The 57,671-nt window shown below is 48.4% G+C and carries 44 protein-coding genes, 2 tRNA genes and 2 pseudogenes (1 of these 48 running past the window's edge); 11 read left to right on the top strand and 37 right to left on the bottom strand.

All coding sequences use genetic code 11. The annotated features are described in order from the left end of the window. Positions 1-149 precede the first annotated feature (149 nt). The 3 genes from B5F77_RS15680 to B5F77_RS04030 all read right to left on the bottom strand — a co-directional run bounded on the left by B5F77_RS15680 (position 150) and on the right by B5F77_RS04030 (position 2,379). Positions 150-305: a hypothetical protein gene (locus tag B5F77_RS15680; RefSeq protein ID WP_162607948.1), complete on the bottom strand. Its 156-nt coding sequence runs from the start codon at positions 303-305 to the stop codon at positions 150-152. A gap of 77 nt (positions 306-382) precedes the next feature. Next, the gene (locus B5F77_RS04025) at positions 383-1,696 is read right to left on the bottom strand and encodes an MATE family efflux transporter (protein ID WP_087328018.1); all 1,314 of its coding nucleotides are present in this window, start codon (positions 1,694-1,696) and stop codon (positions 383-385) included. Continuing rightward, complete coding sequence (locus B5F77_RS04030) at positions 1,693-2,379, bottom strand: peptidylprolyl isomerase (protein ID WP_087328269.1); 687 nt, start codon at positions 2,377-2,379, stop codon at positions 1,693-1,695. The genes B5F77_RS04025 and B5F77_RS04030 overlap by 4 nt, the downstream gene beginning before the upstream one ends. A gap of 100 nt (positions 2,380-2,479) precedes the next feature. On the opposite strand from B5F77_RS04030, the gene B5F77_RS04035 reads away from it, so the two are divergent. Next, on the top strand, positions 2,480-3,082 hold the full coding sequence (locus B5F77_RS04035; RefSeq protein ID WP_087328021.1) for a riboflavin synthase: 603 nt from the start codon (positions 2,480-2,482) through the stop codon (positions 3,080-3,082). Positions 3,083-3,137: 55 nt separating this feature from the next. On the opposite strand, the gene B5F77_RS04040 is transcribed toward B5F77_RS04035, so the two are convergent. Beyond that, positions 3,138-4,058, bottom strand: coding sequence for a cation diffusion facilitator family transporter (locus B5F77_RS04040; RefSeq protein WP_087328023.1), 921 nt, complete (start codon positions 4,056-4,058; stop codon positions 3,138-3,140). Between the two features lie 649 nt (positions 4,059-4,707). On the opposite strand from B5F77_RS04040, the gene pheS reads away from it, so the two are divergent. The 3 genes from pheS to B5F77_RS04055 all read left to right on the top strand — a co-directional run bounded on the left by pheS (position 4,708) and on the right by B5F77_RS04055 (position 7,261). Next, on the top strand, positions 4,708-5,727 hold the full coding sequence (pheS, locus tag B5F77_RS04045) for a phenylalanine--tRNA ligase subunit alpha (protein WP_087328026.1): 1,020 nt from the start codon (positions 4,708-4,710) through the stop codon (positions 5,725-5,727). Between the two features lie 92 nt (positions 5,728-5,819). Next, on the top strand, positions 5,820-6,461 hold the full coding sequence (gene nth / locus B5F77_RS04050) for an endonuclease III (RefSeq protein ID WP_087328029.1): 642 nt from the start codon (positions 5,820-5,822) through the stop codon (positions 6,459-6,461). Beyond that, positions 6,458-7,261 carry a hypothetical protein gene (locus B5F77_RS04055; RefSeq protein ID WP_087328033.1) on the top strand — a complete coding sequence of 268 codons (804 nt, stop codon included), beginning with the start codon at positions 6,458-6,460 and terminating at the stop codon, positions 7,259-7,261. Before nth ends, B5F77_RS04055 begins: the two co-directional genes overlap by 4 nt. On the opposite strand, the gene B5F77_RS04060 is transcribed toward B5F77_RS04055, so the two are convergent. The 3 genes from B5F77_RS04060 to B5F77_RS04070 form a co-directional block, all read right to left on the bottom strand. Continuing rightward, the gene (locus tag B5F77_RS04060) at positions 7,262-8,020 is read right to left on the bottom strand and encodes an MBL fold metallo-hydrolase (RefSeq protein WP_087328272.1); all 759 of its coding nucleotides are present in this window, start codon (positions 8,018-8,020) and stop codon (positions 7,262-7,264) included. Continuing rightward, positions 8,020-9,018, bottom strand: a complete 999-nt coding sequence (murB, locus tag B5F77_RS04065) for a UDP-N-acetylmuramate dehydrogenase (protein ID WP_087328035.1) — start codon at positions 9,016-9,018, stop codon at positions 8,020-8,022. The genes B5F77_RS04060 and murB overlap by 1 nt, the downstream gene beginning before the upstream one ends. Positions 9,019-9,428: 410 nt before the next feature. After that, on the bottom strand, positions 9,429-9,755 hold the full coding sequence (locus B5F77_RS04070) for a multidrug efflux SMR transporter (protein ID WP_087328038.1): 327 nt from the start codon (positions 9,753-9,755) through the stop codon (positions 9,429-9,431). Positions 9,756-9,954: 199 nt separating this feature from the next. On the opposite strand from B5F77_RS04070, the gene B5F77_RS04075 reads away from it, so the two are divergent. Genes B5F77_RS04075 through B5F77_RS04090 form a run of 4 tightly spaced genes read left to right on the top strand, consistent with a single transcriptional unit; the run spans position 9,955 to position 11,685 of the window. After that, entirely contained in the window at positions 9,955-10,326 is a 372-nt protein-coding gene (locus tag B5F77_RS04075) for a hypothetical protein (protein WP_087328275.1), read from the top strand. A 7-nt stretch (positions 10,327-10,333) separates the two neighbouring features. After that, the gene (locus tag B5F77_RS04080; protein WP_087328041.1) at positions 10,334-10,873 is read left to right on the top strand and encodes an RNA polymerase sigma factor; all 540 of its coding nucleotides are present in this window, start codon (positions 10,334-10,336) and stop codon (positions 10,871-10,873) included. A gap of 4 nt (positions 10,874-10,877) precedes the next feature. Beyond that, positions 10,878-11,228, top strand: coding sequence for a hypothetical protein (locus B5F77_RS04085; protein WP_140392808.1), 351 nt, complete (start codon positions 10,878-10,880; stop codon positions 11,226-11,228). A 16-nt stretch (positions 11,229-11,244) separates the two neighbouring features. After that, positions 11,245-11,685 (top strand): hypothetical protein, encoded by a 441-nt coding sequence (locus B5F77_RS04090; RefSeq protein WP_087328047.1) that lies wholly within the window; start codon positions 11,245-11,247, stop codon positions 11,683-11,685. A gap of 59 nt (positions 11,686-11,744) precedes the next feature. Here the strand turns inward: B5F77_RS04090 and B5F77_RS04095 are convergent, their stop codons facing one another. From B5F77_RS04095 to B5F77_RS04130, 8 genes and pseudogenes are all read right to left on the bottom strand, one after another. Then, positions 11,745-12,860 carry an ABC transporter permease gene (locus B5F77_RS04095; protein ID WP_087328282.1) on the bottom strand — a complete coding sequence of 372 codons (1,116 nt, stop codon included), beginning with the start codon at positions 12,858-12,860 and terminating at the stop codon, positions 11,745-11,747. A gap of 30 nt (positions 12,861-12,890) precedes the next feature. Then, on the bottom strand, positions 12,891-13,994 hold the full coding sequence (locus tag B5F77_RS04100; protein ID WP_087328049.1) for an ABC transporter permease: 1,104 nt from the start codon (positions 13,992-13,994) through the stop codon (positions 12,891-12,893). A gap of 297 nt (positions 13,995-14,291) precedes the next feature. After that, positions 14,292-15,005, bottom strand: a pseudogene (locus B5F77_RS04105) (ABC transporter ATP-binding protein); the annotation flags it as partial. A 22-nt stretch (positions 15,006-15,027) separates the two neighbouring features. Beyond that, entirely contained in the window at positions 15,028-15,951 is a 924-nt protein-coding gene (locus B5F77_RS04110) for an ABC transporter ATP-binding protein (RefSeq protein WP_087328055.1), read from the bottom strand. An 11-nt stretch (positions 15,952-15,962) separates the two neighbouring features. Next, positions 15,963-16,865, bottom strand: coding sequence for an HlyD family efflux transporter periplasmic adaptor subunit (locus B5F77_RS04115; RefSeq protein ID WP_087328058.1), 903 nt, complete (start codon positions 16,863-16,865; stop codon positions 15,963-15,965). 17 nt (positions 16,866-16,882) lie between these two features. Beyond that, a complete protein-coding gene (locus B5F77_RS04120) occupies positions 16,883-18,154 on the bottom strand; it encodes a TolC family protein (protein WP_087328061.1) in 1,272 nt (423 codons plus the stop codon). Between the two features lie 72 nt (positions 18,155-18,226). Further along, positions 18,227-18,841, bottom strand: a complete 615-nt coding sequence (locus B5F77_RS04125) for a TetR/AcrR family transcriptional regulator (RefSeq protein ID WP_162607949.1) — start codon at positions 18,839-18,841, stop codon at positions 18,227-18,229. A 103-nt stretch (positions 18,842-18,944) separates the two neighbouring features. Further along, positions 18,945-19,019, bottom strand: a tRNA-Pro gene (locus B5F77_RS04130). A 270-nt stretch (positions 19,020-19,289) separates the two neighbouring features. On the opposite strand from B5F77_RS04130, the gene B5F77_RS04135 reads away from it, so the two are divergent. After that, complete coding sequence (locus B5F77_RS04135; RefSeq protein WP_087328069.1) at positions 19,290-21,281, top strand: glucosamine-6-phosphate deaminase; 1,992 nt, start codon at positions 19,290-19,292, stop codon at positions 21,279-21,281. Between the two features lie 78 nt (positions 21,282-21,359). Here the strand turns inward: B5F77_RS04135 and B5F77_RS04140 are convergent, their stop codons facing one another. After that, positions 21,360-22,628 carry a hypothetical protein gene (locus tag B5F77_RS04140; RefSeq protein WP_140392809.1) on the bottom strand — a complete coding sequence of 423 codons (1,269 nt, stop codon included), beginning with the start codon at positions 22,626-22,628 and terminating at the stop codon, positions 21,360-21,362. Positions 22,629-23,745: 1,117 nt separating this feature from the next. Here B5F77_RS04140 and B5F77_RS04145 point away from each other — a divergent pair. Further along, entirely contained in the window at positions 23,746-24,828 is a 1,083-nt protein-coding gene (locus B5F77_RS04145; RefSeq protein WP_087328073.1) for a DUF6261 family protein, read from the top strand. 164 nt (positions 24,829-24,992) lie between these two features. Here the strand turns inward: B5F77_RS04145 and dnaJ are convergent, their stop codons facing one another. From dnaJ to B5F77_RS04180, 8 genes and pseudogenes are all read right to left on the bottom strand, one after another. Continuing rightward, on the bottom strand, positions 24,993-26,147 hold the full coding sequence (gene dnaJ, locus B5F77_RS04150; RefSeq protein ID WP_087328077.1) for a molecular chaperone DnaJ: 1,155 nt from the start codon (positions 26,145-26,147) through the stop codon (positions 24,993-24,995). A 15-nt stretch (positions 26,148-26,162) separates the two neighbouring features. Then, positions 26,163-26,741 carry a nucleotide exchange factor GrpE gene (locus B5F77_RS04155; protein WP_087328079.1) on the bottom strand — a complete coding sequence of 193 codons (579 nt, stop codon included), beginning with the start codon at positions 26,739-26,741 and terminating at the stop codon, positions 26,163-26,165. 214 nt (positions 26,742-26,955) lie between these two features. Beyond that, the gene (locus tag B5F77_RS15950; RefSeq protein ID WP_343225049.1) at positions 26,956-28,383 is read right to left on the bottom strand and encodes an efflux transporter outer membrane subunit; all 1,428 of its coding nucleotides are present in this window, start codon (positions 28,381-28,383) and stop codon (positions 26,956-26,958) included. After that, a pseudogene (locus B5F77_RS04160) lies at positions 28,372-31,476 on the bottom strand (multidrug efflux RND transporter permease subunit); the annotation flags it as partial. The pseudogene B5F77_RS04160 and the gene B5F77_RS15950, both read right to left, overlap by 12 nt. Before the next feature lie 4 nt (positions 31,477-31,480). After that, positions 31,481-32,644 carry an efflux RND transporter periplasmic adaptor subunit gene (locus B5F77_RS04165; RefSeq protein WP_087328084.1) on the bottom strand — a complete coding sequence of 388 codons (1,164 nt, stop codon included), beginning with the start codon at positions 32,642-32,644 and terminating at the stop codon, positions 31,481-31,483. A gap of 619 nt (positions 32,645-33,263) precedes the next feature. Further along, positions 33,264-34,574 (bottom strand): glycoside hydrolase family 57 protein, encoded by a 1,311-nt coding sequence (locus B5F77_RS04170; RefSeq protein ID WP_087328087.1) that lies wholly within the window; start codon positions 34,572-34,574, stop codon positions 33,264-33,266. Positions 34,575-34,613: 39 nt separating this feature from the next. Further along, complete coding sequence (locus B5F77_RS04175; RefSeq protein ID WP_087328090.1) at positions 34,614-35,879, bottom strand: glycosyltransferase family 4 protein; 1,266 nt, start codon at positions 35,877-35,879, stop codon at positions 34,614-34,616. Between the two features lie 18 nt (positions 35,880-35,897). Then, positions 35,898-37,835 carry a glycogen debranching enzyme N-terminal domain-containing protein gene (locus tag B5F77_RS04180; RefSeq protein WP_087328092.1) on the bottom strand — a complete coding sequence of 646 codons (1,938 nt, stop codon included), beginning with the start codon at positions 37,833-37,835 and terminating at the stop codon, positions 35,898-35,900. A gap of 779 nt (positions 37,836-38,614) precedes the next feature. Here B5F77_RS04180 and B5F77_RS04185 point away from each other — a divergent pair. Then, positions 38,615-40,027, top strand: coding sequence for a Gfo/Idh/MocA family oxidoreductase (locus B5F77_RS04185; RefSeq protein ID WP_087328095.1), 1,413 nt, complete (start codon positions 38,615-38,617; stop codon positions 40,025-40,027). 92 nt (positions 40,028-40,119) lie between these two features. Here the strand turns inward: B5F77_RS04185 and B5F77_RS04190 are convergent, their stop codons facing one another. The 13 genes from B5F77_RS04190 to B5F77_RS04250 all read right to left on the bottom strand — a co-directional run. Next, the gene (locus B5F77_RS04190) at positions 40,120-40,698 is read right to left on the bottom strand and encodes a LuxR family transcriptional regulator (RefSeq protein WP_087328098.1); all 579 of its coding nucleotides are present in this window, start codon (positions 40,696-40,698) and stop codon (positions 40,120-40,122) included. Next, positions 40,695-41,393, bottom strand: coding sequence for a helix-turn-helix transcriptional regulator (locus B5F77_RS04195; RefSeq protein WP_087328101.1), 699 nt, complete (start codon positions 41,391-41,393; stop codon positions 40,695-40,697). Before B5F77_RS04195 ends, B5F77_RS04190 begins: the two co-directional genes overlap by 4 nt. Before the next feature lie 24 nt (positions 41,394-41,417). Further along, positions 41,418-42,365, bottom strand: coding sequence for a sugar phosphate isomerase/epimerase (locus B5F77_RS04200; RefSeq protein WP_087328104.1), 948 nt, complete (start codon positions 42,363-42,365; stop codon positions 41,418-41,420). 179 nt (positions 42,366-42,544) lie between these two features. Further along, complete coding sequence (locus tag B5F77_RS04205; protein WP_087328108.1) at positions 42,545-43,930, bottom strand: Gfo/Idh/MocA family oxidoreductase; 1,386 nt, start codon at positions 43,928-43,930, stop codon at positions 42,545-42,547. Between the two features lie 23 nt (positions 43,931-43,953). Further along, positions 43,954-45,507 carry an SUMF1/EgtB/PvdO family nonheme iron enzyme gene (locus tag B5F77_RS04210; RefSeq protein WP_087328111.1) on the bottom strand — a complete coding sequence of 518 codons (1,554 nt, stop codon included), beginning with the start codon at positions 45,505-45,507 and terminating at the stop codon, positions 43,954-43,956. Between the two features lie 332 nt (positions 45,508-45,839). Beyond that, positions 45,840-48,932 carry a glycoside hydrolase family 2 TIM barrel-domain containing protein gene (locus tag B5F77_RS04215; protein WP_087328115.1) on the bottom strand — a complete coding sequence of 1,031 codons (3,093 nt, stop codon included), beginning with the start codon at positions 48,930-48,932 and terminating at the stop codon, positions 45,840-45,842. Between the two features lie 159 nt (positions 48,933-49,091). Then, positions 49,092-49,577, bottom strand: a complete 486-nt coding sequence (locus B5F77_RS04220; protein WP_087328120.1) for a ferritin — start codon at positions 49,575-49,577, stop codon at positions 49,092-49,094. A 79-nt stretch (positions 49,578-49,656) separates the two neighbouring features. Continuing rightward, the gene (locus B5F77_RS04225) at positions 49,657-51,363 is read right to left on the bottom strand and encodes an acyl-CoA dehydrogenase family protein (protein ID WP_087328124.1); all 1,707 of its coding nucleotides are present in this window, start codon (positions 51,361-51,363) and stop codon (positions 49,657-49,659) included. A 1-nt stretch (position 51,364) separates the two neighbouring features. Beyond that, positions 51,365-52,384 carry an electron transfer flavoprotein subunit alpha/FixB family protein gene (locus B5F77_RS04230; protein ID WP_087328127.1) on the bottom strand — a complete coding sequence of 340 codons (1,020 nt, stop codon included), beginning with the start codon at positions 52,382-52,384 and terminating at the stop codon, positions 51,365-51,367. 14 nt (positions 52,385-52,398) lie between these two features. Continuing rightward, on the bottom strand, positions 52,399-53,274 hold the full coding sequence (locus tag B5F77_RS04235; RefSeq protein WP_087328130.1) for an electron transfer flavoprotein subunit beta/FixA family protein: 876 nt from the start codon (positions 53,272-53,274) through the stop codon (positions 52,399-52,401). 315 nt (positions 53,275-53,589) lie between these two features. Next, complete coding sequence (locus B5F77_RS04240) at positions 53,590-56,961, bottom strand: AAA domain-containing protein (protein ID WP_087328134.1); 3,372 nt, start codon at positions 56,959-56,961, stop codon at positions 53,590-53,592. Between the two features lie 104 nt (positions 56,962-57,065). After that, positions 57,066-57,139 (bottom strand) — tRNA-Arg (locus tag B5F77_RS04245). 49 nt (positions 57,140-57,188) lie between these two features. Beyond that, positions 57,189-57,671: the final stretch of a GDP-L-fucose synthase gene (locus B5F77_RS04250; protein ID WP_087328136.1), read on the bottom strand. The gene runs 609 nt beyond the window's last position; 483 of the gene's 1,092 nt are visible here — the last part of the coding sequence; its start codon lies beyond the right edge, outside the window; its stop codon occupies positions 57,189-57,191.

The raw sequence follows: 57,671 nt of genomic DNA on the forward strand, positions 1-57,671 counted from the left end.
CGTCGGTAGTCACGGCATTGTCTACCAACCAGGCCTTTAATGCTAATTCCATGATTTCATGTACTTAAGAGTTATACAATAAACGCAAAAAGCCCGTGCACAGAGCTTCCTGCTCCGCACACGGGCCTTTCACGTCGTGAATTATTTGCTTAATGTTTAATGCTTGCTTGCTTGCTTGCTTGCTTGCTTGCTTGCTTGCTTGCTTGCTTGCTTGCTTGCTTGCTTGCTAACATATTATCGCCTTTCACCAAGCGATTCATGGTAAAAGATGTTAACGGACAATATGTTTCGCAAGTACTTGTCATTTTATGCTTTGTTTAATCCATGCCAAAGGTACGACTTGTTTCTTATTTTACAAAACATTCGGAAGCTTTTTACGCCATTATTTTCGCGTCAACCGATAAAAACGGCGGGCAAGCAACAGACCCAATACCGTCAGACTGACAGGAAAGCCGAACCATACGCCTATCGCCCCCCAATCCAGCAGGAAGCCGCACGCATAGCCAATAGGGAGCGCCAAGCCGAAATGGCACACAAAAGCCATCTTCGCCATATAATGTACGTCGGCCAACCCGCGCAGGGCATTGGCGAAAAGGATTTGCAAGCCGTCGCCAAACTGGTAGAGCATGATGGGCCAGCAGAACAGCGCCACCAGGCGCACCACATCGGCCTCGGGCGTGAAGAGATAACCGATTTCAGTCCGGAATGCCAGCAGGAACGTCACAAACAGCAAGGCGCAGGTATTGATGATGACAAATCCGGCCCACGTCGCCCGACGAACTTCCTGCGCGTCACTATTCCCGCTGAAATGGCTCACCCGAATCGAGACAGCCGCGCCAATACCGTAATAGAGCATGAAACCGAGCGTCGTAATCACACCCCCGACCTGATAGGCCGCCAACGCCATGCTGCCAATCCAACCCATCATAATGACGCTCAAGCTGAACGAAGCTGTCTCGACACCCATCTGGAGACCGACGGGCAACCCCAGCCGCACTAGCTTCCGGAGGGAATCCCGCCCCACCTTCGCTGCCCGGAAGCCAGCCCGATAGGCTGCATACTTCCCACAGCGGAAAAATAACCCGGCGAAAACGACCAACGTCAGTACCCGGCTCAATAGCGTAGAAATCCCTGCGCCCGTCAGGCCCAATTCCGGAAATCCGCCATGCCCGTAGATGAGGAAATAATTCCCAATGATATTCAAGACATTCGCCCCCAACATGATACACATCGGCGTGAGTGTATCCGTCGTCCCGTCGCTAAATTGCTTGAACGAATTGAACAGCATCGCGAAGATGACCGAGAAAAGTTGGAGGATATAATACGGTATAATATACGGATAGAGTTCGCGCGGTTGCCCCAAAGCATCCAACTGAAAAAGAAGCCCCAACATGCAAAGGCTCAGCAATACGCCCACTGCGAAGTTGATGCAAAGGCTATTCTTCAGCATCGCGCCCGCTTCCTCCCGTTCGCCAGCGGCAAACAGACGGCCGATGAGGGGTGTCAAGCCGTAGGAGAAACCCATCCCGAAGATAAAGGCCAAATTGAAGAAGTTATTCACAAACGAGGCAGCCGCCAGCTCCGCCGTGCTGTGATGCCCCACCATGATATTGTCCGCAAATCCGACTACAATGATACCCAACTGTCCCAACATAATAGGGACACCCAAGCGGATAGTCTCTTTGTAGTGGTTCATTTCTCTACCACCTTCATCGATTTGATACGGATATTCTTCAGCGGACGATCTTCCGAATTGGTTTCTTCCATCTGAATCTTAAAGACCGCCTTCATGCCGTCTACCACTTCACCAAAGACTGTATACTTTTCGTCCAAATCGGGGCGGCCGCCTTCCAGCATATAAGCCTCGCGCTGTTCGGGCGTGAACTTTTTGCCTTGCTCCTTCTCCATCTTATCTAATTCCATGGAGGTATAGAATTTACCCGTGACAATATAGAATTGCGAAGCCGAGGAGGCGCGTTCCGGATTTACGTCATCGCTCGTCCGCGCCGCGCAAAGGGCTCCCGCTTTATGGAAATGCGTTGGATAGACAATTTCTGCCGGGACGGTATAATCCGGATCGCCGTCGCCCAAGTGTTGTTCTTCTGGGGCATCCTTCGAGTTAATATCTCCCGCCTGAATCATGAATTGCTTAATCACGCGATGGAAAAGCAGGCCATCGTAGAGATGCGATTCCACGTTTTTAAGGAAGTTATCCCGATGTTTTGGCGTATCGTTATACAGTTTCACCTTAATCTTTCCCTTATCCGTATCAATCAATACCAGGGTTTCTTTTTCTTCCTGCGCCTCTTGGGCTTTCACGCCTGCCACCGAAGCAAGCAAAGCCATTGCTATCAGCAAACTTGTCAATAGTCGTCTCATCATCATCTTTCTTTAAATTAAAATTCCGACAGCAAATGTAATGCCTTTTTCTGTTTTTTCCCCTATCTTTGCCCGCAAATCATCTAAATAGAATCGCAATATGTTTTCAGGAATTGTAGAAGAAGCTGCCCGTGTGGTAGCCATTGAACAAGAGAAAGGGAATATTCACCTCACGATGGAATGTTCGTTTACCGATGAATTGAAAATCGACCAGAGCGTGGCGCACAACGGCGTTTGCCTCACGGTCGTCAAGAAAGAAGGTAAGACGTACACCGTGACAGCCGTCCAGGAGACGCTCGAACGTTCGAATTTAGGGAATCTCCGGCCGGGCAGCCTCGTGAACTTGGAGCGTAGCATGCTGATGAACGGTCGCCTCGACGGACATATTGTCCAGGGACACGTAGACCAAACCGCCCGCTGCACCCGCGTGGAAGAGGCCGACGGCAGCTGGTATTACACCTTCGAATATAAGTTCGACCCGGCGATGGCACAGCAAGGTTATCTGACGGTTGAAAAGGGCTCGGTCTGCGTGAACGGGGTCAGTCTCACGGTATGCAACTCCCAGCAGAACAGCTTCCAGGTTGCTATTATTCCTTATACGCACGACCATACAAACTTCTGCGAAATAGAACCGGGGACGGTCGTGAACCTCGAGTTCGACATCGTAGGGAAATACATCAGCAAACTGATGCAATACAAATAACTCGAATGGGAGGCGGTCCGGTAGCGGTCCGCCTCCGTTCGTATCGGGATTTCGCTTAGTGGCAATGCTCGTCGGCACAGCGCGCACCTGCCGATTCGCACTCGACGGTGCTGTGCTGCACATTTTCTTCGCGGAACAACTCCTTCACCGCCCGCTTTACCGTTTCCATTTGTGTAATATCACGGAGCACCACATGGACAGTCGCCGCATTTTCGGTCGTGCTCACCGCCCACACGTGCAAATGGTGCCAACTCTCGATTCCTTCCAGCCCGGCAAGCCGCTGCTTCAAATGCGCCATATCCACGCTCCGGGGGACGGCATCCATCGATAGGCAAAGGCTTTCTTTCAACAAATTCCACGTAGAAAAGAAAATAATCACCACGATAACCCAACTGACGACCGCATCCAGCACAACCCAACCCGTATACATAATCATCAGACCTGACGCTACGACGCCTACCGAGACGAGCGTATCCATCGCCATGTGGAGAAACGCGCCGCGCACGTTCAGGTCTCCCTTTTGCTGCTTCATCAAAAGCCAAGCCGTGAGACCGTTTACCACGATGCCCACGCCCGCCGTCCACGAAATCGCTTCGCCCGAAACCGGCTCCGGATAACGCAATTTATGAATGCTCTCCAGCAAAATCGCCCCAATCGCGACCAACAGGATAATCGCATTGGCCAGCGAAACCAAAATCGTACCCTTCTTATACCCATACGTGAAATGCTCCGTCACCGGCCGCTTGGCCATCTGGAGTGCCATCAGCGAAAGCAGCAGGCTGAAGACGTCGCTCAGGTTGTGGCCTGCGTCGGAGAGCAAGCCGAGCGAGTGATACATAAATCCTACCCCCGCTTCCACGAGGACAAACAGCAGATTCAACGCTATACATATAATAAAGATAGCATTCAGCGAAGCGGGCGCTTCGGGGTGGTGGTGGTGAGGGTGCGAACCTCCATGCGCGTGAATAGATACCATATCTTCTTTTTTTAGCTTTAAACCGGAGGCAAAAGTAACAGGTCTGCGCCAAAACGCCAACCCCCAAGGCGGAATATTTCCCCTCCGCGCCCCTCTTTGCAAACAGGTTGCAATCTGCCTCGCTTTCGCCCCGGCTTAACCGGCAGAGGCTAAATCAGGAATACTTTCGCCAAAGTAAACCCGATAGAGACTAAATCAGGGGCACTTTCGCCAAAGTAAACTCGATAGAGGCTAAATCAGGGGCACTTTCGTCAAAGTAAACCCGATAGAGGCTAAATCAAGAGCACTTTCGCCAAAGTAAACCCGATAGAGGCTAAATCAGGGGCACTTTCGCCAAAGTAAACCCGATAGAGGCTAAATCAGGGGCACTTTCGCCAACGCAAACCCGATAGAGACTAAATCAGGGGTACTTTCGCCAACGCAAAGGTTTCTATCGCTGAATCGAGGGCACTTTCACCAAAGCAAAGGTTTTTACCGCTGAATCGAGGGCACTTTCACCAAAGCAAAGACTTCTACCGCTGAATCGGGCAAACGGAACCCAAATCCAATTATTCGCGCCTCTCGATGCGAATGATTTCCCTAAATGTTGCAATATTCAAAATAAAGCCCTACATTTGCGACAAAATTATAAAAAAGCATTTTTGACGAAATGATTGACAAGATAAAAGCCCTGCTCGAAGAGGTAGGACAACTGACAGCAGCCAACGCGGAGGAACTGGAAGCCCTTCGCATTAAATATTTGAGCAAAAAGGGAGCCATTTCCCAATTGATGAACGACTTCCGCAACGTCCCAGCCGAACATAAACGCGAAGTGGGCATCTACATCAACGAACTGAAAGAGAAAACCCAACAGAAAATCAATGAACTGAAAGAAAGTTTCGAGAACCAGCAAACCAGTTATAATGACATCGACCTGACGCGCACCGCTTACCCCATCGAACTGGGTACGCGCCATCCGCTCTCGCTCGTCAAGAAGGAGATTTGCGACATCTTCGGCCGCCTGGGCTTCAGCATCGCGGAAGGCCCTGAAGTAGAAGACGACTGGCATGTGTTCTCATCGCTCAACTTCGCGGAAGACCATCCGGCACGCGACATGCAGGATACGTTCTTCATCCAACATGCCCCCGACGTCCTTTTGCGCACGCATACCTCGTCGGTACAAACGCGCGTGATGGAAAAGCAACAACCGCCTATCCGCATCATCTGCCCGGGACGCGTCTACCGCAACGAAGCGATTTCCTATCGCGCCCACTGCTTCTTCCACCAGGTAGAAGGACTTTACATCGACAAGAACGTATCGTTTGCCGACTTGAAACAGGCGTTGCTTTTCTTTGCCAAAGAGATGTTTGGCGCAGACACGAAAATCCGCTTGCGTCCCTCCTATTTCCCCTTCACCGAGCCTTCGGCCGAGATGGATATCTCGTGCAACATTTGCGGAGGTAAAGGCTGTGCCTTCTGCAAACACACGGGGTGGGTGGAAATCTTAGGCTGCGGCATGGTCGACCCGAACGTGCTGGAAAACTGCGGTATCGACAGCCAGATTTATTCCGGCTACGCGCTCGGCATGGGAATCGAACGAATTACAAACCTAAAATATAGAGTCAAGGACTTGCGCATGTTCTCGGAAAACGACATACGCTTCCTTGAGGAATTTGAATCAGCCAATTAAAATTGTGACCAAACAATCATTGATGTACCAAACAATCCCCGGACTTTCATAACCTGAGTCCGGGGAAAACACACCATATAAAACCTATCCACATGCGCAAAGAAGAACGATACAAAGGCATCTTAACGTGGTTCCAAACCCACGTGCCCGTAGCGGAAACGGAGCTTCATTACGACGGAGATCCATACAAGCTCCTCGTGGCCGTCATTCTTTCGGCGCAATGCACAGACAAGCGAGTAAACCAAGTGACGCCTGCCCTGTTCGAAGCCTTTCCCACGGCAGAGGTCATGGCCGCTTCCTCGCCGGAAGTAATCTATGAATACATCAAAAGCGTCTCATATCCTCACAACAAAGCTAAGCATCTGGCCGGCATGGCGCAAATGCTGATGGAAAAGTTTGGCGGGCAAGTGCCCTCAGAGGTGAAAGAACTAATGACGTTACCCGGCGTGGGACGTAAAACGGCGAACGTCGTAGCCTCCGTTATCTTTGGTGCACCCACCATGGCCGTCGATACACACGTGTTCCGCGTGGCCAACCGCCTCGGACTGACACTCGACAGCCGGACGCCCTTAGAGACAGAGAAAGAGTTGACACGCCACATACCCAAGGAACTCATCCCCATAGCCCATCATTGGCTGATTTTGCACGGCCGTTATACATGCCTTGCCCGCAAACCCAAATGCATGGAATGCGGGCTCGCGCCGTGGTGTTTATACTTCTCCCAACAGAAATGAGACGATATCAGCGGGAATTGGGATTCGTACTCGTGGCTTTTCTCGTAGTAGGAAGTATCGTAAGTTATTTCTTCAACCAACTCAAACGGGAAAAGAGCGAGACGGCCGCTACGGTTTATTCCTTCGTGCCACCACATCCGGAAGCCCTCCTGCGTATCCAAGAAACAAACACTTGGCTGAAACTGATTGCCGGCGGAGAACGGGAACGACGATTGTTCGAGGAACATATTCCCGTTTTCTTCTTCCATCTTTTCGAGGAAATACCGGTACACGAAGCCCTTTTCAGCTTTCATGCCGAAGGCGTCGTCTGTTTGGTAAAAGCAAATCCCCTTGAGGCCAAACGACTATCGGCTACGACTCAACATTTATTGGATAACTATCCTCCGAAAAAGCAAGTCATCGGAACCACGCAACTCTCCTATTATACGGACGGACCGCAACGTTTCCTGGGGACATTCTATCGGGAAGGCATTTGGGTGGCCTCTTATCATAAACTATTGCTCGAACAAGCAGGACAAACCACGCATTCACTCCCTCATTTCCCGGCAGCTTCTTCCACCGTGAACCTGCTCTTTCCTTATGATAAGGAATGGATGCAGGCGAATATCTATAAATCCGAAGGGCGACTGTCGGCTTTCCTGCGTTTCCCCGTGGATACATTTCCAAATGATTCGCTCCAGATCTCCCTGGCTGACACGCTTCAACGCCGCTTCTGCCACCGTTTGCATTTACCACTCGACAGCGTAACGGTGGAATCTACGTCAGATGACGACGCGCTTTACCTCACCCTCCGGTATTGATCAAAACTCAACGCTTAAATTATCATACGCCAAATGCACATGCGGAGGGAGCAACTTCTCGACCTCGGCATGCAAACCAATCTTGTGCGATTCATGCACCAGATAAGCCTCTTTCGGAGCAATCCGGCGAATGTAAGCCAATGCCTCGTCCAGTCCGGCATGCGTCGGGTGCTTGCTATCACGGCGAAGAGCATTAATCACGAGCAAATCCACACCTTCGAGCTTCGGAAATTCGCTTTCCGGTATGGTCTTCAGGTCTGTCAAGTAAGCTAAACGTCCGATGCGATAACCCAAGATAGGCAGTTTCCCGTGCATGAGCCGAATGGGCACAATCTCCAAACCTGCCGCCTCGAAGGGTTCCGTCGTAATGGCATGCATATTAATATTCGGTACACCTGGATATTTATGCTCCGCAAAGACATAGGGAATACGCGTCTTTATCGCATACGCCACATTCTCTTCGGCATAGACATTCACCTCGCCATAACGGCAAAACGGACGCAAATCGTCGAGGCCACCGACGTGGTCGTAATGCTCATGCGTAATCAATACAGCATCCAACTGGTAGATACGATTCGTAATCACTTGCCAACGGAAATCCGGTCCGCAATCTATCAAAATGCGCCGTCCTTTCGTTTCGACGACGGCCGACGTCCGGAGCCGCCAATCTCGCTTGTCCTTGCTGGTACATACTTCGCACTGGCATCCGATTTCCGGTACACCCGTCGAGGTTCCTGTTCCTAAAAAGATGATTTTCATCATGCAATATATTTTACTTCCGGCATCAATTCAATGCCAAAACGTTCCTTTACTGCCGCACGGATACTCTCGGCCATCAATGCGATTTCATCGCCCGTTGCCTCTCCGTAATTCACCAGGATAAGCGCTTGCTTTTCATAAACACCCACATGCCCGTGCCGTTTCCCTTTGAAACCACATTGCTCGATCAGCCAGGCGGCGGGCACCTTCACTTTATCCGCTGCCGGGTATCCGGGCACCTGCGGATAGGTTTGGCGGATGCGTTCAAAGTGTTCCTTCGAAACCAGCGGGTTCATGAAGAAACTACCGGCATTCCCCAAGTGGGCGGGGTCGGGAAGTTTTTCGTTCCGGATAGCCAGCACGGCCTCGCGCACCTGCGCCAATGTCGGTTCATGCAACTCCTGCAAGGGACCATATTCCAGATTAAATACCGGGTTCTTCGCCAATTTCAGAACAACATAAGTCACGATATGCGGGTCGGCATGCGGGTCTTTGAAGCGGCTCCACCGATAGGCATAGCCGCATTCCTCGGCCGAAAAATAATGTTTCTCGAATGTCAGTTGGTTCCACGCCTCGACAGTCTCGATGGCATCTTTTATCTCCATCCCATACGCGCCGATATTCTGTACGGCCGCTGCGCCCGTTTCGCCCGGAATGCCGGAGAGGTTTTCGATGCCGCCCCAACCTTGCGCCACGGCATATGCCACGACCTCGTCCCATATTTCACCAGCCCCGACACGGAGCCAAACCGCCTCGTTCGTTTCCCGCACGACCTCCATCCCCCGGATGGCCGAATGCAGGATGATACCGTTATAATCGTTCAGGAAGAGGAGGTTGCTCCCCTGCCCGATGTGTTGCGAAAGGCATTCTTGAAAGTATTCATCGTGCAAAACTTTCTGCAAATCCGTCTCGTCTGCATATTCCAAAAACCAACGCGTTTTCACCGGCAAATGGAACGTATTATATTTCTCCAACGAGATATTTTGTTCGATTCTCATATTGTATGTATGTTTCGTTTTTTAATCCCTGGCGAAGGTACGCATTTTATTTGGAGCAACCAGCAAACGAACCGGACAAAATAGAAAGCGCAGCGTACGATTCGTCACCGATGAACAAATATGACGAATCTACCTTGTAGATTCATTTCCGTTGGTCAAATAAAAAGAATTGAATCTGTAGTTTCGTTTCCTTTAATCAACGGTAAAGAATCGACCTTGTAGATTCGTTATCGTTGACCAAAGATAAAGAATCGACGTTGTCGTTTCGTTACCGTTGAACAAAGGAAGAGAATCGACGTTGTAGACTTGTCATCGTTGACTAAAGATAACGAATCGACCTTGTCGTTTCATTGCCAGAAGCTAAAAATAGAGAATTTACGTCCTCATAGAAGGAAAAACAGGGCCAGCACTCAATGCGAGACCCATTTCAGCCCGATAATGGAAGCGATCAACGTCGTGATGAAAAAAAGACGGGCCCACGAAGCGGGTTCATGAAGAAAAAGAATGCCCAAAAGGACTGTCCCGACCGCCCCGATACCGGTCCACACGGGATAGGCCGTTCCGATAGGCAAAGTCTGTACTGCCTTGGCCAACAAGACCATGCTTAATATCAAACTCACTAAAAAACCTGCACCCCAAAGGTAATAGGCCATGCCCGCAGCCTCTTTCATCTTCCCCAAACAAAACGCAAAGCCCGATTCAAAAAAACCGGCAATCACAAGTATCATCCAATCCATATTTTTCTTTTTTCAATTGATTTGGGCGCAAAAGTAAGAAAAGAAGGCATCGATTCGCTTAAAAAAATCCCTAAAATTCGCCTTTTCGTTTTACTTTTCCGTCCGGGTAGGGTCTTGCATACAGAAACGTTTCCTAAAAAGTGGATCCCAATAAATAGGAACGAGATGTATTAATGTCTAATGAATAAAAATGAAACGTATGCAAACGACAGGAATGATAAAGAAAGGGATTTTGGCTATATGTTTGATATCGATTTGCAGTTGCGCGTCGGCGCATCGATGGCATCGGCATCCGCACGTCCCGCCACGGCCGGTAGCCACTACCATTGTAGTAAAACCAGCTCCGGCACCGCCTATCCAGGAACGATTCACCCCCAACGAACGCTTTGCGATGGCCCTGGCTTATCTCAAGAAGCATAAGCAACTGAGCAGTAAAAAATATGCTCAACTGACGGGCCTGACAAAAGCCCGCGCCGAAGCGGAACTCGATGCTTTTGCGGCCGATAAGCGTAAACCCATTGCCCTTGTGGTAAAAGGACGAAAGAAAACGTATGTCTTAAGCCTCCAATAATCCGCTTATGACCGAGGATAAAGAAATCATCCAAGCAATCCGAAAAAATCCGGAGAAGGGGTTCCGTTTGTTTATGGACAAATACAAAAAGCCGGTATATTGGCACATTCGGAGGCTCGTCGTCTCGCACGCCGACGCGCAGGACGTAGCGCAAGAGACCTTCATCCGGATTTTCCGCTCCTTTTCACAATGTCGGGACGACAACTCGTTTAAAGCATGGATATACCGCATCGCCACCCGCGAGGCATTGCGCCTGATGGAATCCCGACATAACGAAGGGTCATTTTCGCTGGAGCAAGCCGAGGCAAACGTAAATCGGTTGCCGGCAGATGAATATATAGACTATTCCGACCTCGAATCGGTGAAGCTGCAACGTGCTATCCGTTCGCTCCCGACGAAACAACAGCTCGTCTTCAACCTGCGGTATTACGACGAGTTAAGGTATGAGGAAATAGCCGAAATTGCCGCTTGCACGGCCCAAAGCGCGAAGGCGAACTACCATATCGCCAAAGAGAAGATTATCCACTATATGAATTCAAATGAATAAGGTCATGGAAAAAGGTTTTGATTTCAACTCAATAGGCAAACGAATGCCGTATCAAGTTCCCGACGGGTTCTTCGACCAATTGGAAAAGGACGTCTGGAAAGAAATAAAGGAAGAACCGAGCCAAGGAAAAAGCAAGCTGTGCATCCGAACGCACATCGTATGGGGAAGCATAGCCACCCTGGCTGCCGGAATCGCGTTCCTGTTGCTGCTCCGTCCCGTATGGATGCCCGAGTCAACATACAGTTTTTCTACCGTCGAAGAAGCCTTCAGCAATCTTTGCTTGGAAGACCAAGATTACTTATTCGAAACGTATCAAGACGATGTATTTTTAGATAATGTATTTTTAAACGAATAATAAAACAGAAAAAGTCATGAAAGTATTTATTAGAATGCTCGCAGTAGCAATCGCCCTGTTCAGTTTAAGTGGTTCATTGATTGCCCAGTCTTTCCATCAACGCATTTCGCGAGAAGAACTGGCGGAAACCCAGGCCAAACATATCGCCCATGCATTATCATTCGATGAAGCCACCACGCAAAAGTTTGTTGATACTTATTGCCAGTTCCAACAAGAATTATGGACTATCAGACCCCGACCAAAACACAAAGCCTCGAAAGTGATGACCGACGAAGAAATCGATAACGCTATGCAGGCTCGTTTCAAACAAAGCCAACAAATTTTAGCGTTGCGACAAAAGTATTATACACGTTATCGGGAATTCCTTTCCCCCAAACAAATTCAAAAAGTCTATCAAAAGGAAAAACAGATGATGAAAAAGCTTCAAGAGAGGAAAAGGGATAAAATACGCAGATAAACCAAAGAACCCGGCCGGACAAAACCAACCGGGTTCTTTCTCTTTTCCGCAACTTATTTTTAAAGGCTTTTCCGATAACTCATCACGGCCCAAGTATTGAATACCACCGCAAAACCACAAAGCCAGAAGAAATAAGGCAATAACTCGCCAAAAGAACTTCCTTTCAAATAGATAAGGCGCATTACTTCCGCTTGATAACGGATGGGATTCAAAATCGTCAGTCGCTGCATCCAAAGAGGCATACTGTCGACCGGCGTAAAAAGCCCGGACGTAAGCAACAGCATGATAAGAAAGAAAAACAGCACGAACATGGCCTGTTGCATCGTGTCGGAGTAGTTGGATATCACCATACCCGCACCGGTGACAGCCCAAATGTAAATCATCGAAAAGAAGAAAATCAGTCCCAAACTTCCCTCGGGCACAATGCCATGCACCGCCCATCCAAACGTCATGCCAAACGTAAGGGCTATGAGACCTATAATCCAATTGGGTATCAACTTCGAAAGGATGAACAGATGCTTCGGTATGGGCGACACGTTGATTTGTTCAATCGTGCCCGCTTCTTTTTCGCCTACAATATTAAGGGCGGTCAACGCACCACCTAAGAGCGTCAACAACACGACAATCAACCCTGGCACCATGAAGACTTTATAGTCGAGCATAGGATTGAAACGGTAACGTACATGCGTATCAAAGGTCGGGACCTCCGGCATAGCGAGCGACGCGGCACCGTTCTCTTCCCGCCATTCACGACTGTAGTCGTTTACAAGGGAAGCCAGGTATTGTGCCCCCAAACTTCCTTGCGTACCATTCACCGAGTTGGCCGCAATCCTTACCGAAGCAGTTCCTTCGTTTTGAAGGTCGTGCTCGAAATCCGGCGGAATCTCTAATACCAGGTCCACATCGCCCGCCTCTATACGTTTCAAGGCGTCGGGATACGTAGGCGAAACATCCGTCAAGCGGAAGTAATCCGTCGAAGCCGCTTTCTGAGTCAATCGCGAAGAAGCGGGACTATGGTCGAGGTCGACAATGGAGAGCTTCACGTCGTTCACCTCCTGGTTCGTGACGTATGGAAACACCACGATTGTCATCAGCGGCAATGCAATCAGCAGCTTCGACATGAAGCGGTTGCGAAGCATCTGCTTGAATTCTTTTTCTAACAAATATTTCAACATCATGGTTTCTTTATTCGTGTTCTTTCTCTATTAACTTAACCGTACTTTAAAATTCTTCCAGGCTGCCGTCATCAACACGGCGGCCATACCTGCAATGATAGCTAACTCCTTAGCGAAACAGGTAAAGCCCACGCCCTGAATCATGATTTTCCGCATGGCCGAAATATACCATCGTGCCGGAATTAGATCTGATATCCATCGCAATACAACCGGTATGTTTTCTATCGGAAATATTAAATCCGAGAAGATGAGCGTCGGCATCATCAACCCGATGCCCGACACTAACAGTGCCGCCATTTGCGAACTGACTAACGTGGAAATCAACAGACCCAACGAAAGCGCCACCAAGATGAAAAGCACCGACAGGACAGAAAGCCACCAGAGGCTCCCCCGAATAGGCACGCCCATGACAAACACCGCCAGCAGCAATATCGTAACCACATTGGCCACCGAGAGCGTGAAGTAAGGCGCTATCTTCGAGAGAATGATACGCAAGGGCGTCAAGGGTGAAACCAGCAGGATTTCCATGGTCCCGGTCTCTTTCTCGCGCACGATGGACACGCTCGTCATCATCGCACAGATGAGCATCAGAATCAGTCCCATCACGCCAGGCACGAAATTGTACGCGCTCTCCGATTGCGGATTGTAGAGCATCCGCGTTTCGGTCCGGATGTGTCCCGACGCCTTCCCTTCCTCCAGCCATTCTGCTTGATAAGAGGCCAATACGCCCTGCGCATAAGCCGTGAGGAGAGCCGCTTGGTTCGGGTCTGTACCGTCCGCAATCAGTTGGACGGAAGTGCCTCCCCGCAGCAGATCTTCGGCAAAATGTTCGCTGAAAACCAACACCAAACTCACCTCTCCTGTGCGAAACACTTCGTTGATTTGCTTCGGTTCTGTTAGTTCGTCGACCACTGTAAAATATTCGCTGGCCTGGAAACGTTCGATAATGCGCCGCGTCTCGTCGTCTTTCGACGGGTCGAACACGGCCACCTGCGCGCCGTTCAATTCCGTCTTGATGGCATAGCCGAGCAACAACACCAATACCAGCGGCATGGCCAAGAGAATGACCAACGTCCGCCTGTCACGAAATATCTGGCGGAATTCCTTCCGCATAAATGATAGGAATTGTTTCATACGCTTTTACTCCTTTCGTTCATAAACAAATGCCTTCCCAAAGCCTCATACTTGTCGCCACGTACAAACTGCAACGAGTCGGGATACGAGATTCGTTGTCTCCGTTCAATAGCAACGAATCGCAAGGCGCAATTCATTATCTCTTTCCAACGGCAACAAATTACAAGATGCGATTCGTTGTCTCTTTCTAACGACAACAAATTGCAAGACGCGATTCGTTGTCTCCATCCAACGGCAACGAATCGCAAGGTAAAGAAATTCCTTTTTATCTTCATGTATGCTATCTCCATCCGTTTTTTAATCAGACCGACGTGTGGATTGCCGCGCTAACTGCTGAAAGACATCGTCCATGGTCTCCGCACGGAATTGGGCACGAAGACGCGCCGGCGAATCGAGCGCACGAATCTGCCCGTCGACCATAATCGAAACGCGGTCGCAATACTCCGCCTCGTCCATGTAATGCGTGGTAACAAATACCGTAATACCCCGGTCGGAAGCCCGATAAATAAGTTCCCAAAACTGGCGGCGCGTAATAGGATCGACGCCTCCCGTCGGCTCATCGAGAAACACAACCTTGGGCTCGTGGAAAATAGACACAGAGAAAGCCAACTTCTGTTTCCAACCCAGCGGCAAGGCGCGCACGAAAGTATCCCGCTCGGCCTCGAAGCCTAATTCAGCCAACATCTCATCTGACTTTCGGGCAATTTCCCGGTCGTCCATGCCGTATATTCCGCCAAAGAGGCGAAGATTTTCCCAAACTTTCAAATCCTCGTAGAGCGAGAACTTCTGACTCATATAGCCAATGCTCCGTTTGACAGCTTCCGGCTGCGTGGAGATGTCGAATCCGGCCACGTACCCCGTCCCCGATGTAGGACAACTCAGCCCACAAAGCATGCGCATCGCGGTAGTCTTTCCCGCCCCGTTCGCCCCCAGGAAACCGAATATCTCGCCGCGCGCCACGTCGAACGTGATGCGATCCACAGCCGTGAAGTTTCCAAAACGCTTTGTCAAATCTTTTGTTTCTATTACTTTTTCATTCATGAGATAACTGTCTGCTTAACCACATAAAACAATCTTCTACAGAAGGAAGAATGGCCTCGATACGTGCCGCGCGATGCCCCCGCTGAGATAGATAAGCCTGCAAATCGTCGGGTGAACCCTGGGTGTGCATCGTGACATGATACGTCTCACCAAACGAAAACGAAGTCTGTATGTATGGATAGGCACGCAAGTCGGCCAGTAACCGATGCATGTGCTCCGAACGCACTGCCCAGAGCTTTTCCGGATAGTGCTCGACAAGTCGCTGTGGCGTATCGACACCCAAGAACTTTCCTCCCTGGATGAGCGCAATGCGATCGCAACGCGTCGCCTCGTCCATATACGGAGTGGAAACCAAAATGGTAATACCCTCCTGCTTCAAGCGGAGGAGCATGTCCCAAAATTCCTTGCGCGAAACAGGATCGACACCCGTCGTCGGTTCATCCAGAAACAACACTTCTGGTTTATGAATCAACGCGCAGCTTAGCGCCAGCTTCTGTTTCATCCCGCCCGAAAGTTTCCCAGCCAGCCGATGTTTGAACGGTTCGATTTGCTGATAAATGTCCGCTATCAGATGATAATTGGCCTTCACAGTCGTATGAAATACCGAAGCAAAGAAATCCAGGTTTTCTTCCACCGTCAAGTCCGGATAGAGTGAAAACTTACCCGGCATATAACCAATGAGATTACGTATCCTCCGATAATCTTGTACCACATCAAACCCCGCTACACGCGCTTCGCCTTTATCGGCCAGCATCAGCGTAGTCAAGATACGAAAAAGGGTGGTCTTTCCTGCTCCATCCGGTCCAATAAGCCCATAAAGCTCACCCGTTTCAACAGAAAAACTCAAATCGTCCAACGCCTGTACCTGCCGTCTGTACGCTTTCGAGAGATGTGCTACTTCTATCGCGTTGCCCATCTTACGACCTATTAATTATTCATTATTTTGATTTCCCCATACATACCGCGCTTGATATACCCATCATTTCGAACCGAAACTTTGACGGCATACACCAAATTGGCCCGTTCGTCGCGTGTTTGGATGGTCTTGGGCGTGAACTCGGCCTGGTCAGAAATCCAAGAAATCGTACCTTCATATTCACGCCGACCCTTCTCACCCTCGTCGGCGTACACCTTGACCGGCTGCCCCACTTTAAGCGAAGTCAATTGCGGAGCCGTGATATAAGCCCGAAGATACATATTCTCCAAATCGCCCACCTTAAACAAGCTCCGGCCTTGCGTCGCTAATTCACCTTGTTCGGCGTACTTTGATAGAACAGCACCTTTTACGGGGCTTATAATAAGACTCTTCACTATCTGATCCTCTATTTGTCCAATTTGTGCTTCCAACATCAACACTTGCCCGCCCACGCTCCGATTTCCATTCTCAAGCGTCTCGATTTGGGCAGCCAGTTGCTTTTCTAACACAGCAAGCCTGGAGTTGATATCATCCAATTGCTTCTGGTTGGCAGCCTCTACACGCACTAAATTCTCATACCTCTGTTGCTCCCGCTTTTGGGTAGCTATCTCCTGACGAAGAGAAGCTATTTGCCGCCCCACATCATAACGCCGACTATCCGTAGCCAACAAGTTGCCCAAAAGCTCTTCTTTTTTCAAATGCAATTGGACAGTATCAATATATCCCACTACCTCGCCTGCCTCCAAATGGTCTCCTTCTTCCAAATCGAAACGCATGATTTCACCTCCGCCACGAGCTGAAACGGTCACCTCCGTCGTTTCGAATACACCGGAAGCATCATAATCACCTTCTCCTTTTCCGCAAGAGAGCAAGCAAACGGCCATGCCCCACAAAAAACAAGTAGTTGCTTTCATATCATTTCTTATTTAAATTATTCATTCGTAACGTATTTCAAATTATAAATCGCTAAGAGTAACTCCATCTCATGAAGAATCTTGTTTTGAATAGCTGATTGCTCGGCATGAATGTCGCGCGTCAAGTCGGTACCAGACAAAGTCCCGTTCGCCATTTTCGCCTCTGAAGCTCGACGTACCGAAGCATGTAAAGCTATAATCTCATCATCATATTTCAATTGTTCGAAATAGGAATCAATTGCCGAATTTCGTTGTGCAATATCTAAATCCGTATTGAAAATAAAGGTCTCTCGCGCGGCTTCGATGGAACGAATCGAAGTCTGTATCTTCGCTTGGTCGTTTTTCTTTGTCCAGAAATTACCAATATTCCATGAAAGCTTTACACCGGCCAAATAATATGCCTTAAAATCATCTTCCAACATATCCAAACCTGGCTTTCCATATCCTCCCGTCACAAACAATCCCAAGCGTGGCATTAATCCGGCTCGAATCCGCGCATCTTGAGCCTTCAAGTTTTGTATTTGCGCCTCATACAAAGCCAACTCCGGACGATTGTTTCTACCTACCAACGGACGTACTACCTCTGGACGCACAAATTCTGTCTTCTCTCCCATCTCTTCGCCTATCAGTTTTGAAAGCATTGAGACGTAAGCCCGCTTGGTATGCGCATATTGCGCTTCTTGTTGTTTAGCTTGGAGAAGGTCTACACGGAGGGCATCGAGGTCTGATTGGTTAGCAACACCATTTTCTATATAGGAAGAAACCTGCGCACAATGTCGTTCTAACTCCGCCTGCAACACTTGGTTTTGCTTTATTTGCGCATCGGCCAACAAGATTCCAAAGAAAAGTTGATTCACGCGATCATTAATCGCATACAAACTCACATCCAAATCTTTACGCTCGACCTCTGCTTGCGTACGATGTACCTGTTTTTCCGAACGAACCATACCTCCATCCCAAATAGCTTGGTTCACATCAAGCGTCGCCTTATATTGATCTTGACTTACCGACGGGATTTCTATGCCTTCGAATCCCAACTCGGCTGGGTCGAAAGGTATTTTCGTCACATCCGATTGGTAAGAAGCTTGTGCCGAAAAGGAAATTTGCGGCAAATATCCTTTGGCGGCATTCGAAAGATTATACGCTTCGGTCTTTTCGATCAATCCATATCGCTGGATAAGCGGATAATTCGCTTGTGCTTTCCGATAGCACGTCTCGATGCTAAGCTGTGCCCATGCAGGCACGCACATCAGTAATACGAAGAGTGAACAGATTGTCTTTGTTTTCATTTTCTTATGCTGAATTATGTTTCGTCTTTCATGTTCGACAATTTTGTCGATGCAAAGATAAAAAAATTTCCATTATGGACGCAACGCCTCTAAAATCAATTGCATATTATGTGTGCGATACGAGGCAAGCAACTTGGCCACTACCTCCGAATGAACGCCCTCTTTTCTTTGGCAAGCCACTATGGCTGTTAACGAAGCAGCGTCAAACGTAAGCAACAAAAAGATAAAATCTTCGAAAGATATCGGACGGATTCGCCCGGCTTTTATCTCTTCTTCCAATCGTTCGCGTGCTTGCTGGATTGATCCAATCCGATTAAACAAATCAAGCAGTATCCCCCGATTCTCCGGTTTCAAAAGCATTTCAGACAAAAGGAAATAGGGCATCTGAGGAGATTGCGAGAAGATGTAACGATCACGTACCTCACGTATTCGATTCAACATTTCTTCGAACGATAAATTTTGCTTGAATACTCCTCTGAACAAAGGTACTATCTCGTCTGTCTTCCTTAATACCACGGCTTGAAATAAATTCTCTTTACTTCTATAATAATAATGCAACATCGAATGCGCCACACCCGCCCGTCGAGCTATCGAAAGCATCTTCGCGCCGTTGTATCCCTTCTCTAAAAACTCGGCTTCTGCCGCTTCCAGGATAATTTGTTCTGTGTTTTGTTCGTTATACTTCATCTTTAAATTTGTTTCATCTGTTATGTTCGACAATTTTGTCGATATCATATAAAATAAAAGTCCATCATTCGGACTACACCAATAATGGACTTTTCTTCATTTGTCGGGGTACCAGGATTCGAACCTGGGACCCCCTGCTCCCAAAGCAGGTGCGCTAACCGGACTGCGCTACACCCCGTTTTTCTCAAATGCGTTGCAAAGGTAGAGCTTTTGGATGAATTTTCCAAACATTTGTCGCTCTTTTTACTAAACTTTTTTCTAAACACATAATATCCAAACTATTACCGAATCAAAATTAGATAACTATAATTGGCGGAGAACATAGTTATATTTGTCAACATTTATACCTATGTCTTTTCAAAATCATAAGTACAAAAAAAATCTTCTTTGAACAAAACATTTTGCAACTAAGGGCTGTTTTATATACGTAAATCCTAAAACAAAAAGAATGAAAACAAATTTAAGCTCCCAAATTACGCTCACACGCATTCCGACCAAGTATTATCGGCCGGAGAACGCATTCGAGCATTCGGTTTTAACCCGTTTGGAAAAAGTACCTACCACCATTTATGAATCCGCCGAAGAGGGTTCGTTTGCAATCGCCAAAGAAATCGCCCTCCAAATCCGGAAGAAACAAGGAGCGGGTCAGCCGTTCGTGTTGGCTTTGCCTGGAGGACGCTCGCCGGAAAGCGTATATAAAGAATTAGTTCGTATGCATCGGGAAGACCAATTAAGTTTCCAAAACGTCGTGGTATTCTTAGAATATGAATTTTATCCTCTTGCCAATTTGAATTCGGGTGTCTTTGCGCATATCAAGAATGAACTACTCGACCATGTGGATATTCTTCCTGAAAACATCCATTATCCGGATGGACAGATGCCGAAAGATGCTATCCTTGATTTCTGCGCTTCCTACGAAGGGAAAATCGCTTCGCTGGGCGGTATTGATTGCATGTTGTTGGGCATCGGGCCGAGCAGCAACATCATGTTCAATTCGGCTGGAACACTTCAAAGTTCGCGCACCCGGCTGGTGCTTCTCGAAGGAGCGGCCCGCAAAGAAGCTGCAGCTACATTCGCTTCGACCGACAATGTCCCGGCCGGTGTCATCACCATGGGTATTTCCAATGTATTGAAGGCGAAGAGCGTCATCCTCATGGCTTGGGGCGACGATAAAGCGAGCGTGATAGCCAATACGATTGAAGGAAAAATCAGTGATGCTATCCCTTCCACCTATTTGCAAATCCATCCGAACGCAAAAGCTATCGTAGATTTGACGGCTGCCTACGATTTGACCCGTATCAGCCATCCTTGGTTAGTAACGACTTGCGAATGGGATAATAAACTCATCCGCCGTGCCATCGTCTGGCTTTGCCAACGGACAGGCAAACCTATCCTCAAGCTCACCAACCGCGACTATAGCGAAAACAGCTTGGGTGAACTTTTAGCGTTGTATGGCTCAGCATACAATGTAAACATCAAAATTTTCAATGACATCCAACACACAATCACGGGCTGGCCTGGCGGAAAACCCAATGCCGATGATACCGACCGGCCTGAGCGTGCAACACCTTATCCCAAACGGGTGATTATTTTCAGTCCGCATCCCGACGATGATGTGATTTCGATGGGCGGTACATTCCGTCGGCTTTGCGACCAGCATCATGACGTGCATGTGGCATACCAAACATCGGGTAATATCGCAGTGGGCGACGAAGAGGTCATCCGTTATTGCGAGTACTTGCGCGATGTATGCAACAAATATTCCCCTGAAAATACAGCCGTAAAGGAGAAAGCGGAAGAGATTATACATTATCTACGCTACGAAAAAGTGGAAGGAAACCAGGCCGAACGTCCGGATGTCCTCTTTATGAAAGGTACCATCCGCCGCGAAGAAGCACGACATGCTTGCCGCTATACGGGTATCAAAGACGAGAACCATATCCATTTCCTCGACCTTCCGTTCTACGAAACGGGGTTAGTCAAGAAAAATCCGATTAGTGAAGCGGATAAGGACATCATCAAAAAGCTTTTGGAAGAGTTGAAGCCCGACCAGATTTTCGTTGCGGGCGATTTGGCCGACCCGCACGGGACGCATAAAGTCTGCCTTGATGCTATCCTCGCTGCCGTGGATGAAATCAAAGACGAAGAATGGATGCTCAATTGCCGCATCTGGATGTACCGCGGCGCATGGGCGGAATGGGAAATGGACCACATCGAAATGGCCGTACCTATTTCTCCGGAAGAACTGCGCCACAAACGGAATGCAATATTAAAGCACCAGTCGCAAGCCGAAAGCGCACCTTATCTGGGCGACGACGAACGTCTCTTCTGGCAACGCGCCGAAGACCGAAACCGCGCGACGGCCGAACTTTACCATCAGCTCGGACTCGCCTCCTACGAGGCTATGGAAGCCTTCGTACAGTATATCCCTGTGAGGTAAAACCTTCCGGAGAGATAGGAATAGTATGTAACTAAAAATCCCTGCCCTAGGTTGTAGAACTTTTGGCAGGGATTTTAGTTACTCGTAATATTCCAACGTGCGTTGCCAGTCCATGTATTTGGCTTCGGAATCGCACCGGAGCGAAGTCCAATTGCCTTGTGCGTCGTATTGATATTTTATTTCGTATTGCCGGGCATTTTTTGCACCGTCGGAAAAGGATGTCTGTTCCTGGATGTGGCTGATGTTCCCTTGCCCGTTCCGGGTGAAGCGGACTGTGACGAGCCATTCATTTCCCTCCCCATCATCTTCTTGGTATGAAATACCGGAACAAGTTCCGGTTTCCGCATACGCATATTTGACAGGGAAATAGAGATTATCTTCCAACACTTTCCCATCGTCCCCGAACACGAAACGATTGTCCTTGTCTTTGAAAACCGTATACTCTTTCGTAGAGGAACCATCTTCATATTCTTCCGTGATTTTGTATCGCTTCCCGTCTTGGTAGCTGAAATGATACCGCCAGAAGGGCGTTTCTACATATTCCAACATGCCGGCTTCGTTGAATCGGTAGAGATGGGTTTGCGCCTTCCCGTTCGGGTTCCCATCGATCCGCTTTTCCTGGATTTGCCTCACCTTCCCGGCAAGCCCCATGCGCGACAGGTCGTTCCCGTCGTCTGGAATATAGGATATGAGCACGGGGGAATAGGACATGCCACTCAGCTGAACCAGCGGGTCGACGAGCGGATGCGCCGGATGCGGCATGGGCCTCGTCATCGCTATCGGCGGCCTTCTAAGGATAGGTAAATTGTACACTTTAATCGGATCGGAACCGCGCAAGTTCAGGCGGGGACAGTTAATGTTCAAATGCAACCGCCGGAACATCTGCACCTCTTCGGGGACATCCTTGATTTGCACGCTCAGTTTGATGGGCACCTCGGTCGGGAAAAGCCCGGCGGCGGAAGTGGCCGAAACCCATTCGCCATCTGCCACGCGCACCTGCATGGCGTATTGCGTGCCCGCGTCGTCGATTGCTACATTATTATAAGGCATGAAATCGAGCGTGGCGTCTGCCCCATAATTCACGACATAAAAATCCATCAAAACGGTCGTAGAGGAAGCGATGCAGCGTTCGCAACTGATTTCCAAATCCGGATGCGGGGACTCGATTCGGAATCCTTTCACGGCTTTCCGCCTGCTGCGTTGCGTATTCTGTCCGCCAAACAAACGGTCTGCGCTTTCCAATGCTTGGTTTGTTTTTTCCAACCCCTTTACCACTTTGTCCAAAAAGCCCTGCGCTTCCATTTCACCCACCGGAAGAGCCCCCAGCAACATGGACAAACCCATCATAAACCACTTTTTTTCATATTTAGTTCTTTTGCTCCGTACAATTCCCCAATACGGATGGTTGTTATTCTATGTTTAGATTAGCATATAAATAAAAAAGCGTGGGAATTGTACCAAAACCTGTTCTCTGCCAAGAAACAAGACGTCTAAGTAAACACCTTTTCACAATATGTCCGTCTCCTTTTTGCGGGAGACAGAGGCAAAGGTACGAAACATTATTTTAATAAGTGCAAATTTTTAGAAAGAATTTTGCATTTATCCACGGCTCTTTCATTTAAAAAAGCGGTAACCTTGTAGATCCTAAGGGAACTGGTTCGGAACGCTTGTAGCTGCAGGCCTCGCTCCGCTTCGACCAGCAGCTATGCACAGAAGTCCTCTTCAAGGACTGTTTTATTACCTATATCGTGCCTCGAAGAGGCGCAATTGTCAAGTAGCCGTAGGTCGAAGCGGAGCGAGGCCTGCGGTATCCAATTTAAATGAAAGAGCCGTGGCATTCATCTCCATTGAAAACACTAACCGGACGGTGAAACCGTCTCACCATGCTTAACCGGCTGGTGACGCGAAGCGGCACCTGCGGTAGCCGATGTCCCCACGATCCCGACCCCAGCGGGGTCGAACAGGGCGGACACGAAGAGGTTCGACCCCTTCGAGGTCGAGACCATGGGGCGGACTTTGACCGCAGGTGCCGCTGGCGCGTCACACAGCGGTTAAGCATGGTTAGACCTCTTGCGAGGTCTCCCGCGCCCGTAACTATATATAAGGTAAGGCGTATCCGCGTGACAAGCCGGAAGAGCCGGCAGCTCCAGCGTGTTGTCGCATGACAAGCAGGAAGAGCTGGCGGCTCCAGCGTGTTGTTGCGTGACAAGTAGAAAGAGCTGGCGGCTCCGGTGCGTTGTCGCGTGACAAGTAGGAAGAGCCGGCAGCTCCGGTGTATTGTCGCGTGACAAGCCGGAAGAGCCGGCAGCTCCGGTGTATTGTCGCGTGACAAGTAGAAAGAGCTGGCGGCTCTGGTGCGTTGTCGAAATGAAAAATATAAAAAATCAAAAATTTGATGCTTCATCGTTTGTGTTCCGGGGAAATATGTTTAATTTCGAGACGTTGATTAAAAAAATATTTTGTCATGAAAGTAAAACAGATAGACGAAATTCGCACAGAGGGCTTTGACAATGGAGCCCATTTTGCATACCACACTACGGTATTGGGCTGGGTAAAGGCGGATGCTACGATTTCGGCCAAGTGCCCCAAATTTATAAATCCTTATGATACGTCGTTGGCGGAAGAGGATCGCGTAATGAAAACTTCAACTAAAAGTCTGCTGAGTGACGATATTGCGGCATCAGACCGGTTGCGCGACGAACTTTACCGTTCGTACCGGGATATGGTGAAGGCCATGAATGGCATTTCAATTCCAGAAATGGCCGAGGCGGCTAAAATCCTACAGCAGCATATCAAAGACTACAAAATTGACGTGCAGGCGCAACTGGATAAGGAAACGGGTAATTTATTGAACTTTACGAACGATTTGAAAGGTAAATATGCAGAACAAGTAGCCGCGTTGAACCTGACGAATATCGTGGATAAACTGGCCGAGGCAAACGAGCAGACCGCCGAATTGCTTCGCCAGCGGGATATCGAAAACAAAAGCCGCGAGATAGGCGCTACAAAGCGTGTCCGGGCAGAGGTGGATGAGGCATACCGCCAATTGATTCAAGTAATTAATGCATACGCTTTGATTGAAGGAGATGCAGATTATGCCGATTTTATCGACCAAATGAACTCCCTGATCCGTCGCTATAGGCAACAAGTGTTAGGCCAAACGTCGGGCAATAAGAAGCCGGATGAGGGCGGCGACGAACCCACTCCCGAACCTGTCACTCCCGAAATTACGGCCGTCTACCAAAAGGAAGAGGGCGACCCGGAAAATCCGCATCGCATCGAGCGAGGCAAACAAACCGGCGTAAACTATAAAGGCTTTACGCTGAAGGGACAAGATGGTACGCTGGAACACGTCATCGGGCTCGTCAATGATTATGATTATGTCGAATGGATTAAGCCAGAGACCATCAGCAATGTCACGGAGACCAGCTGCGAATTTACCATGGTCCCTGATTTAACGGAAGGACAATACAAAGTCCGCATCGAAACCTACGACGGCGGCAGTCCGCTGGTGGTGGAATATCCGGAGCCCATCACGTTATGGTAATGGACAATTGAGAATTGACAATTGACAATTAAAATATGCTTGTAGGGGCGGACACGCGGGTCCGCCCTTTTTTTGTACCTGATTGTTTTCCATAAAAACGTTGAAACGCAGAAAGGCGGACACCCAGGTCCGCCCCTACAAACGGGAAAAATTCCCTATTTCCTTTAATTAAACAACCGCCGGAACTTGTCGAAGAATTTCTCCTTCATGGTTTTGTTGGGTTGGAAATTAGGCGACTCGTCGAGTTTGCCAAGCGTCTTCTTCTCGGAATCGGAGAGCGATTCAGGAACATAAATGCTGACATTGACCAGCAAATCGCCCGTGCCGTAGCCATTTACCGAAGGAAGTCCCTTGTTACGCAAGCGAAGGACTTTGCCCGGTTGCGTACCTGGGTCGATTTTGACCTTCACTTTGCCATCGACCGTCGGGACTTCGACCGAACCGCCCAATGCAGCTTGCGGGAAGCTGAGGAGGAGGTTGTAAACGAGGTCGTTCTCGTCGCGCAGGAGTTCGGGATGCGGCTCTTCCTCGACGAGGATGAGCAAATCGCCGTTCACACCACCATGCCGCGCCGCATTTCCTTTGCCGCTCATCGAGAGCTGCATGCCTTCGGCCACGCCCGCGGGGATGTGGATGGTGATGACCTCTTCGTCGCGCACGATGCCTTCGCCGTTGCAATGCGGGCATTTCTTGACAACTACTTTGCCTTCGCCGCCGCAGGTCGGACAGGTCGTCTGCGTCTGCATCTGGCCGAGAATCGTATTGGCGATGCGCGTCACCACGCCCGAACCCTTACAGGTATCGCACGTCTTTACCCCGTCTGAACCATCCGCACCCGTCCCGTGACAATGCGAACAAGCCACATATTTCTTCACTTTGATTTTTTTCTCCACACCCGTAGCGATATCCTTCAGCGAAAGCTTCACCTTTACGCGGAGGTCAGACCCCCGATTCACACGACGCGCACTCCGTCCGCCGCCGAAACCACCGAATCCGCCAAAACCGCCAAAGTGACCTCCAAAAATATCACCGAACTGCGAGAAAATATCCTCCATCGACATGCCGCCAAAGCCACCCGTACCACCTGCAGCTCCGCCCACTCCAGCATGACCGAACTGGTCGTAACGCTGACGCTTCTGCGGGTCACTCAAGACATCGTACGCTTCAGCCGCCTCTTTAAACTTCTCTTCCGCTTCCTTATCACCCGGATTCTTGTCTGGATGATACTGAATGGCTTTCTTGCGATAAGCCTTCTTGATTTCTTCCTCCGTAGCATTCTTAGCTACGCCTAACACTTCGTAATAATCACGTTTCGCCATTTCCTTCCTTTTTTATTATTCCCCAACAACTACTTTCGCATGGCGAATCACCTTCTCGTTCAATGTATAACCAGTCTGTACACAATCCAGTACCTTTCCTTTCTCATCGGGAGTCGGAGCCGGAATCGTCGCAATCGCCTCGCAATAATCCGAATCAAACGATTTGCCTACGACCTCCATCGCCTTCACGCCCTGGCTCTTCAGGTAAGCGACGAACTTCGTGTAAATCAAATCAACACCTTCCGCTACGGCCTTCATGTCTTCCGCCTTCTCGATATTTTGGAGCGCACGCTCGAAGTCGTCGATGACAGGCAAGAGGTTCGTCAATGCATTTTCGCCGCCGCTCTTAATCAAATCGCTCTTTTCGCGCAACGTACGCTTACGATAATTGTCAAACTCCGCACGCAAACGCAGATGCGTATCGTTCAACTCATCATATTTCTGTTGCAAAGCAGCCAATTCATCTGACGTATTGTCACCTTCGGCTATTTCTTCTGCCTTTTTTTCGGATTGTTCCTGCAAGTTTGTCGCTTCTTCGTTCGTTACGTTTTGTTCTTCTACAGGACTTTTCCCTTTAAAATCTTTATTGCTCATATTATTTTTTGTTTTATTATCAACCCATTAGAGAAACCCGACCAAACCTTGGCTTCCCATTCACGCCTTAGATTCTGCAAAAACATTGCCAAGATAAAACAATACGGCGCACAGAATTCTAAGACCTACGCAAGCAATCGGTATTAGAATTCTGTGCGCCTTCAAATACACAAACATGGAATTGTTAATTGCCCATTGCCAATTATCAATTGATTCAATATCCTCCGCCCAATGCTCTATAAAGATAGACAATGGAAAGAAGCTCGTTGCAAACAGCCGAATTAAGTCCGATTTGCGCATTCAACAACTCACGCTGGGCATCAAGCACATCCATATAATTGGTCACACCGTTGATATATTGCAGTTGCGCCAATTCCAAATATTTACGAGCTGCTATTTCCAATTTCGCTTGTGATTGGCGTACTTCCTTTGCCTTACGAACCGAGACAATAGCATCATTCACCTCCTTAAAAGCCTCGATGACGGTCTTCTCATAACTATAAATTTCCTGCTCATATTGCGCCCGCGCTACTTTCAACCGAGCCTTATTGCGCCCCATCGCGAAAATCGGTTGCAACAAATCTACCGCAGGATACCAATAAGGACTTTTCAACAAATTACCCAATTCGTTGCTTTCAAAGCCAAATGTACCTGTCAAAGAAATCTTCGGGAACAAATTCGTATAAGCCACACCTACTTGCGCATTTGCTTCCTTCAAAGCCATCTCCGCCTGACGGATATCCGGACGGCGTTCAATCAGAGAAGAAGGAAGCCCTGCCGGCAATGCATCTGGAAGACGTTGTTCGGCAAGGATGCGTCCACGGCGAATCGGGTGCGAATAATCCCCAAGAAGCAACGAAAGGTCGCTCTCCTTAATCTGAATCTGCTGTTCCAAGTCTGGAATCAACGTTTCGGTACGTGCTAATTCTACCAACGCCTGGTTATAAGCCGTCTCAGAAGTCAAACCGCCTTCATAACGCAACTTGGCCAAACGAACACCTTCGCGACGAGCTTCCAACGTCTGACGAACGATAGCTAATTCTTCATCCAAAGCACAAAGTTCATAATAGCCAGCTGCCACACCTGCAATAATCGTTAGTTTCAATGCCCGTTGCGCTTCGATACTTTGCATATAGGCTGCAATATCGGCTTCGTTCGCCCAACGGATATTTCCCCAAAGATCCAATTCCCAGTTCAGGCCCAATTTCGCATCAAACTCAGGATCGGAACTTCGGTTACTACTTCCATCATAATTCGTAACCTCTGTTTCCGCATGCAAATTAGCGTTCGCCGAAGGGAAAAAGCGAGAGAAACTGATACGTTTGGCTGCCATCATTTCTTTAATTTTCGCAGCAGCGATTTTCATATCTTTATTATTTTCTAACGCCCGATTAATCAGATTCTGCAATACAGTGTCTTGATATAAACTTTGCCAAGGAATATCGGACACAGAAGCAGTATCCGTCGTTTCTCCGTCAATCGTTTCCGGCAGATTCAAATCTGGACGCACGTACTCTTTCCCTAATTTACAAGAAGAGAAGGCGAGGACTAACGCCAATATCAAAATAAAAGGCAGAAACTTCTTGGGACGAATCTTTTTCAATTTATCCATATTAGGACGATAACGAGCCACCTTTTCCATTCGAATTCCCTTCTTTATCTTACAAATCAAGACAAAGAAGAAAGGTACCATCACAATGCCGACACTCGTGGCCACTAACATGCCAAAGAAAATACCCGTACCTATGCTATGGCGCGACGCCGAACCAGGTCCTGAAGCCAACACCATCGGTAACATACCCAAGATGAACGCCAAAGAGGTCATCAAGATAGGACGGAAACGCATCTGGGCCGCATGAACCGCCGCCTGGACGGCATCCACACCTTTATCTACCTGCACTTTGGCAAACTCTACAATCAAGATGGCATTCTTGGCAGCCAAACCGATGAGCGTCACCAAACCAATCTGAAAATAGACATCGTTCTCCAATCCCGTGACCCAGATACCCAGATAGGCACCCAAAGCCGCAATAGGAAGCGAAAGAAGTACCGCAATCGGCACAATCCAACTCTCGTATTGTGCGGCCAAGAAAAGGAAGACAAAGAGAAATACCAAAGCCAAAATCATACCCGTCTGTCCACCTGCCTGCTTCTCTTGATAAGAAAGGCCGCTCCATTCAAGGGCGATATTGTCGGGTAAATGTTCTTGTACAATACGTTCCATCGCCGCCATCGCATCACCTGTACTATACCCAGATGCGGCAACAGCATTTATCGGTGCAGTAGAGAACATATTAAAACGCTTAATCGTACCTGGTCCCGTCGTATATTTAGTCGTACCCAAAGCCGTAAGTGGAACCATCGAACCATTTTTAGCTCGCACGAAGAAGAGCCCTAAACTTTCTTTATTCGCACGGTAAGGCGCTTCGGCCTGGATATACACACGATAGATACGGTTAAACATATTGAAGTCATTCACATAAACTGAACCTAAGTAGGCCTTCATGGTCGAGAATATATCTGCCACAGGAATACCCAAGAACTTCGCACGGTCACGGTCTACGTCAAAATAAATCTGTGGAATCTCTGCTTGTAAGGCCGAAGAGATATTCTGCAACTCCGGAGCTTGACTCGCATAATAAAGAAACGTATCCGTCGCTTGTACTAAATCATCCCAAGTAGCCTCGCCACGCGCTTCAAGCTGCATCTCCAGCCCGCCACTCTCACCTAAACCAGGTATAACGGGCGGACGATTCACATATCCTTTCGCTTCCGGATAATAATACAATTCATTACGGACAGCCTCCATGACATCGGCCACCCCCATATTACCGCCCTTACGCTCTTCCCAAGGCTTAAGGATAACCGTCAACGTAGTACGGTTTTGTGAAGTTCCCAAACGGCTACTACTTCCTGTTACATTCTGCACATATGCTACGGCTGGCTGCGCTTTCAAGAAATCTATCATGCGGTTCGTCACAGTACGTGTACGCTCCAACGTAGCTCCTTCTGGCAATTCCAACTCTACCGTAAAGAAACCTTGATCCTCTTCCGGAATGAAAGAGGTTGGCAAAACGCGGTTCAATACGAAAATAACTACGATAATCATACCAAAACCTGCCAATATCCGCCGTGGTTGTTGCATCACTTTCCGAAGCAACCCTGTATATTTATGGTTTCCTTTTTCCAGCCATTCGTTTATCTTACGAAAGACAATATTCTTCTCGCCTTTGGTCGGACGAAGCAAAATAGCACAAAGGGCCGGACTCAAAGTCAAGGCTACAACCGTAGATAGAATTACCGACACGGCTATCGTAATAGAGAACTGGCGATACAATTGCCCCGTGATGCCACTCAAGAAGCTCACCGGTACAAACACTGCCGCCAAAACCATCGAAGTAGCGATCAAAGCACCTGTCAGTTCCTTCATCGCCCGGTGGGTTGCTTCACGGGGAGAGACATCCTCTTCATTAATAATACGCTCCACATTCTCGACCACCACAATCGCATCGTCTACTACAATACCGATGGCCAATACTAAACCCAGCAAAGTCAAAGTATTCAAAGAGAAACCCATGACTAACATAAACCCGAACGTACCAATCAACGAAATCGGCACAGCTATTGTCGGAATCAATGCCGCACGCCAGTTCTGCAACGATAGGAACACGACCAATATCACCAAAAACAAAGCTTCGAAAAGGGTCTTATACACTTCATGTACGGATTGGGAAATGTATTCCGTCATATCGAAAGGGAAGTTATACTCCAATCCTTCGGGGAAGTTCTTACTTACCTCCTCCATGACGTTCCGCACATTTTCGGCTACTTCCAAGGCATTCGCGCCAGGAAGCATATAGATAGCCAGGATGGCCGCATTCTTTCCGTTAATACCACTCTCCGTATTATAGGAAGAGGCTTCGAGCGAGACGCGAGCTACATCGCGCATACGGACAATCGAACCGTCTGAATTGGCTCGAATCACTATATTTTCAAACTCCTCGACCGTCGAGAGGCGTCCCGAAGCAGTCACGGGGAGCGTCACATCCACATTCAAGATAGGTTGCTTACCAAACTCGCCTGCCGCCGACTCACGGTTCTGGTCTTTCAAAGCATCCTGCAAATCCTTTACAGTTAATCCCATCGTCGCCAAACGGTCTGGATAAACCCATATCTGCATTCCGTAATAACGGCTACCGACATTCGACACGCGACCTACGCCCGGAATACGCCGTATCACGTCCAACACGTTAATCGTAGCAAAGTTACTTAAATAGATTTCATCAAACTTCGGGTCGTCAGACATCAACGTGAGCGTCATCAACTGGCTGGGCGACTGTTTCTCTATCGAGATACCATTCTGAATCACCTCGGCCGGCAAACGGCTTTCGGCCAGCTTCACACGGTTCTGCACTTCTACGGCAGCCAAATCCGGATTCGAAGAGATATCGAACGTGACCGTAATCGTCAAACTTCCTGAGTTCGAACAATTACTTTGCATGTAAAGCATACCGGGCGTACCGTTCAATTCTTGCTCGATAGGAGTTGCCACCGCCTGGGATACTGTCAAGGCATTGGCTCCCGGATAGGAAGCACTCACCCTCACGACAGGTGGCGTAATCTGCGGATATTGCTCAATGGGCAAGGATACCAATCCTATCAGTCCGACGAGCACAATCAGCACCGAAATAACCGTCGAGAAGACGGGACGGTCGATAAAAAATCCTGCTCTCATCCTCTTATTCCTCCTCTTTTTCTCTTAATGCTTGGATGGCTTTCTCGTCGCTCGAAAGGATAGGTTGTACTTTCACGTTCGGTTCCAACTTATGATAACCTTCAATTACTACCCGCTCGTTCTCGCCCAATCCACGTTCGATGACGACCGAGTTTTCTATCTCCGGACCAATCTGTACGAAACGCTTCTCGGCTACATCATCCCTTCTCAACACATAGATAAACGCACCACCACCTTCAATTGAAATCGCTTTGCGCGGAATCACAATGGCCCGCTCGCGTACATCCAGCAAAAGCTTGACACGCGTCGACTGCCCCGGCAAGAGCTTACGGTTCGGGTTCGGAAGGATGGCACGAACGGTAAACGTCCCCGTATTCGGGTCTACCGACGGATCGGCAAAATCCACCACGCCCTTCACGGGATATTCTGAATTGTCGGCCAAGGTAACAGACACGGTCGGCTGCCAGGAGCGGGTCGTATCTTGTACGCCGAACTTCACGTTGCGTCTCTCTGCACGCAGGTAATCCAACGCTGTCATCTTGAAATCCACGTCTACCGTATCACTCTTTACGACTACAGCCAGTTTCGAGTTCGCGCCCGGTCCTACCAACGTACCGATATCCACCAGTCGCTCACTGATATATCCTGAGATGGGGGAAGTCACCCGCGTATAGCTCAACTCCAGTTCCGCCTGCTCCAGGTCGGCCTTGCTCATGGCCACGTCGGCCTCGGCATTCTCCTTGGCGGCGATAGCATTATCCAAATCCAACTGACTGGCAGCATGTTGTTCATATAGAGGAGCCAAACGTTCTACATCGCGAGCCGATTTGGCTGCCTGTACCTCGTTCTTGCGCAGTTGCGCCTTGGCTTTTTCAACCCTAGCTTTATAGACAGCAGGACTAATAATAAACAGCGGGTCGCCCTGTTCCACTCGTTTCCCCTCTTCAAACATCATCCGTTCCAAATATCCTTCGACGCGGGCATGAATTTCGACCGTGCTCTCCGCCCGAATCGTCCCCACATACTCGCCATAAATCTGGACATCCTTCTTCACCGGTTTCTCTACAATCACAATGGGCGGCAACGGTTCTTCCTTTTTCTTACAACCCGACATCAGCAGGCTGAAACACAAGCAAGCGCACGTCCACCACATGGTTCCTTTACTCATACTACGCATGGATATTCTACCTATAATTAATACTTTTATCTGTCGACGCAGACAGAGAAATAATCGTTCCAAACTCATACTCATTTCGTTAAATTTACTTAGCCAGCTAATTCATAGAGAACTACGGCGTAAAGGTACGAAGTTATTTCCAGACTACCACACACTTCCCCGTAGAATTATTCCACAACTACGCACCACGCTTCCACACTTCCCCCCTTGCCACACCGTTTCCCATCCCGCATTCCGCCTCCCTTTGATAACCTCTGCCCGCCCCCCTTCATCTACGCACCACGGCTCCACCTACATACGGACCTCACCATCATCCACATACGTATATTAGAAATCGTCACTTACATAGATAAGCTATTAATACCTGTACTGGTATCACCCCATAAGCAGTACAGGTATGACCCTCTTAGCAGTACAGGTATCAAGCGATTACTCTTGGATAAAACCTGTCATTAGACTAAAGAAAGACGAACGCAGATATACCTATATTCCTGCCTTCAACGTCTTAGATCAAACGCCGCTTGCCTACGAGACAAAAAAAAGAGTGCACCCAGAGCGGAATAACCCGCCGGGTGCACTCACTTCATTTATAAACTATTAAAACAATTGATTACTTCGATGCAGAAGTCTTCTTCGGAGCGGCTTTCTTCTTATACTTCTCGACCTCCTTCTGGAGCGCTTCAATCTCTTCGCCCTGGTTCTTGATAGTAGTCAAGAGCGAGTTCAACTCTTCATTTTCAATCGTCTCCGGATACTGTGCGTTCACGCGTTCGATAAAGTCGGAGAGGACGTTCATGTAATTGTTGAACGCATCGTAAGGATTATCATAAGGGCTGAATCCACCATGCCCCATGTGCTTCGTACTCATATAATAGAAGTGATCGCTGCTCTGGAGCCAATACCAATCCTGACGGATACGGCGCAAGTCACAAAGGCGGACACGTTCGCCAATTTCGCAAATCTTACGGAAAGCCTCCTGCTGAAGGACATTACCCAACCACGAGCTGCAATCGCGCTCCTCATCGACCCATGAAATCGGGTAAGCCACCGAAATGCTATCTACCGGCTTCAAGAGTGTGAACACTTCCGAAGGAGTAGAAAAGCTGATGCCCTTCTCAGCTGCAAAACGAGGCAATGCCTTGAAGAACTCGAAGATACCCGTCTCGGCCGGATGCAACGAACCCAAGACCTCGTAGTTCATGAATAGGTTGATAACCTGCTCCGATTCAGGCGTCGACGCAATCCACGAGATATACTTGTCGGCCGTAAGCGGATATTCGTTCCAACTATAATCGCTAAAGCGGTCTGAAAGGTCTTCACTGAAGCGGTCGTTCTTCAACAACAAATGAAGATTAGGCTGGACAGCCGAGCAATACATGTAGTTCGGGCTCTTCCAACCCAAAACATGCTTAGCGCCTTCTGTCAACATACCTTTGTAACCCATTTCATACACCACTTCCGAAATATCGTCTGAGTAAATCAACTCCGTATTGCGGAACACCTTCGGGGTAACGCCAAAGAGAGTTTGAATCTTATCTTCTTGTTTCTTAATCTGGTGTTTGAACTCGTCCATATCACCCAACGAAGAGAGCGAATGGGCGTAAGTCTCGGAGAGGAACTCCACATTACCGGTAGCGGCCAACTCCTTGAAACTATCAATCACCTCAGGCGTATAGATTTCCATCTGCTCCAGAGCTACGCCAGAGATAGAGAAAGCCACCTTAAACTTATTGCCACTCGACTTAATCATCTCCAGAATCGTCCGGTTAGCCGGAAGATAGCACTTCTCGGCAATACGACGGATGATTTCCTCGTTCTGGAAATCGTCGTAGTAATAATGGTCGTTGCCTATATCAAAGAAACGATATCTTTTCAAACGGAACGGCTGATGTATTTGGAAATAAAAGCATATTGTTTTCATAATGTCTTTGCTGTTTTTTTAAAGTTTCTGTTTGTGTTTTTATTTGTTACCTGTTACCATATCATATATCCGGCGCACCTTTTGTCCGGCATATTCCCATTTAATCTCATCCACTTCGCGCTTTCCTTCGACTTTGAGGAACTCGTGCATCGCAGGATAAGTAATAAGCGAATACATGGCATCGGCCAATGCCTCAATATCCCAATAATCCACCTTCATGGCATAGTTCAGGATTTCAGCACAACCGGACTGCTTCGAGATAATCGACGGGACACCGCACTGCATCGCCTCAAGCGGAGAAATACCGAAAGGCTCGGATACGGAAGGCATCACATAGACATCACTCGCCTTGAAGACCTCGTATACCTGTTTCCCTTTCATAAAGCCGGTGAAATGGAAACGGTCGGAAATATTACGCGATGCCGCCAGACGAATCATCTGGTTCATCATATCTCCGCTACCTGCCATGACGAAACGCGCATGAGGTGCACGCTGCAATACCTTAGCAGCCGCTTCGACGAAGTACTCAGGCCCTTTCTGCATCGTAATACGGCCCAAGAAAGTAATAACCTTATCCTTCACCCCTTTCTTATCAGGAATGGCCAGGATTTCAGGGCTCAACGGCTCGACAGCATTATGTACAGTCGTAACCTTGGCCGGATCTTGATGATACTTCTCGATAACAGTTTGACGCGTCAAGTTACTTACGGTAATGATATGGTCCGCATGGTCCATACCATTCTTTTCGATGGCATACACATCGGGGTTCACATTCCCACGGCTACGGTCATAATCCGTAGCATGGACATGGATAACCAACGGTTTACCCGTGACTTGCTTCGCATGAATACCTGCGGGATACGTCAACCAGTCGTGCGCATGGATTACGTCACAAGGAATTGTACGTGCAATCACGCCCGCCACGATGGAATAGTTGTTAATCTCTTCCAGCAAATTGTTCGGATAACGACCTGAAAACTCTAAACATCCCAAATCATTTACATACCGATAAGAAAAGTCAGCATAAATATTATTCCGAAAATCGAAATACAGCTGAGGGTCCATAAATTTGCCCAAACGCTCGCGGACATAATCCATGTTCACATCGCGCCAAACGATAGGCACATTATTTACTCCTATAATCCTCAGGAAGCTTTGGTCTTCATCGCCCCAAGGCTTAGGAATACAAAAAGTAATTTCCATATCTGGTTGTAACGACATGCCTTTCGTCAAGCCGTAACTGGCCGTTCCTAAGCCTCCCAAGATATGAGGTGGAAACTCCCACCCAAACATTAATGCTTTCATATATGGTATTACTATTTTTTATTCGGCGTTATACTTCTTCAACATATCCAATATCCGCAAGATAGCGGCTACGTTCATGGTAAACGAGATAGCCCCGCGACCAGTGAACGGAGGATTGCCATCGTAAATCTCGGAGATAGTCCCTATACAATGGTTGCTCATCTCTTCTTCCATACTGATCAGCATACGTTCCGCAAAGGCTACACCCGATTTGCCAAACACACGCAAGTAGGCTTCCAAATAAGCACCCAACAGCCATGGCCACGCCGTCCCTTGATGGTAGGCCAAATCACGTTCCATCTGCGGACCTGTACAATAAGGACGATACCCTTCGCTCTTCGGACTGAGTGAACGGATACCCTTCGGAGTCAAGAGCTCTTTCGTCACAATATCCAATACTGAGCGGCGTTGCATACGGGTCAGTGGCGAATAAGGAAGTGCTACGGCAAAAATCATGTTCGGGCGCACGCTCCAATCCACAAACGAACCATTTACATAGTCGAACAAATAATTGAAACCGTTCACAAACGTATTCGGGAAAGAGACTTCGATTGCTCTAATCAGATTCTCGACACGTTCGCTCGTTGCTTCGCCATTCAATTCGCGATAGAAACAGAGCGCGTTATACCAGAGCGCATTGAACTCTACAATATAACCCGAACGAGGTACCACCGGATGCCCGTTTACAGTCGAGTTCATCCACGTGATAGCTTTATCGCGGCCCCCTTCAGCATAGAGCAATCCGCTGTCCATTACTTTCATGCTCGGATGCTTCTGATTTATAATATAAGTAAGCGCTTCTTCGATGAAATCGTTATACAATTCCTTCGCCTTGTCGGCTCCTTGTTCCTTGGCATATTGCTGGATAGCCCAAATAGCCCATAAGATAATATCCGGGTGCTCTATCTCTTGGATAACGGCGTCTTTAGCTCCATCTTCAATAAATGCTCGCAGGGCAGGAAGCGCTGTAGCCATGATTTTCTCGAAGCGGACAGGGTCTCCTATCGACAACGTACATCCCGGAGCGGCAATAAACAAATCCCGTGCACGCACCTTAAACCAAGGATAACCAGCCAACAAGTATGCGTCTTGTTTCTTAGGACGGAAATAGAACTGCTGAGCTGAGTTCTTCAAGCAATTAAAGAAGCTCGAACGCGGCGTACGCGAAGCTACTTCCGTCTCATACGACGACTTCAGACGCGTCGTAGCTACTTGGCTATCGCCGGCACTAAAGATAATCGATTCGCCCTTCTTTATAGGCACTTCGAAATAGCCTGGGACAAACAAATCCTCTTTATAAGGATATCCTCTTTCTTGCTCCTTCGAATATTCAATGCCATAATACCACTTCGGGTCGGACACAAAGGTTACCTTTTTGTTAAACTGCATAAACAAGTCCGGATAGCCGGCATAAAGGCACATCTTAATACCATTCGGCACTTCCGTATAGTTCTGGTTCAGATTACCATTCGCATACGTCAGTTCCTTTACGCTCCGGAATGCCAAGAACGGACGGAAACGCAATGTCGTTTCCGAATGGGCATCTTCGAGCGTGTACTTAATCATGATTCGATTTTCAAACATCGAGAAGACCTTCTCTTTCGAGAATACGACACCACCTACGCGATAAACCGTCCGAGGCACCGTATCGCACGTGTATTCGCGGATATACTTATGTCCTTTCGGGCTGAAGTTGTTCTCGCCATACTTATGCAATCCCAGATTGAACTCCGCCCCGTGCTGAATCACCGTCTCGTCTAACGAGGATAGAAGCACATGGTTGTCATCATCCAGAGCTGGTACGGGCATTACTAACAATCCGTGATATTTACGCGTATTACAATCCACGACAGTGCTACTATGGTAGGCTCCGAGGCGGTTGGTTCTTAAAACTTCGCGCGTCAGAGATTCTCCCAGGTTCACCATTACTGTCTTATCAAATTTAAGATAGCTCATATATGATAAATTTTATTTGTTTAATCGTGTTTTCCTGTTCCGATTTATTTCAGACCAAAAGTATAGCATAATCTTTAAAAAAGCAAATCCTTTTCCAATTATTTTTTTCGCTCCATTTCATCATGCGAATCGTTTCAGTTTATAAATCAACCCATTAAAAACCATTCCTATTCATCAATTATGTTGTAAAACATATATTTTATCATCGAATTTTCTTTAAAAAATTCGCAATCATCCCTTGGTGGAATCCAAACAGCGCAAAAATCTGTTCCGATTAGGGCTGGACACGACTCCGGACCCTAACGGCGGGACGAATAAAAGGCTTGGGAGGACTCGCAAACCCTCCGCCCGCTTGCCAACGCCTTTTTCCCCGCCTCCGAAATGCTTTTTTAATCTGTTTTACCGGTGAAATCGATAAAAAACTACTTTTTCATATCATTTCATGGATAAAATATATCAATAAATAGAATTTTCATACCATTTCACCGATGAAATCATACAAAAATCATTATTTCTATATTATTTCATCCATGAAATCCATCAACAACCACCATTTTTAGTGTATTTCACCGCTGAAACAACTCAAAAAAGCATTTCCGAGGTATGCGAAAGCGCGCAAGGAAAGGCGGGATGCACCGGCGGGATACGCCTACGCACGTGATCAAGCCCGCTTCCGTCCAAAATGCCACGGAAATGCTTGTATAGATGAAAAAGAAACTGTACTTTTGTCTTTCGTAATAAAATTAGAATACTCACAAACTTTAAATGATTGATTTTGTATGGAGAACACTCGTCGCTCTTTTTTAAAGAAAGTATCTGCGGCCGGCTTAGGAGTCGCAGGGTTGGCCATGACTGGTAATGCCGGAGCTGCTACCGCCCATGTGGTAGCTCCCGAGGCTCAAGCAAAGAAGAAGCCAGCAGGCAAAGATGATGGCAAATTGCGTTTCGGATTTATCGGAACAGGCTCACGTTGCCACGAACATATTAATAATGTATTAGCGATACCGGGCAATAAAATCGTAGCTATTTGCGATATCCAGCAGGGACCGATCGACCGCACGCTGAAGCATATCTCTCAATTCGGCGTAGACGCCCCGAAAGTATACAAAGGTGGCGAACGCGAATTTGAACACATGCTCAACAACGAAGACTTTGATTGCGTCATCATCGCCAGCCCGTGGGAATGGCACGTGCCGATGTCGGTAGCAGCTATGAAAGCCGGCGTGCCATACGTAGGCGTAGAAGTATCAGCCGCCAATACATTAGAGGAATGCTGGGACTTGGTGAATGTATCGGAAGCTACCGGTAGCCACCTGAACATCATGGAAAACGTATGCTACCGCCGCGATTGCATGGCAGCTCTCAACATGGTCCGCCAAGGTTTGTTTGGCGAATTGCTGCATGGTACCTGCGGATATGAGCATGACTTGCGCGATGTAAAATTCAACGATGGTAAAAATTATACCTACCAACCGGGAAGCGGAGACCTGCGCATGGGACCGGATGCCTTTGCAGAAGCGCAATGGCGTACGAACCACTCGGTTCATCGCAACGGAGATGTATACCCCACGCACGGTATCGGTCCGGTAGCGCATTGCATGGACATCAACTGTGGCAACCGTTTCCTTTCGCTTTCGGCTATGGCTACGCAATCCAGAGGGTTGCATAAGTTTATTGTAGATAATGGAGGTGAAAACCATCCGTTGGCCAAGGTTCGCTTCAACTTGGGCGATATCGTTACATCGATGATTAAATGTGCGAACGGACAGACGATTATCGTGACGCACGATACCAACTCGCCTCGTCCTTATTCGCTCGGATTCCGCATCCAAGGGACAGAAGGCTTGTGGATGAACGACGGTGATACGGTATACGTGCAAGGACAATCCAAGCCGCACCGTTGGGACAACTCGGAAGATTGGTTTAAGAAATACGACCACAGGCTCTGGGCAGAACACGAAGCAGAAGCTGCTGAGGCAGGCCACGGCGGTATGGACTATGTGATGATGTTCGACCTCATCAACGCCATCCATAACAAGATGCCGGCTCCGATGGATTGCTACGATGCAGCCGCATGGAGTGCTATCTCGGCTCTTTCGGAAATGTCTATCGCCCGCGGAGGCGCTTTAGTCGATTTCCCGGACTTCACGCGCGGAAAATGGATCAATCGCAAGAATAACTTCGCGATTTAAGCATTGACAATTGACAATTGATTATTGACAATTAAAAATAAGAGGTGACTGCCTGTATAATTTTCAATTGTCAATTTTCAATTGTCAATTATTTATAAGGAAGGGATTTCATCGCCCGATATAATGCCGTTCATAATGGCATAGAAAGTCAGACCTGGAATGGTCTTTATCCCCAGTTTGGCAGTAATGTTTTTCCGATGCGTCAGAACCGTGTTCAGGCTGATATGCAAATGTTCTGCTATCTCTTTGTTTGTATAGCCATAGGCCACTTCACGGAGCACATTCACCTCGCGCGAGGACAACTCCTTGTTATTTTCTATCGGATTCGAACAACCATTCTCTTGCGCAAAGAATTGGGCCAATTGTTCAATAAGTGTTTCCAAGCTACTCCGCGCGGAAAGCACATTCACGGGAAAAGAAAGAGACTCCGGCTGACGCACCACGACCATCGTCTTAGCCCGGCGAGGGAGGAAATAATCCAAGTTAGCCAGGAATGAATCCGAATCCGTGAAATAATACTCCACCGAATCCGCCTGCTCTTCGCCCAATGCCTGAAAAGAAGCGCAATAGGTAATTTCAGCAAAAGAGAAATACTCCTTCAATATACTTTCTAATCCCAACGAACATAAGCGATCTGGAAGCAAAATAATCACTTGTTTGTTCTTTTTCATCTGCTTGTCTTTTCGATTAACTCCATCTCCTTGACCATCGGCTTCAAGATGCGGTTCCGGATACGGTTATGTTGCTTAATGTCTTTTTCGAGGCTGCTGATGGCAAATATCACCGCGTAGCACAAATTCTCGTTGTATGCGCCGGATAGGTGCTTGATCATGATGCGCTTCAAGTCTGCCAGGAGCGCTTCTATCGGGTCGTCGAGGGCTGGCTCGTCGGGTATCGCAAAGGGTGTGTCAGCGTCGAACGTCGGATTCTCTTCCAAGCACCGGCTCAACGCGAGGCAATAGGGGAACCATTCCTGCTCGTCTTCGTGGATGCGGCGGGTCAGTTGCTCTTCAAACGAAGCGAAGAAACGACCGATTAAGCCCAGCGTCGCATTGACAGGCGTGCTTTGCGTGATGAACGAATGCGTATGCCGCGCGATGTTGGGAAGCTGGTAGCGCAGGTAATATTGGTTGGTCTTGTCCAGGTAATCGATGATTTGCGAGACGTGGAACATCTTCAGTCTCCGTTCGGGGAAATACTCTTCGTTCAAGAAGGCATTGAGGATAATAAGCACAAAATCGGTATCCAAGCCATGCTCCTCGCACACTTCGCGCACCGACTTGTCTTGCAATCCCAATCGGATGCCCAGCCGGTTCAAAACAGGAATGAGCGAGGTATGTCCCTCGACCACCCCGCTCATTGTCATATTCGGATGTATTAAAGCCATCGCTTACGCCTCTTCCCATTGTTTACGGATGAGGTTGAGCGCGTTCACGACCGCTTGTTTCCGGTCTTCGCTCTGGCATCCGCACTCGAAACTGATGTACTTCTGGTAGCCTATCGCCTTCAAGCCCTTGAAGCCATCTACGAAATTATCTGCCTCGCCGTCTTCGCCCGGCATGCTGCGACGCTTCAGGCTAGCGATATGCACGTGCTGAAGGTATTCGCCCGCCGAGATGAACGCCGCCATGTCCGACGTTTCCTCCCACGACATGTGCCAGAAGTCGCCCATGCAACGGACGCCCGGGTTGTTGATGTCGCGGCAAAGAGATGCCGCGTCGGCCACCTGTCGCAGATAAAACGCCTCCTTGCGATTCAGCGGTTCGAAGATGACGGTCGTCCCGTGTTCGTGGGCGAAGTTGCCCAGCTCCGTGAACTGCTCACAGAGGAAATCGCGCGTCTCTTGCGTATGCGGCATACAGGGTTTCTGCCCGTTGAAGGCCGGGACGATGATTACACCCACCGAGCCCAGTTCGCCCGCCGCCGCCAGGATTTCCTTCATCGTATCCATGCACTCTCGACGCGTTTCCGGCTTCTCCGAAAGGATAAAACCTTTGAAACCGGCGCATATCGCACTGATTTTCACGTTCCGCCCGTTCAGTGCCTGCTGGAACTCATTTACGCGCTTCGCCAGGTCTCCGCCGCCCGGTTCCAACCCTACGACGCCGTTTTGCTCCATGAAATCCAGCTTTTCCGCCAAGCTTTCACCCGGAGCCACGCCCTCTTGCAGCGAAATCTTCAGTTGCGCCGCCGGATTATAAGCAATTCCCGCAGATGCTGCCGGAACTGTTTCCGCCGGTTGCGTTTTGCCCGTACAAGCCGTCAGCACGCCACCTCCAGCCGTCAATGCCGCGCCTGCCAACGTTGTCTTCAAAAAATTTCTTCTATTCAGTATCATTGTTTTTCTATTTATTCTTAATACTTTACATTTTCTTTGCCCGACATCATGAGCCGGGAAATTTCTACCCAGATTTTTCTTCCCTACCACGTAGAGAGCAAATTTCTGCCCAGATTTTTCTTCCCTACAGCGTAGGGAGCAAATTTCTGCCCGGATTTTTCTTCCCTACCACGTAGGGATTACTTCTTCTCAACGGGCGTGCCCGGAACCGGGACGGTAAATCCGCTCATGTCCATCTTGCCCAGATTCAAATCCTTCGGCGTGTAATCGAGCGCGGCTGCCGTCATCGCGTCCCACGTCGTTTCAGCACCCGTGTAGGCCGACTCGCGTCCCATGATAGCCGCCATGTTCGACACGGCCGTCTCCGAAGCCTGCTCAATGACCTTACCCGCACGGATGCAGTTAATCCAGTTCACATGCTCCAAGGTGTAGGGATCGGTCTGCTTGTAGGTATTCTTTTCGGCTTCGAAATCATATTTCCAGACGACGTTGCCCGCCAGGTCCTTAATCTCCATCGTCGAACTGTCCCACGAGCCGCGCGTTCCCTGAATAAACTCGCTGACATTGTTGGCGCAACCATCAATCTGGCGACACATGCTATGCAGGTGGACGCCGTTCTCCATCGTGAAGTCGATGCTGAAATTATCGTACTGATCGCCCGTCAAGCGGCGTTGGCGCGAACCGAACCCGACAGCCTTCGCCGGCTTCAAACCACTGAACCACGTGAACACGTCGATGTTATGCACATGCTGCTCGACGATGTGGTCGCCCGACAGCCATTTCCAGTTGACCCAATCCTTAATCATCCATTCGCAATCGCTCCAGCCGGCCTGACGCTCGCGGTACCACAACATGCTCTGGTTCCAATAAACCGCACCACCCGTGATTTCGCCAATCGCGCCTTCCATTATCTTCTTATACGACTCGACGTAACTGCGCTGGTGATGACGCTGCGTGCCCGTCACGACGCACAAGTTCTTGGCCGCCGCCTGCTTTGCCGTCGCCATGATGGTACGATACCCGACAGCATCCACGCAGATAGGTTTCTCCAAGAAACAATGTTTGTTCTTCTCGACCGCATATTTGAAATGCTCTGGACGGAAAAACGGGGGAGTCGCCACGATGACCACGTCCACGCCGCTGTCGATGACCTGCTTGTAAGCATCCAATCCCACGAAACGCCGTTCGGCCGGGATGTCAATGTTCTTTTCCTTCTTCAATTTATCCGCCAGCTCGTCGACGCGCTCCTGGAACGTATCGCCTAAGGCCGTAATCGTCACACCGTTCGCCGCCGCGAGGAAATTGAATGCCGCGCCCGAACCGCGTCCGCCGCAACCAATCACACCCGCCTTCAGCTCTTTGCCGTCTGTTGCCATATCCGGCAGTTCAGGAATGTAATACGACCCCGGTTCCCGAAGCGGCTTCACGGCGCTTTCCGCGCTGCCACCATTTCCACCACACGAAGTCAATATCGAGGCAGCGCTACCGCCACCTACTGCACTCAAAGCCCCGGCCATGGCCGTGCTCTTCAAAAATGAACGTCTGCTTATTCCATTCTTTTTCATATCTAATCTCTTTAAGTCTGCAATTATTTGTCATATTCACATACTACGCGGAAACCAATCCCCTTCACGTCCGAATACCACCAGATACTCTTCGGCTGCTGCGGGTCAGTCTTCAGCCAAGCCTCATGCTGGGTATGGGAGCGGGCCGCGCAACGGACATCCGCCGCATCGGAATCATAAAAACCTCCGCGCACTACCCATTCTTCACCTGTTGTGCAAATCGGGTCGATAACATCTCCGTCTGTCCCATATCCTTCCGGATTATATTTATCCGCACAATACTCCATGACGTTTCCCAACATATTCTTCAATCCGAACGGATTCGCTTTCACCGCCGAAGGTTCCTGCGTCCTTCCTCCGCTGTTCTTTGCATAAATCACATAAGAAGAAATGCTATCCGTCTCCGCATCGAAGAACTTACGCCAGAAACCCTGGTCGGAGAAGTCTTTCGGATTGCCAGCAAAGAAATAGGGCGTCTCGCTTCCTCCTCGCGCGGCATATTCCCATTCAGCCTCGGTCGGGAGGCGATATTTCTTGCCTGTCTTCTTCGACAACCACTGGCAGAAGGTCTCGGCGGCGTAATGCGTCATGGTGATGGCCGGCCGCTCGCCACTTCCCCACCCTTGGTCCGGGAAACCGAACGGAGGCGTAGGTCCGGAAATAGCATCCACCTCCGGATTGCTGTTGTTGGCGTAAACTACCTCCGGCGGTGTGCGCCCTTCGCTCATCGTCTGCGAGAAGAAAGCCCAATACTGATCCCAGGTAACCTCTACCTCGGCCATAAAGAAAGGCGATATCGTCACGTTCCGCACAGGCGATTCATCCGGCTGATGAAAGGGTTCGCTGGCCGGACTTCCCATCTGGAAGGTACCGCCTGGGATAGCCACCATATTAAAAGAAACCATCGTGCCCGGAATCTGTTCCCGGAAATTCGCGAAGGAGGTAATCGGAGTAGATGTTTTATAATAAAGACTGGTATCGACCACAGCATTGGCCCGTTGGTTCGGTATGCCCGCCATGCGCGAATGGGCGTAATTGGGATTGTAATGCCCGGCGTCGAGGTGGCAGCTGATACACTGGAGATCCAGTTTCTTTTCGTTCTCTTCATAATAGAGGTGGGCAGTGATGCCATCGTCTGTAATACCCTCGGGGAAAAGGTTCTGATGACAGTCCAGGCAAGATTCGTTCGGGATGTACGTCACGGCCTGTTCCAATTCTGACTTCTGGTCCCAATGGAAATCCGCGCTATCTTTCACTAAATATCCCCATACATCTTTCAGTCCTAACTTCAGCTTGGCGGAATAGTGCGCCCATGTATCGGACTGGGGAGGAAGATGGCAAGCCACGCAATGCGTCGTAACACCACTCCCATTATTGACATGCTTCGAAAGTTTCCAACTATCCTGTACGTGCGGATGGACATGGCACATCATACAAGACTCGTCTGTCGAGAAATAGACAGACGTCTTATAAGCCCCTCCTACGATACCGGCTCCTATCACCAAGCCAACCAGCAACCAGAAGGACTTCTTTTGGTAAAAATGCTGCTTCTTTTCTGAGTACGAATGATAACTCATCTCTAATCCGTATTAATATGGTATTTTGTTAAGTCTTAAATCGCGGTAAAAGTACTACTTTCTGGTAAAGGAAAACTATATTATGGGAAATTTAACACATCGACTAACTTTTGCAACTGGATTCCTACGGGATGAGGTTTCGGACAATGACCGAAAGTTTACCATGATAAATAAATCCACCTCGAAACTTACAATGGCGACAGTTCGCTGGTAGTAGAATATCCGGAGTTAATTACCGCGGGGTAATTGATAAATAGAAGGGGTGGTTGCTAATAGGAAAACCCAAGCGACCGCCCCTTTTCATTATTCATTTTTTAATTGTCAATTGCCCATTAAAGCTGGTGCTGTATAGGCTTGATCACGAATGTAAACGTATAATCCTGGTACGGCAACTGATATTGTTCCAACGGCAACGTACCCCAACTATTGACGCACCCTAAACCGGACTGTACCTTGTCGATGCACATATTCACATAATCGGTTTGCGGGACTAACTCCGAATGGCGCTGGTCTTTCTCCCAGCCGTCGTCCAACGATTCAAGCGTATAATGCAAAGCGCTTGCCGAGAAAGGTTCAGCTCCTACGAACTGGACACCATTCCCCCCTCGATTCGTTTGATTCCACCACCGGATATCTGTCTTTGTACCGGTCTCTTGCGGACGGATATACGAATAGAACTGTTCATCTACCGTCTGTTTGTATTGCCCGATAAACGCCGAATGGTTACGGTCTGCATAGTTCTCGACCGGACCACGCCCGTAGTATCGGATATAAGACATATCCTTATTCAATTCTGCACGCATACCAAAACGGAACATATTCGATACTTTGGCATTCTTATCAGCCGTCATGCTTTGCGTTACCTCTATGGCACCCTCCTTATTGATGCGGTAAGTCAATGCCAACTTAGCCGATACTTCCGGCATATCATACAGCGCTTTCACCACAACCAGTTTATTTTCAGTCGTATGCTCTAAACTCTTCAGTTCCAATTTCGGATTCTTCCAAACGACATATTTCTGCTGTAACCCGGCACCCATGTCATTATCCGTCGGAGCACGCCAGAAGTTCGGCCTCAACTGAGCGCCCTCCTCCAAGATAGACATGCCATTCACTTCATACAAGCTCAGGAGCCCATTCCGACGTTCGAAGTCGATATGGAAATTTTCTCCTTTCACAATCAGGTAGAACTGGTCATTATCCTCCACGACGGGTTGCGGCGTTTCGTCATGAGCAATCACAGGTTCGGTCAATAGATTCTCCGGCGCCTTATAATCGCGTATAGCCAATTGCTGTTTAGCCACCGTATGTCCTGCCGGAAGCAACATTTCTCCGTTCTTCAATTTAAATTCGATATTCAGCAAGACCTCCTTACCAGGGCAAATACCTTCCAACGAATAAGGTATCTTTTGATTAACAGTCTGTTGCGGATCCACCTTCAAATCAGTCAGCAACCCTGATTGAACCGCTTCTCCTTCTACCATCAACTTCCATTCGGCATAATACCCGCTCAAATCACGGAAGAAATTCTCATTATAAATGCTAATTTCCCCCTTTTGCATATCGACCGGATTGACCCAAATATTCTGATAGAAATAAGCAACCTCGTATGCATGAGGATTTGGCACGCGGTCCGGACTAATCAACCCGTTATTATTGAAATTATTATCCGACGCATCGTAGGGATTGAAATCACCTCCATAGCCATAGAACTCCCGGCCATCTTTCGTATGCCAACGCACGGCTTGATCCACAAAATCCCAGATGAAACCACCTTGGAATTTCGGATATTTACGCACCAAATCCCAATATTCTTTGAAGCCACCTTGCGAATTTCCCATGGCATGAGCATATTCACACTGAATCAAAGGCTTATCAATATCACCCTTGGCATATTCCTCGCAATCCTCATAATTTTCATACATGGGGCAATAAATATCCGTAAACTCATTCGTGCCCGCCTGTTCATATTGGACAGGACGCGACTTGTCTTCTGCCTTAATCCATTTATAACATGCCTCGAAGTTAGGACCAAATCCCGCTTCATTCCCCAAAGACCAGAAAATGATAGAAGGATGGTTGTAACTACGCTGCACATTACGTTGATTCCGCTCTAAATGAGCCTTGGCATAAAGAGGATTCTTAGCCAATGTCTTTTCGCCATATCCCATTCCGTGCGATTCAACATTAGCCTCTGCTACCATATACAATCCATATTCGTCGCACAAATCATACCACAAATTGTTATCCGGATAATGGCATGTACGGACTGCATTGATATTAAGTTCCTTCATTCGTTTGATATCCTGAATCATCCGCTCTTTAGACACAACATAACCACCATCCGGATCCATTTCATGACGATTAGCTCCTTTAAAGAGAACCGGTTGCCCATTCACCAAAACCTGTCCGTTCTTGAGTTCAATCTTACGGAAACCTACCTTCTGGGTGAGGGATTCAATGACCTGGCCATTCTTTTCCAAATTCACTACCAATGTATAAAGGTTGGGAGTTTCCGCACTCCATTTCAAAGGATTACCGACACTCATCGTGGTAGTACCCGACCCTTTTATCTGAGCTGTAGCCACCTCTTTCCCTGCCTTATCGAGCAATTTCATCGCGGCTGTTCCTTTGCCTTCCATTTGAATAGCTATCTGCAAAGTACCATCTTTGTATTGGGCATCCAAATCGGGCGTAAGACGAATGTCTTGGATATAATCTGTATGGCGGGCATATAAATAGCAATCGCGCCCTACCCCAGAATAGCGGAAGAAATCTTGGTCTTCCAAATAGGTACCATCACACCAACGGAACACTTGGAAAGCGATTAGATTCTTACCCGGACGGAGGTATTTCGTCAAATCAAATTCAGCCTCCAACTTGCTATCTTCACTATAACCCACGAACTTACCATTCACGTAAAGATACATGTTCGATGTCACCGAGCCAAAATGAGCAAAAATCTTACGTCCTTTCCAATCGGCTGGAATCTCAATCTCCTTCCGATAAGTCCCCACATGGTTGTTCACGGTCGGCACATAAGGCGGATTATTCTTATATTGGCTTCTCCAAGGGAAGCCGACATTCACGTAAATCGGGTCGCCATAGCCATTTATCTCCCAAATGCCTGGTACCTGCATATCGTCCCAACCTCGGTCATTAAAATCCATACGGTAAAAATCCGTCGGACGCTGGTCGGCATCTTTCACCCAATTAAACTTCCACGTTCCATTAAGAGTCAAGTAATTATCCGAAGCTAAACGACACCCCTTCATCGCAGCTTCTTCCGTTTCGAATGCAAAATAATGGGTGTGCATCGGAGCACGGTTGATGGCATTCACATTTGCGTCTTGCCATTCGTTCTGTTGTGCAAAAGCCGTCAAACCGGCCAAAGCAAGGGTACAAACTAATACTTTTCGTTTCATGATATTATATAGTTATAAATCCTTGATAATACAGTTATAAAATCGGACAAATATAGGTATATTTTCTGGGACAATCAACTGTTCAAATCCAAAAAGTCCATAAAAAAAGGATACACCTTTGCGGCATATCCTTTTCCTTCATTATTTAATCTCTTGATTTTATTCGCGTTTACCCAACTTATGGTCGATGATACCATAGTGATGATCACCATAATTTTTCAAATCATCCAAGATACCTTTTGCCGTTGCTTCTTCTTCTACTTGTTCACGAACAAAGTCGAACAAGAAAGCACGAGCTGCATGGTCTTTATCTTCTTCGGCAATATTCAACATATTATCAATCAATTCAGAAACATGTTTCTCATGATTATATACATGTTCAAATACTTCTACAGGAGAACCCCATGCCGTCGGAACCACATTTACCTGTCCAATAGCAATATCACCACCTCGTTCGATAGTGAAATTAATCATCTTACGGGCATGGTCTAATTCCTCTTGAGCTTGCTTTTCCATCCAGCTGGCAAAACCATTCAAAGCCTCCTTTTTGAAATAAACAGCCATCGAAAGATATAAATTAGCCGACCACATTTCGGCATTTACCTGTGCGTTGAACGCTTCTGATAATTTAGTACTTAATGTCATAATTCTTTTCCTTTTTAAAATTCATCATTTCTGCCTATGTCCTTACAAAAACTAAGCCAAACCCAGACGAAAGTCAGACTTATTTTCGATAATCCGCCAATTCGTCAGCTTGGAACTTACGTATGAAGTTGAAGTGCTTCTCTACTTCCGCTTCGGCATAGTTCACATAGACATGAGCTGACTTAGAGAATAACTCCGGTGCCCTTGTCGCATCCTGAATCAGGAGATGAGACATAATGTTAACGGCTGCCATCTCCATCAAACGGCGTGCTACGAAGTCTTGTAGCTCTTGATTTTGAGCAGCTTTAACTGCATTAGTACAAGCTTCAAACTTACGTGTCATCTCTTTCACGCGCTCCATCAAACCTCCCATTTCCGGTGAGCAAGGAATCAATTCATAATCATGCAACGTAGATGCATAAGCACCATTCGTAACATAACGGATAGCCGCAACCGTCTGAAGCTGAGTCGTTCCCTCATAAATACTGGTAATACGCGCATCCCGATAAATACGCTGGCAAGCATACTCCATCATGAAACCCGAACCGCCATGTACCTGAATGCAATCATACGCATTCTGGTTAGCATATTCCGAATTCATACCTTTAGCCAAGGGGGTGAAGCTATCTGCCAATTTAGCATACATCTTTTGCTCCTTACGCTCTTCAGGTGTCAGTTTACGTTCACGTGCGATGTCATCCAACGCTTTATAAATATCCACATAGCGAGCAGTCTGATAAAGCAATGCACGACCAGCATCCAACTTTGCCTTGATAGATGCCAACATGTCATATACAGCTGGAAATTCGATAATCGCCTTACCGAATTGTTTACGTTCTTTGGCATATGCAAAGGCTTCATTGTATGCAGCCTGACTTAATCCAACCGACTGAGCAGCAATACCCAAACGAGCGCCATTCATCAATGCCATGACATATTTAATCAATCCCAACTTACGTTCGCCACATAATTCAGCCTTGGCATTCTTATAAACCAGCTCGCAGGTAGGCGAACCGTGAATACCCAATTTATTCTCGATGCGACGGACATTCACACCACCGTCACGTTTATCATAAATGAACATCGAAAGACCGCGACCATCATGCGTACCCTCTTCCGAACGAGCCAACACCAGATGTAAATCGGCATCACCATTCGTAATGAAGCGCTTTACGCCATTCAAACGCCAGCAATTGTTGGCTTCATCATAAGTGGCCTTCAACATAACGCTCTGGAGGTCTGAACCAGCATCCGGCTCAGTTAAGTCCATTGACATCGTCTCTCCGGCACAAATACGCGGGATGAAACGGCTATGTTGGTCCTCGTTACCAAATTCATACAGCGTCTCAATGCAATCTTGCAAAGACCAAATATTACCAAACCCGGCATCTGCAGCAGCCACGATTTCGGCACACATCGTATAAGGTGTAATTGGAAAGTTCAATCCTCCGAAACGGCGCGGCATTGTCATGCCATTCAATCCTGCCTTCACCATCGTATCGAGATTCTGCTTCGTTCCGGAAGCATACTCAACTCGTCCGTTCGCGCAATGCGGACCCTCTTCATCCACGCTTTCCGCATTAGCCGCAATCACATCGGCCGTAATCTCTCCAGTTATTTCCAACACTTTATCATACGAGTCCATGGCGTCGGCATAATCTTGCGGCGCATAATCGAACTCCTCTTTATCTCGGTACCCACGCTCTTTCAGTTCGCAGATACGTTCCATCATCGGGTTATTCAAGTGATACTTGAGTTCCGGTACGTCTGTATAGTAATTACTCATCTTATTTGCTATTCTTCTTATAATATTTAATCATCTTCGGAATCACTTCCTCTACCGTCCCATTGATTACATAATCGGCAATCGTATTGATAGGAGCATTCGGGTCGTTATTTACCGAAATTATAATACCGGCGTCTTGCATACCGGCGATATGTTGGATTTGTCCGGAGATACCGCAAGCGATATAAAGTTTCGGACGAACCGTCACGCCTGTTTGTCCGATTTGGCGGTCATGTTCACAGAACCCGGCATCCACGGCGGCACGGCTGGCACCTACTTCAGCGTGAAGTTCCTTGGCTAATTCAAAGAGCATATCGAAACCCTCTTTCGAGCCCATGCCGTAACCTCCGGCTATCACGATAGGCGCGCCCTTCAAGTTATGTTTTGCCTTTTCTACATGGCGGTCGATTACCTTTACTACATAATCCGTTTCAGGAACATACTTGGCTACATCATGTCGAACGACTTCCCCTTGGTAGTTGGCATCAAGGATTTCTTTTTTCATGACACCTTCACGCACGGTAGCCATCTGCGGGCGATGTTCCGGGTTGATAATCGTAGCGACAATATTTCCTCCGAAGGCAGGGCGGATTTGATAAAGCAGATTCTCGTAGGTCTTGCCGACCTTCTTGTCTTCATGCGAGCCGATTTCCAGCGAAGTACAATCAGCCGTTAATCCACTGGTCAAAGCTGAAGATACACGCGGACCCAAGTCGCGCCCAATCACCGTGGCACCCATCAGGCAAATCTGCGGCTTCTCCTCTTTGAAGAGGTTAATCAATATCGAAGCATGGGGTAAAGTCGTATAGGGGAACAGTCCCGGCGCATCAAAAACGTGCACCTTATCCACACCGTACGGCAATACCTGTGTTTCTACGCCTTCCAATCCGCTCCCTGCCACGATGGCTTCCAGTTGGCATCCCAATTCGTTTGCCAATTTCCGTCCTTTCGTCAGGAGTTCCAAACTTACATCGGCTACGGTCGTGCCTTCCAGTTCGCAATATACAAATACGTTGTTCATGTTTCCTCCTTGTTTTATCCAATCGTATGATTAGCCAATAGTTCGACAATCAAGTTTTCTACATCCGCGTCCGAACCCGTCAGTGTTTTGCTTTCTTTGGTTTGGAACACAATATTCTGGATGGCCTTCACCTTCGTAGGCGAACCACTGAGGCCGCATTGCTGCACATCACCATCCACATCTTTCACGCTCCATTCTTGGATATTCAGGTAGGGGCGCTTCTCGTATAGCTCGGCATAGGGCAGTTCGGCCGGACGTTCCTGCTGTCCCAGGGCGCGTTTGTATTTCTGCACCCATTTTGCATTACGCGGACGGCAAGGAGCTGCCGAGCCATTCACTGTGATGACGATAGGCAACGGTCCTTCCACCGTCTCCACACCGCCTTCGATATGTCGCTTCACTGTGATTTTCTGCTGGGCTTCATCTACTTGCAAGATTTCTTCGGCATATGTGATTTGCGCCAGGCCCAACTTCTCGGCCACTTGCGGACCCACTTGCGCCGTATCGCCATCGATAGCTTGACGTCCGCCGATGATGATATCATACGCTCCGATTTTCCGGATAGCCGTAGCCAACGCATACGAGGTTGCCAGCGTGTCGGCGCCGGCAAAGGCGCGGTCTGTCAGGAGGTAACCGCCGTCTGCCCCGCGATATAACCCTTCGCGGATGATTTCGGCCGCGCGGCCCGGTCCCATCGTTAATAATGTAACTGTCGATCCCGGATGGGTATCTTTCAGGCGCAAAGCCTGTTCCAACGCATTCAGGTCTTCCGGATTGAAGATGGCAGGAAGCGCGGCTCGGTTAATCGTCCCGTCCTCCTTCATCGCGTCTTTTCCCACGTTCCGCGTATCCGGAACCTGCTTCGCCAATACAATAATTCTTAAACTCATCTTTATCGGATTTATTTCTAATTTTCTTACGCTTGCAAAAGTAGTTATTAAATGGAAATATACCAGCAAAGAGGGCGAAAAAATCGCAAAAGAAAAACCATTCTCCTCCTCCCAAAACTTAGAAACGCCCGACACAAAACCCGAAACATCCGACCTAATCTCTATCTTTAGGCTAAAGATACATATCTTTAAGTTGCAGATACGTATCTTTAGGCTGCATATATATATCTTTAGCCTAAAGATAGAGATTTCCTCGAAGGAAAAAAGTTTTCCCCCGGGCACTAATGGGATAAAGTCCTGCTTCTTTTACAATATCTATGGGAGAAGATCGAAATACCCACCCTGCTCTTTGACAAAGCCAATGAGCTGACGGAAGGTTTCATTGCGTGAAAGGAGGTCGGGATTGCCCACGAGGAAAAGCTGCTCGCGGGCGCGGGTCAGGGCCACGTTCAGCTTGCGGTCGATTAGGGTACCCTCCTCTTCGAACACATTTCCGGCGAGGAAATCCAGTTGGTAGCCACGCTTCACGGTGAATCCATACACAATCACATCCCGTTCGCTTCCCTGGTATCGCTCGACGGTATCAATCGACACGTCCCGCAACGCTTCGATGCCAAACCGCTCTATCTCCGAACGAATCACGGCGATTTGATTGCGGTACGGAACGATTACCCCAACCGTCTGTGTCGCCGAAAAAGGCTTTCCGTTTTGCACATAAAGCGACCAGACGCTCCGTACCAACCGGGCGACCAGACGCGCCTCTGCCCCATTCACTTTGGCGGGCTCGGCACAACGCTCATGCCGTAAAGCGAAAAAGGCCAAACGATGGGTAGCCACCAGTTGCTCGATTTCCGACGTTCCCCGGTGTGGGAAATCCAGCTCCCGCAATTGATGCGCCATCGGGACGGGCTTTAATTTGCAACCATAAAAGAAAAGATTGGAAAAGAGGCTGACAGCCGGGTGCATACGTCCCTGTTTTTCCATGCAAAAAACAAGCGAGGCATTCCCCTGTTGCAAGCGAAGGAGGCGTTCGAAGAGCGACTGGCGACAATTCTCCAGGCCGATGGAACGGAGCAACGGCTCGGTCACTTCCGATTCTTTTTCGCTCTGTTGCACCACCGCCGGAAGCTGTTTATGGTCGCCAATGAGGACAAAGCGGCGGATGGCGTTCTGCTCTCCATGCTTCGCGCTCAAAATGCCGAGCAAATGCGGTTCCAAAATCTGGGAAGCCTCGTCTACAATTGCCAAAGAAAAGGATTTCAGACTGAAAAGGGCCATTTGGGAACTAAAGGCAGCCGTCGTCCCCACCAGGATGCGCATCTCGCGGAGCGCGTTTTGGATGTCGGAAAGGCGTGCATAACCTTCCATGCGGTTCCGGAGAAGATAAGGCTTATAAGCGGCATCGCACGAAGCGTCTGTCCCGATGCGGATAAAATCCAACCCATGCCGGACGAGCTTACTGCAGATTTCATCGACGGCACGATTCGTATACGAGAGCAAAAGGACAGACGCTGTTTCATCTCGAAGCTCTTCCTGCAAGATGCTCATTAATCCAAAAGAGGTCTTGCCTGTTCCCGGCGGACCAATCAAAAGGAAATAATCTTGTGCCTGTTTTGCCCGGAGCACTAGTTCGTTGAACTCCGGACTCTCTCCGCCCAAACTATAATCGCCCATTAGCCGGAGCGACGTGTCTACACGCGGTGCCCGTTGTCCCAAGAGACACATCCGCCGTTCCTTATGGGCCGAGAGAAAGGCATAGAGTCCTCTATATAATGTGGTATAGGAAGATTCCACGAAATCATGCTCGATAGCCCACCGATACGTACTCGGCACGTCGAACACCGCCCGGTTCTTTTGGGGTGCCCGGAGCGAGAGCGTCACCTCGTGGGCCCGCAAATCGCTGAGGCTACAACGAAGCAACAGGGCATGACGGACATCCGGTTCCTCTGTAACCGGGTAGGCATAGAGCATCACCACATCCCCTACACGGAAGTTAGGCAGGTCGTTCTCCTCTTCATCCGGGACGAGGAGCGTCACTTGGTCGATTCCAGTACCCGAAACAGATTCCAATTGTTTCAATTGCAGGCGGTCGAAGATATTTCCTGCTTGTCGTTTCTCATCGAGCGAAGCATTCCAGAGCGAGGCAAAACCGCTGGCTTCTTGCGTCGCGTTGCCCAATTTGGATAAGATATGTTCCTTCTCGACAAAAGTAAAGAAGCGGTCGAAGTAGGCGCGCTCCATCTCCGACGCCGTTTGGTACGGACGGAACAGGGCCTGGAGTTGCGGACGAGTGTATTCTTCCCACAACTTGCCCGATACGTTTTTCACGTTCAAAGCCTCCGGCGTCAAGGCGTGGAATCTTTTTCCTGCTTCTCCTTCGCCATAGCCTAATTCCAGATGGACAATCTCATTCCGTACCCGGATTGCTTCAAAAAGCAACTTGGGCGCGGCTCCCTCTTTCAACAAGCCGTCTTCATATTTCGAATAAAGGAGGAAGCAAAGGATTTGCTCGTTGCGCAGTCCGTAATTATAATGGAGCAGGGCAAGGTAAAGCAGCATCTGGACATAATGTTTCTCGACGTGACGGTTGGTCAGATACTCTCGTTTGCCCGATTTCTGCTCCATCAGCACATGCTTGTCCAATTGCAAGAGGTCCATACGTCCTTGGATACCTAACATCTCGGAGACGAACGAAGGTTCCAAGACAATTTGTTCCATGTCGATGCCCGGTATCCGACAGAATTGTTCCTGTATCATGCGGTGGAGGTTCAGTTGTTGCTTCCGGGCTTCGGTATGGAAGGTCGGGTCCATGTCCGGACAAGTAACCAATCCCAGCGGATTGTGTTGGAAGAAACGTTGTACGCTGGCTTTATAGTCTGGCTCGTGCGTCGCTCCGCCATAGATTTCTTCGTCCAAAAGTTGGCTGGCAAAATTACCCAGCAAGATGGCTTTCGAGTTGGCTGCCGGCTTAATTTTATTCACCAAATAGGTCAACGGCGTCACTCCGTATGTCTCGAAGCAGGCGGCAATGGAAGAAATATCCAGCAAGAAATCCGGTTCGACGATAATCAACTCCGGGAAATAAACACCCTCCTCCAAGCGTGGATGCACCAGGTTCAGTTGCGTATGTGGCGTGAGGAGCTTCCCGATATAATCCCAAGCACCCGAAAAGTTCGTAAAAGCATAACAGGCAGCTATCGTTTCCGATTCCACGCCTACCCTCTTTCCATAGATGAGGCGGTCGTCCCAGCGGTCGACGATCATCCGGATGCAGTTCGGCGTCGAAGCGGCATGTACTTCGCTTGTCTCCATCGTTTCGGGCAACTCGCCGGCCAACTCTTCCGGAATCTCGCACGCATACACGAATGCCACAAATTCTACAAATGCCTTCAAATCATAGCGATACGCCTTCTTCAGAAACGCGTCTTCGTAGCGCGCCAATTCCCGGCAACGGGCACGAAACCGATTTATGTTCCGATACATCTCGGCGTCCGCCTCCAAACGTTTGCAAATAAAATCCATCCGTGCAAACGGACCGGCAAAGCTCATCCCGCCTTCTCGCGTATGTTCATTCAATATTTCATTCCATATCCGGTACAGTTCCGCATAACGCACCCGTACATCTTCGTCTCCGGCAAAATGCACGTCCGCGATTTCCTGCCAATAATTCGCCACGCTTTGTTTCATGCACGCAAAGGTAAAGAGTTTTTAATCTACAAATCGGAAGATTCTAAAAAGAAAAGAACGGAAGTCTATCGCTCTATTTAGCTATTATAGACTTCCGTTCTTAGTGATCGAGTTGGGATTCGAACCCAAGACCCACAGCTTAGAAGGCTGTTGCTCTATCCAGCTGAGCTACTCGACCATCCTTTTTTCGTGCTGCAAAGGTAGGCGTTTATTTTGAATATACAAAATTATTTGAGCGTTTTTAGTTCGCTCTTGTGGCATTGGCTATCTAAATACCATTGATATAAACGTTTTACGCCCTCCTCTATTTCGATTTGATGATGCCATCCGAGGCGGTGGAGCTTCGTTACGTCGGTCAGTTTGCGCATCGTCCCGTCCGGTTTAGTGGCATCAAAGCGGATTTCTCCTTCGTAACCTACCGTCTTTTGGATGAGACGCGCCAACGCTGCGATGCTGATTTCTTTTCCTGTTCCGATATTAATATGGCAATTGCGGATTTGCGTCTCTCCGGTTTCGTAAGTGTCTTTGAAATCAACCTGCTCCATGATGTAGACGGTGGCATCGGCCATTTCTTCACTCCAGAGGAACTCACGCAGCGGTTTGCCGGTTCCCCAGAGCTCGATTCGGTCCGGATAAATGCCGTATCGGGCCAGTTTCTGCGGAATGGAATCTTCGCTGCCGGACACGGGACGAATCTCCAAATCGCGCCG

Source organism: Parabacteroides sp. An277 (assembly GCF_002159645.1).
In the GTDB taxonomy this organism is placed as follows: Bacteria; Bacteroidota; Bacteroidia; order Bacteroidales; family Tannerellaceae; genus Parabacteroides.

Bases quoted from the DNA above. Each gene is read 5' to 3' on its own strand.
- B5F77_RS15680 (WP_162607948.1), bottom strand. From the start codon at position 305: ATGACAAGTACTTGCGAAACATATTGTCCGTTAACATCTTTTACCATG.
- B5F77_RS04025 (WP_087328018.1), bottom strand. From the start codon at position 1,696: ATGAACCACTACAAAGAGACTATCCGCTTGGGTGTCCCTATTATGTTG.
- B5F77_RS04030 (WP_087328269.1), bottom strand. From the start codon at position 2,379: ATGAGACGACTATTGACAAGTTTGCTGATAGCAATGGCTTTGCTTGCT.
- B5F77_RS04035 (WP_087328021.1), top strand. From the start codon at position 2,480: ATGTTTTCAGGAATTGTAGAAGAAGCTGCCCGTGTGGTAGCCATTGAA.
- B5F77_RS04040 (WP_087328023.1), bottom strand. From the start codon at position 4,058: ATGGTATCTATTCACGCGCATGGAGGTTCGCACCCTCACCACCACCAC.
- pheS (WP_087328026.1), top strand. From the start codon at position 4,708: ATGATTGACAAGATAAAAGCCCTGCTCGAAGAGGTAGGACAACTGACA.
- nth (WP_087328029.1), top strand. From the start codon at position 5,820: ATGCGCAAAGAAGAACGATACAAAGGCATCTTAACGTGGTTCCAAACC.
- B5F77_RS04055 (WP_087328033.1), top strand. From the start codon at position 6,458: ATGAGACGATATCAGCGGGAATTGGGATTCGTACTCGTGGCTTTTCTC.
- B5F77_RS04060 (WP_087328272.1), bottom strand. From the start codon at position 8,020: ATGAAAATCATCTTTTTAGGAACAGGAACCTCGACGGGTGTACCGGAA.
- murB (WP_087328035.1), bottom strand. From the start codon at position 9,018: ATGAGAATCGAACAAAATATCTCGTTGGAGAAATATAATACGTTCCAT.
- B5F77_RS04070 (WP_087328038.1), bottom strand. From the start codon at position 9,755: ATGGATTGGATGATACTTGTGATTGCCGGTTTTTTTGAATCGGGCTTT.
- B5F77_RS04075 (WP_087328275.1), top strand. From the start codon at position 9,955: ATGCAAACGACAGGAATGATAAAGAAAGGGATTTTGGCTATATGTTTG.
- B5F77_RS04080 (WP_087328041.1), top strand. From the start codon at position 10,334: ATGACCGAGGATAAAGAAATCATCCAAGCAATCCGAAAAAATCCGGAG.
- B5F77_RS04085 (WP_140392808.1), top strand. From the start codon at position 10,878: ATGGAAAAAGGTTTTGATTTCAACTCAATAGGCAAACGAATGCCGTAT.
- B5F77_RS04090 (WP_087328047.1), top strand. From the start codon at position 11,245: ATGAAAGTATTTATTAGAATGCTCGCAGTAGCAATCGCCCTGTTCAGT.
- B5F77_RS04095 (WP_087328282.1), bottom strand. From the start codon at position 12,860: ATGTTGAAATATTTGTTAGAAAAAGAATTCAAGCAGATGCTTCGCAAC.
- B5F77_RS04100 (WP_087328049.1), bottom strand. From the start codon at position 13,994: ATGAAACAATTCCTATCATTTATGCGGAAGGAATTCCGCCAGATATTT.
- B5F77_RS04110 (WP_087328055.1), bottom strand. From the start codon at position 15,951: ATGGGCAACGCGATAGAAGTAGCACATCTCTCGAAAGCGTACAGACGG.
- B5F77_RS04115 (WP_087328058.1), bottom strand. From the start codon at position 16,865: ATGAAAGCAACTACTTGTTTTTTGTGGGGCATGGCCGTTTGCTTGCTC.
- B5F77_RS04120 (WP_087328061.1), bottom strand. From the start codon at position 18,154: ATGAAAACAAAGACAATCTGTTCACTCTTCGTATTACTGATGTGCGTG.
- B5F77_RS04125 (WP_162607949.1), bottom strand. From the start codon at position 18,841: ATGAAGTATAACGAACAAAACACAGAACAAATTATCCTGGAAGCGGCA.
- B5F77_RS04135 (WP_087328069.1), top strand. From the start codon at position 19,290: ATGAAAACAAATTTAAGCTCCCAAATTACGCTCACACGCATTCCGACC.
- B5F77_RS04140 (WP_140392809.1), bottom strand. From the start codon at position 22,628: ATGATGGGTTTGTCCATGTTGCTGGGGGCTCTTCCGGTGGGTGAAATG.
- B5F77_RS04145 (WP_087328073.1), top strand. From the start codon at position 23,746: ATGAAAGTAAAACAGATAGACGAAATTCGCACAGAGGGCTTTGACAAT.
- dnaJ (WP_087328077.1), bottom strand. From the start codon at position 26,147: ATGGCGAAACGTGATTATTACGAAGTGTTAGGCGTAGCTAAGAATGCT.
- B5F77_RS04155 (WP_087328079.1), bottom strand. From the start codon at position 26,741: ATGAGCAATAAAGATTTTAAAGGGAAAAGTCCTGTAGAAGAACAAAAC.
- B5F77_RS15950 (WP_343225049.1), bottom strand. From the start codon at position 28,383: ATGGAAAAGGTGGCTCGTTATCGTCCTAATATGGATAAATTGAAAAAG.
- B5F77_RS04165 (WP_087328084.1), bottom strand. From the start codon at position 32,644: ATGAGTAAAGGAACCATGTGGTGGACGTGCGCTTGCTTGTGTTTCAGC.
- B5F77_RS04170 (WP_087328087.1), bottom strand. From the start codon at position 34,574: ATGAAAACAATATGCTTTTATTTCCAAATACATCAGCCGTTCCGTTTG.
- B5F77_RS04175 (WP_087328090.1), bottom strand. From the start codon at position 35,879: ATGAAAGCATTAATGTTTGGGTGGGAGTTTCCACCTCATATCTTGGGA.
- B5F77_RS04180 (WP_087328092.1), bottom strand. From the start codon at position 37,835: ATGAGCTATCTTAAATTTGATAAGACAGTAATGGTGAACCTGGGAGAA.
- B5F77_RS04185 (WP_087328095.1), top strand. From the start codon at position 38,615: ATGGAGAACACTCGTCGCTCTTTTTTAAAGAAAGTATCTGCGGCCGGC.
- B5F77_RS04190 (WP_087328098.1), bottom strand. From the start codon at position 40,698: ATGAAAAAGAACAAACAAGTGATTATTTTGCTTCCAGATCGCTTATGT.
- B5F77_RS04195 (WP_087328101.1), bottom strand. From the start codon at position 41,393: ATGACAATGAGCGGGGTGGTCGAGGGACATACCTCGCTCATTCCTGTT.
- B5F77_RS04200 (WP_087328104.1), bottom strand. From the start codon at position 42,365: ATGATACTGAATAGAAGAAATTTTTTGAAGACAACGTTGGCAGGCGCG.
- B5F77_RS04205 (WP_087328108.1), bottom strand. From the start codon at position 43,930: ATGAAAAAGAATGGAATAAGCAGACGTTCATTTTTGAAGAGCACGGCC.
- B5F77_RS04210 (WP_087328111.1), bottom strand. From the start codon at position 45,507: ATGAGTTATCATTCGTACTCAGAAAAGAAGCAGCATTTTTACCAAAAG.
- B5F77_RS04215 (WP_087328115.1), bottom strand. From the start codon at position 48,932: ATGAAACGAAAAGTATTAGTTTGTACCCTTGCTTTGGCCGGTTTGACG.
- B5F77_RS04220 (WP_087328120.1), bottom strand. From the start codon at position 49,577: ATGACATTAAGTACTAAATTATCAGAAGCGTTCAACGCACAGGTAAAT.
- B5F77_RS04225 (WP_087328124.1), bottom strand. From the start codon at position 51,363: ATGAGTAATTACTATACAGACGTACCGGAACTCAAGTATCACTTGAAT.
- B5F77_RS04230 (WP_087328127.1), bottom strand. From the start codon at position 52,384: ATGAACAACGTATTTGTATATTGCGAACTGGAAGGCACGACCGTAGCC.
- B5F77_RS04235 (WP_087328130.1), bottom strand. From the start codon at position 53,274: ATGAGTTTAAGAATTATTGTATTGGCGAAGCAGGTTCCGGATACGCGG.
- B5F77_RS04240 (WP_087328134.1), bottom strand. From the start codon at position 56,961: ATGAAACAAAGCGTGGCGAATTATTGGCAGGAAATCGCGGACGTGCAT.